This window comes from Stenotrophomonas sp. S39 (genome assembly GCF_016624665.1).
In the GTDB taxonomy this organism is placed as follows: domain Bacteria; phylum Pseudomonadota; class Gammaproteobacteria; order Xanthomonadales; family Xanthomonadaceae; genus Stenotrophomonas.
The window spans coordinates 1-51,013 of record NZ_JACVTT010000025.1 but is presented as its reverse complement, the minus strand read 5'-3'; the positions used below and the strand labels follow the sequence as shown (position 1 = coordinate 51,013).

The window sequence follows — 51,013 nt, the reverse complement described above, 5'->3', positions numbered from 1 at the left end:
CCCCCCCCCCCCCCCCCCCCCCCCCCCCCCCCCCCCCCCCCCCCCCCACCCAGCACGTAACAACAACGAGCCGACCAACCCGCTGTGGCCTTGCTGTTGATCTGAAAGCAGTCGCGGCCGCAGGCCGCGCGGAAACTCACAGATGCCGCAGTTCCTGCTTCAGCGTCGCCACGCACCGGCGGCTCACTTCCAGCGGCTGCTTGCCATGCCGCAGCACCGCCTGCACCTGCCCGCCCACGCCACGCCGCAGCTCCACCAGTTCATGGCGCGCCACCAGGCAGTTGCGGTGGATCCGCACGAAGCGGCTGGCGAACTCCTCTTCCAGCGACTTCAGCGATTCTTCAATCAGGTCTTCGCCGCGTGCGTGGTGCACCACCACGTACTTTTCTTCGGCCTGCAGGTAGTGGATGTCATCCAGCGGAATCAGGCGCAGGCTGCCACGCAGGCGGGCGCACAGCATGCTGCGGGCCTGGCCGCCGCTGTGCTCGGGCTGGCCATCGCGGCCGGCCAGGAACGTGCGCGCACGGGCAATGGCCGCCGCGAGGCGTTCGGCGCGTACCGGCTTCATCAGGTAATCGATCGCTGCCGCCTCGAAGGCCGACAGCGCGTGCGCGTCGTAGGCGGTGCAGAACACCACCGCCGGCCGTGGTTCGAAGCTGGCCAGGTGACGCGCGGCTTCCAGGCCGTCCAGGCCAGGCATGGCGATATCCAGCAGGACCAGGTCCGGCTGCAGTTCCGCACACGCATGCAGGGCCTGTTCGCCGTTGCCGGCCTCGGCCACCACGTCGATGCCCTCCTGCGCTGCCAACAGGCTGCGCAGGCGCTCGCGGGCCAGCGGTTCGTCATCGGCGATGACTACCCTCACGCTCATTCCCTCACTGGATCGGCACTGTCACCTGACAGGCATAGTAGCCTTCGCTCCAGCCGGCCGTCATCCGCGCGGCACGGCCGAAGCGCCACGCCAGCCGATGGCCGATGCTGTGCTGGGCATGGCCGGCACCGCGTGCCAGGGCCAGCCCCGGGGCCTGCGGATCCGGCGCCGGATTGCGAACTGTGATCTGCAGCTCATTGTTCGTGCAGGCCAGCAGCAGTTCGATGGTCCCGCCTTCGGGCAACCGCGAAATACCATGCAGCACCGCGTTTTCCACCAGCGGTTGCAGCACCAGGCGCGGCAGCGGCAGGTCCCACGGCAGGGGTTCCTCGCGCTGCCAGCGCACCTGCAGGCGTTCGCCCAGGCGCAGCGATTCAATCGACAGGTAACGCTCGGCCAGCTCGCATTCGTCGCGCAGGGTCGAATCACCTTCGCCGGCGCCCAGCGCGGCACGGAACAGATCGGACAGATCCAGCACCGCACGCTCGGCCACGGCCGGGTCGCGGTGCAGCAGGCTGGCAATCAGGTTCATGCTGTTGAACAGGAAATGCGGGCGGATGCGCGCCTGCAGGGCGTCGGCCTGCGCGCGTGCGTTGGCCTGCACCTGCGCGGCCCAGCGGTCACTGACATAGAAATAGCGCAGCGCCAGCGCGGTGATCAGGGCGGTGGTTGCAGCACTGCCCAGGGTGAAACGCCAGAAGCTGATGCCGCGGGTGAAGTTGTCACCCAGCACCGCGTACAGCGCGTGGACGACGCCGGCACAGGCCACCGCGATGAACGCCGACAAGCCGATGGCCAGCACCGCGCCAAGCAGCTCGGGCAGGGTCGACAGTGCCCGCCGCAGCAGGCACAGGCAGGCGCTGACCGCCAGCGCAAGCCACAACGCGAAACCGCTGGCCGAAGCCAGCTCGCCCAGCGTCCAGTGGCGGCTGCCATCGGGCGCCAAGGCCAGCACCACCACCACCAGTTCGGCCAGGCCCAGCATCGCCAGCATGCGCGGCAGGCGGCACAGTTCCGGCATCCACGGGGCGCTGGCGCTGGCAGCCATGGCTCAGGCCACGCCCAGCCGTTCCTGCAGCCAGTCGCCCAGCGCCTGGATTTCCTCGGCGCAGACCTGGTGCGCCATCGGGTAGCGCTGCCACTGCAGCGACAGGCCCAGCGTGCGCAGCACCTGCGCGCTGTGCTCGGCCACCGCCAGCGGGATCACCGGGTCGCCACTGCCGTGGGCCATGAACACCGGCACGTCGACCGCGCCGTCGACGCGGCGGGCGGCTTCTGCATCGGGCAGGTAGGTGGACAGGGCGATCAGCCCCGCCAGCGGCGCGGTACGTTCCAGCGCGGCACTGAGGATGACCGCCCCGCCCTGCGAGAAGCCGGCCAGGAAGATGTGGTCGGCGGCGACGCCGCGTTCGATCTCGCGCGCGATCAGCGCATCCAGCTGGGCCACCGATTCACGCACACCGGCCATGTCGGCACGCGAGCGGAAATCCATGCCGACGATGTCGTACCAGCCGCGCATCGGCACGCCGTTGTTGATCGTGATCGGCCGCACCGGTGCATGCGGGAACACGAAGCGCAGCGCCGGCCAGTGCGGGCGCACCAGCTCGGGCACGATCGGCGCGAAATCATGGCCATCGGCCCCCAGGCCATGCAGCCAGATCACCGACCATTGCGGCGAGGCGCCGGTTTCCTGTTCCACCGTTTGCAGCATGATGCGGCTCCTTCAAGTTCGAGCCGCATTATGCCGCCGCCATGGGGCGATCAGTACAGCGGTGGCTGCTGGGCCGCTTCGCGGCGCAGTTCGGCGGCACGCACCAGAACGGGCGGCGGAGTGTTTTCCTCGGGGATGTCCAGCAGCCCCAGGCGGTGCAGGAAGCCACCGGGCCCGCGCGAGGAGGTCAGCGCCACCACGGGAATGGCCAGCACCATGCCGATCACCACCGGTGCCATCCACGCGGCCAACGACGGCGATACCGCCCAGGCCAGCACACCCATGAAGGCACCGAACACGCCCAGCCCGCCATAGCCACGGACCAGCGCCATCCAGGAAATGCCGCCGTCGTCGCGCTGCTGTGCGTCCCAGCCCGAATCGCGGCCGGACAGCACTTCGGCCACGCCGCGCGACTGGACGTACATCACCACCGGCGCCATCAGCGCGGCCAGCACGGTTTCCACCAGCATCGAAACGAACGCACGGATCGCGCCACCACAGCCGCGGCGATCGACCGGGTCCAGCAGCATCGCCAGGTAGCCCAGCACCTTGGGCAGCAGCAGCACCGCCATGGTGGCGGCGAACAGGCGCACCACCTGCTCCTCGTCCTGGGCGCGCCAGTACACGCTGGGCGACAGGTGCAGCAGGGCATTGAAATCGATGCCTTCCTGGAACAGCGGGATCGCGATGCCGATCAGCATCAGCATCGCCCACATCGGCGCGGTGAAGTAATGGCCGATGCCGATCAGCATGTGGGTGCGGCTGATCCAGTGCAGGCCGCGGCTGCCGACCACCTTGCCGTGCTGCAGGTTGCCCTGGCACCAGCGGCGGTCGCGCACCAGCAGGTCGGTCAGCGTCGGCGGCCCTTCTTCGTAGCTGCCGCCCAGGTACGGCACCATGTGCGCGGCCCAGCCGCCACGCCGCATCAGCGCCGCTTCGACGAAATCATGGCTGAGCACGTGGCCGCCGAACGGCTTGCGCCCGGGCAGGGCCGGCAGGCCGGCCTGGTCGGCGAAGGCGCGGGTGCGGATGATCGCGTTGTGGCCCCAGTAGTTGCTCTCGGCGCCATGCCACCAGGCCACGCCGCGGGCGATCACCGGCCCGTACACGCGGCCACCGAACTGCTGCATGCGTGCGAACAGGGTGCGACCGCCGATCACCGACGGGAGGGTCTGGATCAGGCCGACGTCGGCGTTGTGCTCCATGCCGGCCACCAGGCGCACGATGCTGTCGCCGGTCATCAGGCTGTCGGCGTCGAGGATCAGCATCTGCGGGTAGCCGCCACCAAAGCGGCGCACCCAGTCGGCGATGTTGCCGGCCTTGCGCCCGCTGTTGTCGCCACGGCGGCGATAGAACAGCCGCGTCATGCCCTCCGGCACCCGCTCGCGCAGTTCGGCGAACACCTGTTCCTCGGCCGCGGCGATATCGTCGCGGCGGGTGTCGCTGAGCACGAAGAAGTCGAAACGATCAAGCTGGCCGGTGGCGGCCACCGATTCGTAGATCGCCTGCAGGCCCGCCAGCAGGCGGCGCGGATCTTCGTTGTAGGTCGGCATCAGCAGCGCGGTGCGGCTGTGCACGGTCGGCAGCGGCTTGTCCGGGTCGATGCCGAGGCGGTAGCCGCGGTCGAACACGGCGGTGAGGAAGCCGGCCACGGCACTGGCGAAGGACAGCGCGATCCAGGCGAACAGGCCGACGAACAGCACCAGCAGGCAGGCCTCGAGCACACTGATGCCGTCGGTGGACAGTACCCGCCACATCATCCGCGTGGCCACGGCGGTCATCGCCGCAGTACCACCGAAGAGGTACAGGCGGCGCAGCTTGATCATGCGCGGCGAGGTGCGGTGGCGACGGACCTTGAGCTTGCCTTCGCGCAGGGTCTGCTCGGGCATCTGCAGTGGGGCTTCGGGCGGCAACAGCGCCCAGCCGGCGTCCAGCTCGGGGTTGCCCGGGCCGGCGTGGGAGGTGGTTTGAGCTTCCATCGCGTCTACTCCGCCCAGGCAGCGCAACTGGCCGTCCTGGCCAGGCGGCATGCACCAGGGTTCCCCGCGCGCATTCCCGGCGCCCGCACTTGTCCTGCCTGCGACGGCGTCACGCCGCGCAGCCGATGTCTGTCACTACCGGAACCCACACGATCTCCAACGGGGCGGAATCGAAAATGCGGCCCAGCATAAGAGGGCAAATGTAAGGTGAGCGCGAAGGTTTACGCCGGGGATTTCCCCCATTCAGCAAACAGCGGGCGATGGCGGGCTCGAGCATGCCGCGCACACGCAGGCGCGACGGAAACTGGATCGAGCAAAATGATAACGATTCCCAATCAGGGAATTCGGCCGCAGATGCGCCAGGAGACGCCAACCTGGGTTGGCAGATGCTCGTTCTGCGCAGAAGGGTGCCAACCCGCGTTGGCACCCGCCAGGGCTAGATCGTCTCGGGCGCAGCCGGATCGCGGCTGGCCGCCGCGCGCGCGCGGTCCATCGCCACCGCCAGTTGCTGGCGGGCGAGCAGTTGTTGTGCCTGCACCACTTCGGGTGTCGGCAGAAGCACCGGGCCGGGTGCGTTTTCCGGTGTAACAGGTGTGGTCATGCAACCTCCGTGGACATCCCGCCGACCGCAGGCCAGGGCCCAAGCGACAGCGGAACTGCGCACCCTATCCTAAAAACAAGAAGGGTGGGTGACGGTGCGACGCCCGGACGCAAGGCCCTGACTGGTTCAGCGTCACATTTCTGACGGCCCGGACTGGCTGGCTGAATGCGACGCATTTATCATGAAAACGTTTTCTTACACGGACGTTCCCATGAATGCCATCGATCTTTCCCGTTTCAGCGCGAAGTGGCAGTTCCGCTTCAACTTCTACCAGCAGCACGGCTCGCCCAAGGATCCGCGCTTCGCGCCGGCCTGGAAAGCGCTGCCCGTCGGCGAGCGCCTGACGATCAACATCAATTTCCTTGCCCTGTTCTTCAGCTGGATCTACCTGCTGACCCTGGGCATGTGGCGCAAGGCGCTGGTGGTGATCGCCATCTTCATCGGCCTGTTCGCACTGGCCTTCGTGCTGCCGACCATCCTGGTCCAAGGGCTGATCGGTGGGTTCTGCGCGCTGCTGGCCCACTGCACCAACTACGGCTACTACCTGGAGCAGGTAGAGGGCCGTGCCAGCTGGAACCCGTTCGACGGCTTCATCTGACGCACGGCCAGCGGTGCGGATGTGCATCAACGACGCCCGGCTCCGGCCGGGCGTCGTCGTCTGCGCCGTCAAGCCGCGCGCAGCTTCGCCGCCGCCGGCGCATCGGCCTGCAGGCGGAAGCGCGATACTGCCACCGCCAGCTGCTCGGCCTGGTCCTCCATCGCCCGTGCGGCGGCCGTCGCCTCTTCCACCAGCGCCGCGTTCTGCTGGGTGGTTTCGTCCATCTGCACCACGGTCTGGTTGACCTGCTCGATGCCCGCCGACTGCTCGCGCGAGGCGGCCGAGATCTCGGCCATGATGTCGTTCACCCGGCCCACCTGGCCGACGATCTCCTGCATCGTGCGGCCGGCACCGTGCACCAGCTGCGCGCCTGCGCCGACCTGCGCCACCGAGGCGTCGATCAGCCCCTTGATCTCCTTGGCCGCGCCGGCAGAGCGCTGCGCCAGCGCGCGCACTTCACTGGCCACCACGGCGAAACCGCGGCCCTGCTCGCCGGCACGCGCCGCTTCCACTGCAGCGTTCAGTGCCAGGATGTTGGTCTGGAACGCGATGCCGTCGATCACCGAAATGATCTCTGCAATGCGCTGCGAAGAGTTCTCGATCTGCTCCATGGTCTGCACCACCTGGCCGACCACCTGCCCGCCTTCGCTGGCCACGCCGGCCGCCGATGCCGCCAGGCTGTTGGCCTGCTGCGCGTGCTCGGCATTCTGGCGCACGGTGGAGGTCAGTTCCTCCATCGACGCGGCCGTCTCTTCCAGGTTGGCCGCCTGCTGTTCGGTGCGGCGCGACAGATCGCTGTTGCCCGAGGCGATCTCGCCGGCCGCCAGGCGGATGCTCGCCGCCGACTGCTGGATCTGGCCGACGATCTGGGTCAGCTGCTGCACCGTGCTGTTGGCATCGTCGCGCATCACCGCGAACACGCCGTGGAAATCACCCTGCATGCGCGTGCTCAGGTCACCGGCGGCAATCGCGCGCAGCAGCGTGGAGAGCGCGGCCAGGTTGTGGTCGCTTACCTGCATCATGGTGTTGAGCGTTTCCACCATGCGGCGGAAGTCGTGCTCGAAGCGCTGGGTATCGCCACGCACGGCGAAATCACCGGCAGCCGCGGCGGCCGCCAGCTGCTGGATCTGTTCGTTGATCGCCCCCAGGTTCGCCTTGGTGGTGGCCATGGCGGCGGTGAACACCGCCTTCTCGCCCGGCAGGGCGTCCATATCCACGCTGAGGTCGCCCACGGCGTAGCGCTGCATCACGTCCACCAGGCGCTGGGTGACCGCGTTGCTGGACGCCACCAGCTGGTTGCTGTCGGCCACCATGCGGCCGTATTCGCCGGGGAAGGCGCTGGCATCCATGCGGTAGCTGATCTGGCCCTCGTCATGGCGCTGCGCCATGTCCGCCTGCGCCGCCATCACCGCCTGCAGCGTGCCACGCATGCCCTGCATCGCTTCCAGCAGGCGGCCCACTTCATCGTTGCTGCGCGGCGGCAGTGCGGTGTCCAGCTTGCCGGCTGCCACGTCACCGGCGATGCGCACGGCCTGCGCCAGCGGGCGGATGGCCAGGCGGCGCAGCAGCACGTAGACACCGGCACTGAGGGTGAGCGCGGCGATCACGCCGACCAGCAGGGTCAGCCACAGCAGCTGCCGGGCTTCGGCCACGATCACGGCGTGCGGCACCACCACGCCCAGTGCGAAGTGCTGCGGGGCATCGCCCACCTGCATCGGCACGTACAGGCGCACGTTGCCTTCAGCATCCGGCTCGAACGCCTCGAACGTCTTGCCCTCGGCAATCTGCGCCAGCATCTGCTGGGTGGCCGCATCGGTGCGCGGCTTGCCGATCTCGGCAGCATTGGCTGCCGCCAGCACCACGCCCTTGGGCGAAAGCAGTTCGACCCGGCCGGCCCCCATCGGGGTCAGCGTGGCCAGGTGCTTCTGCAGCGCCGCCAGCGAGAAATCGACGGTGAACACGCCCAGGAAGGTGCCGTTCTCCACGATCGGCGTGCTCAGCGTGCTCATCAGCACCTGCTGGCCACCGATGGCGTAGGCATACGGCTCGCTGACCTTGGGCAGCTTGTCCCGGCTCGGGCCCATGTACCAGTCACCCGAGCCGTCGGGCAGATCGGTGTAGGCGGTCATCGGCGACTGCTGGGTCTTGCCGTCTTCCCAGGCCCAGTAGCTCATGAAACGCCCGGTGGCATCGTGCGCTTCGCTGTCGACGAAGTCCGCATCCTTGCCATCGAAGGCATTGGCCTCCCACATGGTGCTCTTGCCCACCCATTCCGGGTGCGCGTGCAGCTGTTCGCCGATGACCGCGGCCAGCGCGGCACGGTCCGGGGCATCGCCGCGGGCCCGCTGGGCCAGCACGGTTTCCACCATCGCATCGTTGCTGGCGAAGGCCGTGCCCAGATCGGCCGAGACCTTGCGCGCCTCGGCAATCGCTTCGCTGCCCATGGTCTGGCGCGAGGCATTGACCAGGCTGGCACTGGCCTGGCGGTAGATGAGGAAGGCGGTCACGCCGAAGCAGAGCAGCGCGATCGAAGCAGTGCCCAGCATCAGCTTGTGGGCGATGCTGCCCGGGCGACGGGCAGCGGCAGAGCGGGAAGAAGGCATGGATGGATCCGCAGGCAGTTCAGGACAACCGGCACCACGACGGTACCGCGCAGATGCGCGATCCCTCGCGCGGCCGCCTGCCGGCTGCGGATCGGAACCCACGGTGGCAAGGCACGCACCGGGTTAGCGGCCGCAGACGGGGCGGGTTGAGGAAATCCGCCTGCGGGAACCTGAATGGACTCACGTAGCGTCGAGCTTGCTCGACGTTCCGTCGCGTAGAGTCGAGCTTGCTCGACTGATGCCAGGAGCAGTCGAGCAAGCTCGACTCTACTCCACCACGCGGTCGCCCACCCATTGCGTGCGCGGCAGCACTTCGATGCTGCCCGCCGCGTACTGCTGCAGCACGCCCTCCGGGCCGAAGCGCGGCTGCCAGCCCAGCGCCTGGCGTAGGCGGCTGCTGTCGTAGACGCGGTCAATGCTCAGCGGCAGCGGCCAGCCGCGGCGCTCGAATTCGGCCAGCAGCTGCGGCACCCGCCGGGCCAGCACCTGCCGCGGGTTGGCGGCCAGCTGCAGGCAGTCGCTGCGCTGGAACGGCGTGGCCGCACAGGCGATGTAGCGCTGGAACGCCCCGCCCTCGTCCACCAGCAGTGCCGCATGCGCGCTGGCCACGTCGCGCGCATCGATGCCGCGGTGCAGGCGGAACATCGCCATGCGTTCAGGCGACTCGGGGAAGCAGCGCGCCATGCGCAGCACGCGCACCTCAAAACCCGGCCCCGCCGCGCGCTCGGCCAGCGCTTCGGCCTGCAGCTTGGTGCGGTGGTAGATGGTGCGCGGCAGCGGGTCGGTGGTTTCATCGATCCAGCGGCAGCCACCGGCCACCACGGCGTGGCCGTACAGCGCCGTGGTGCTGGTCAGCACGAAGCGGCGCACACCCGCCTGCCGGGCCAGCTGCAGCAGCTGCGCGGTGGCGTCCACGTTGATCTGCTGGAACACCTCATCAGGCACCAGGCCGACATGCGGTGCGTGCAGGGCTGCGGTGTGGATCACCGCATCCACGCCCCGCACGGCGCGCTCCAGCGCCTGGCGGTGGGTAATGTCGGCAATGATGCGGGTGGTGTTGAACGGGCTGCGGTCCAACCCCACCACGTCGTGCTCGGCAGCCAGCGCACCGAAGATCGCGCGCCCGATCCGCCCGGAACTTCCGGTCAACAGGATCTTCATTGAATCCATTCACTCGACAACGCCCGGGAGCTACCGGGATGGTCCGATTCTAGGCGCGGGCGAAGGCTCGGCAACAGCCTGTTCACGTGCGCGGCCTGGTAGCGGGGCGTCAAGCGCGTGCATGGCCGGCGTGAAAGCAGCGGTGGGGATATGCACCTGCCATTAGCCCCGCCTGTGCAGGATGGAAGCGGTCGTCGAAGCTGGCGGCGTCCCTTCCGCACAGGAGACACAGCATGGCCAATGCACCCCACGGCTCACAGAATCGCGGCTTCGCCTCGATGGATGAAGACAAGCAACGCGCCATCGCCGCCAAGGGCGGCCGCGCGGCCCACGCATCGGGCAACGCGCATGAATTCAGTTCCGCCGAGGCACGCGTCGCCGGCCGCAAGGGCGGCGAGGCGATCAGCCGCAACCGCCAGCACATGGCGGCGATCGGCCGCGAGGGCGGGCATGCACGGCATGCCAATGCGCAGCGCCAGCAGCAGCAACAGATGCAAGACGAACCGCAGGCCCCTGCCGCACCGGCGTCGCCCTACCCCCAACAGGGCTGACCCTTAGTCTGGGCCAATAACGACAAGGCCCCGCCAATGGCGGGGCCCTGCACTGCAGCGATCACTCAGCCGAAGCTGGGGATCAGGCCGCCTTCATCGCATGCTTGCGGTCGCGCATCACGCGGTGGCAATCCTGCACCTCCGGCAGCCATGCGGTCACTTCCTGGCGCACGGCCGGCGGCAGGTCGTTGTCGTTCAGCACGTCCTTGAACGCGCCCAGCAGGCGGTCTTCGGATTCTTCCAGCTCGGCCACGTAGCCATAGTTGGTATCGCCGAAGGCGGCGCGCACCTTGCCGTAGAACTGTTGCATGGAACCGACCATGGTGCCGTGCTCGGCCGGCTTGCCGCCGGTGGCGACGACGGCGCTGCTGAGCGAGGACACGATACGCGCCTTGACGCCGGCGATGCGCACGAACAGCGCGGACAGCTCGGTGTCCTTCACCTTGGTGGCGGCTTCTTCATAGAACGCCTTGCCGTCGCGGGCGATCTCGATCAGGTCGTTGAGGCGGTGTTCGATGGTGGACTGGGTGCTCATGGTGTTTCTCCTTGATCGGGTCTGCGGGATGAGGGCAGCGGTGTGTCCGTTGCCTGCAGGACCAGAGTGGAGAAGTGCATGTGCGGCGCGGGTGAGCACTGTTTTATGCAGGAATCACTGTCTCGAACGGCAACTGACCGTTCACGTTCTCTTGCATGGGATTCACGCTCAGAGAACGTTCTCGTTCATTCTCATGGATTCGGCGATTCGCCATGTGCAGACGCGAATTTCGACAGCGAAGACGGCTCAACGGGCAGATCGTTTGCCAGGCACCATTCCACAAAGTCGGCCACCGCCACTGTCACCCGGACAGTGCCGACGCCACTCACTCTGGCGAGCCACACGTGGCGCTCAATATCTTTCTCCCACTCGGCAAACGTATCGTGCCAGTCACGCTCAGGCAGGAGCGCCTTGAAGCTGGCGTACTCTTCCTCCCGGAACCATGCAAACGCAAGATACGGAGCATCATCCCCGCGAGGACGAGGAAGTGGCACGAGGGCGGGACGACGGTGTTTCATGGTTCCATGACCTCGGTGGAGCGTCTCTCAAGTATCCGACGGCGGCCCCCTTTCGGTAAATGCACAGGTAGGTGCGGCCAGGTGTCGATTCCCGCCCCCGTCGTTCGTCGGAACAGGAAAGGCAGGCCCTTCGCCTGCAGGAGCACTGCCATGCACCCGATCCTCATCGCCTTCGCCACCTCCCCCGACCGCGGCCAGGGCCTGGCCCGCGACATGCGCGTGCGCTGGGCGCTGGAGGAGCTGGGCATCGCCTACGACGTGCAGCTGCTGACCTTCGCCGAGATGAAGGAACCCGCGCACCGTGCGCGCCATCCGTTCGGGCAGATTCCCACCTATGAGGAAGGCGATCTGCGGCTGTTTGAATCGGGCGCGATCATCCTGCACCTGGCCGAGCAGCATCCGGGCCTGCTTCCCGCGGATGCAGACGGCCGCATGCATGCGATCGTCTGGATGTTCGCCGCCTTGAACACGGTGGAACCGCCCATCGTCGAGCGCTCGATGGCCTGGGTGCTGGAGCGCGAGCAGCCCTGGTACGCGCAGCGGCTGGTGATGCTGGATGAGCGCGTGCGGCGGCGGCTGGATGAACTTTCAGCACGGCTCGGTGATGGCCCCTGGCTGGACGGCGCGTTCAGTGCCGGCGACCTGCTGATGGTCTCGGTGCTGCTGCGCCTGAAGAGCAGCGGCATCGTCGATGAGTTCCCGTTGCTGGCTGCCTACGTGGCGCGCGCGACGGCGCGGCCGGCGTACCAGCGCGCGTTCGCCGCACAACTGGCGGTGTTCCAGAACCAGCAGCGCCAGCAGCCGCCACATTGACGCCCAACCCGCACAGGCCTAAAGTCTGCGCCGCAGCCCTGCATCAGGCGCTGCCGCAGGCGTTATCGTCATCCAACGCGCCCACACCCGGGAGGGCCTCAGCAGAGGGAACCCGGATCAAAGGCGCCACGGTACCGTCCTGCCCTCCCCTTCCTGCTGGAAGGGATGCATCCTGCCGTGGCCTTTCCCCAGCCCCTCTGGAAAGGCACTCCAATGAAGCTCACCGGCAACACCATCCTCATCACCGGCGGCAGCCGTGGCATTGGCCGCGCATTCGCCGAAGCCCTGCATGACCGCGGCAACCAGGTCATCATCACCGGCCGCGACCCCGCACTGCTGGACGCCATCTGCGCGCAGCGCCCAGGCATGACCGGCCTGCCACTGGAGCTCGGCGACCCCGCGTCGCTGGCGCAGGTGGCCGAGGTCGTACACGCGCGCTTTCCCTCGCTGAACGTACTCATGGCCAATGCTGGCATCTCGCGTGCGGAAGACCTGGCCAGCGGCCACTGGGATGACCTCGATGCCGAGGCCATCGTCGACACCAACATCCTGGGCGTGCTGCGCACGGTCGCGACCTTCCTGCCGCTGCTGACCCGGCAGCGCAGCGCGACCTTGATGGCCACCAGCTCGTCGCTGGCCTTCCTGCCCCTGGCCAGCCTCCCCACGTACTGCGCCAGCAAAGCCTTCCTGCATTCGTGGCTGGTGTCGCTGCGCCATCAACTGCGCCACCTGCCGGTGGACGTGCTGGAACTCTCGCCGCCCTACGTGCAGACCGGGCTGACCGGCGCCGCGCAGGCCAGCGACCCGCGCGCCATGCCCGTGCAGGACTACGTGCAGCAGGTGCTGCTGAAGCTGGAACGCGGCGATCATCCACGCGGTGAAGTACTGCTGGACGCTGACCAGGCGCGACGCTGGGCCGAACGCGATGGCACCTACGATGCGATCTTCGCGCTGATGAATCCCGAGTAGGCGCGGTCGCACAACCGCGCCTGAGGGCCGCCGCCGGAAGAATCCGGTGGCGGCCCTCAGCGCAGTGGATCGGCCGCCACGCCCTCATGGGTGATCTTCACCGGCAGGATGTGGCCCTGCGCATCGAAGTGCATGCGCTCGATGGCGGTCTCGCGATGGTCGCGGGCGGTGTCACCGTGCGGGCGACGGTGGTAGACGATGTACCAGCGGTCGGTGCCCGGCACCTGGATCACCGAGTTGTGGCCGGCGCTGGTAGCGATGGCTTCATCCTGCTGCAGCACCGTGCCGACGCGCTTGAACGGGCCGGTGGGTGCATCGGCAATGGCATAGGCCACCTTGTAATCCGGGCCACCCCAACCGCCTTCGGACCACATGAAGTAATAGTGCCCACCGCGCTTGAACATCAGCGGGCCCTCCACGTATTCCGGCGCCGGCGTGATTTCCTTGAACAGCGTGCCATCGGCCAGCGGCAGCACACCGGTGAAGTCATCCTTCAGGCGGACGATGTTCGCGTGCTTCCAACCGCCGTAGATCATGTACCAGGCGCCGTCGTCATCCTTGAACACAAACTGGTCGATGGGCTGCGCGCCATTGTGGAAAGCACCCACCAGCGGCTTGCCCAGCAGATCCTTGTACGGGCCTTCCGGGCGGTCGGCCACGGCCACGCCGATACCACCCAGTTCGCTATCGGTCTTGATGTCGTTGGCGGCAAAGAAGAAGTAGTACTTGCCGTTGTTTTCCACCACGGACGGCGCCCACATCGCGCGCTTGGCCCAAGCCACATTTTTCGCGTTCAGAACGTCGGCATGCTTGGTCCAATGCACCAGATCCGGCGACGAGAATGCATCGAAGGTGATCTGCGCATCGTAGTCCGCCGAGGTGGTCGGGAATATCCAGTAGCGGTTGGCGAATACCGCCGCTTCCGGGTCGGCATACCACCCCTTCAGGATCGGATTACCCGAGGTGGCCGGCGGCGCGGCCTGCGCGCCCGTTGCCAATGCCGCTGCCATGCAGGCGGCCATCATCCACTTGCCCAACGCCATGCCGTGCGCTCCCGTGCTGGATAGATGGGAGCATATTAGATCGATTCAGATGCGGAATGCGCGGGCAGCCCCATCCCATGCGCGGAAGTGGGACGCTGGCCTCAGGCTTTCTTGATGACGGTGCGCTTGCCGATGCTGCTGGTCTTGCCTGCCGTCGGCCGGGCCAGGCCCGGAATCAGGAAATCGGTGACCTTGTGGCCCATGGACACCTTGTGTGCCAGCCAACGCGGCATGCGGCCACGGCCGGTCCAGGTCAGGCGCTTGTATTCGGGATCGCGGTATTTGGCGGCGACCTTGCCGGTTTTGCGGCGGGCGGGTTTGCGCGCGGGTGCAGCGGTTTCTGCAGCTTCATCGCCGAAGAGTTCTTCGATGGTGTAACCGGCTTCGGCGGCAGCGGCCTTCAGCAGGCGGCGCACGGCGGCGGCCGGGCGGCGGGTGGTGATGAGGGCTTTGCGCTGTTCGGCCGCAGCCACCAGTGCACCCAGCTCTCGAAGGCTGAGCGATTCGATATCGATAGTCATGCTGGGAAAGGTCTACTGCGGCGGGCTGGGTGTCAAGTTTTCTTTACCGGTGCCGGGAATGGATACTCCGGACCTTCAACTCTCTCGACGCCGATGCGCCATGAAAGCATTTCTCGACAGGCATCAGCTGAGTCAGAACTTGAGTGCCCCAATCTGCGCATCCATCGTCACCTCCAACTGTTGGCTATCTGTCACCGCTCTGGTCCCATCACTGATCAGCATCATCGGACCGTTCTCCGTTCAAGCGGCACGAGCAGGAACATCGACAAGAGCGAGAGCACTCAACTGGCGCTGGCGCAAGAACCTCAAGAATGCAAGAGACCACAGCAAAGACAGAGGCGAAGCCGAAGAAAATCGCCATCACAACAATTAGACAGAGAGCTATAAAGATTAGAAATTCCATACGTCTAACCTATCAGCTTCGGCCGCTGTTCCAACGTCCACTTGCGTGACTGGACGTTGGTGCCGTAAGCCGCGGAGCTGCACTGAAAGTGCGTTTCGCCCTTTCCAAACGTGCTGTCATGCTGTCCAGCCCCAACTATCTCGAACCAATCCATTCAGAAAACGTGCTCGCTGGATGGCACGATCAGTCCAGAACTGGGGCAAAGGCGTCAACACCGCGGACTGAGGGTAGATTCCATCTCAATTCCGACCGGAAAGAACCGATTTGCTTTAAGGGTTCCAACCTTCTTTTTTGAATAGTTTCATTTTCGGCAGCTCAACGCGATGGCACAATCGAACCCGTCCTGTTACCACATCAAGGCAGCGGTGTTGCCACAGGGAAGTAGCGGTTTTCAGGAACGTCTCATTTCAGTGCGTTCACACAGGCCAAGGCTGATGATCTCCGGAACACTTACTCAAGAACAGCACCTCCACGCACTTCGCCTGCATCGGCGGAAGGCGGTGAAGGTGCTCGTATCGGTCCTGCTGGGATGTGCGGTGATCGGCGTTGTAGCGCTCGCCGTGGGCCGTCAGTTCCCCGGCCTTGTCCTTGTCTGCGGCGGTGTTGGTGGCGCGATGGGTGCGTTCGCCCAGTCCAGGCTGGCGCTGCCACGCCAGGTGGCCAAGATCCATCGCCAGCAGGCGAGTCTGCACGCTCACTACACCTACAGCTGGGACGAAGAGTGGCTCAGCGTTGCGTCCGAGCATGTGCAGACCAAACGGCGGTGGTCGGATTACACCAAGCTGCGGGAGAATGAAGAAGTGCTGCTTCTCTACCACTCGGACGTGATATTCGAGGTATTCCCGAAGGCATGGTTCAACGGCCAGGCGCAGATGGATGAATTCCGGAGACTGGCCTCGCAGGCCGTGGGCTGAGCGCACAGGGATTCGCAGGGTTCGATCTTTTCGTCAGAGCGTAATCTGCCCAGAAGTTCAAAGCATAACTTGGTCGATTGAATGAAAGCGGCTGCAAGCTTCACCGCCAGTACAGTGACGTAGCTCTCGATTTGGACAGAGATCGTCAAACAACTCCTGCCCCAGCGACGGCGAACTTAGAGCGCCAAGCCACGAGTGGAAAAGCACACACATAGCTCGTCGCCACTCTATATTGAAATGACCTCTTCTACGTCTTCACATGCTTGAACAGCAGGCCTGTCGGCGAGCTCCTCCTCGCCCTGTCTGCAGCAGCTTGCTCCTTGAACTTGGATTTTATCTCTCTGAGATTGGGTAGGCCTGCCATTCCCAAAAGTCCGGAGGCAACCCCCAGCCCTGGACTACTGGTCAGCGCGGCGGTTACCGCAATCGCACCCGTGGCCACAAAGCTGGCAACGTCGATGCCGTAGAGCCTAAGCTTCTTGTTTCGCGCATTGAGCAACTCGCGCTGATGAGCTTCAAAGGCTTTATTGAGGTTTTCAACAACGCGGTCGGATGTGCGGTAGTAATTGTCAGGTCTCAACGCAATTAGTTCGTCTATACCAGCACTCAAGATATGGCGAAGTTCCTCAGCGTGCCCGCTCTTTCTAATTTGCAAAACCGTCTCGGGCGGAACGTTCCCAAGCCACGACAAGTTCTGTTCGCCTTCAGAGACCAGAGCCCGGGCGACATGAGTGGACTTGAGCTCATTTACATCGTGAATCGAACTAGTCGATTCATACTCGAGGAACCAAGTGTAGTAATCCCATGAAGTCTGGACGCTTATGAACGGTGTGGCCCCAAAATGCTGAGCAGTCTCTTTAGACGCTAGAGCCTGGGGCATTCGGCCTACGCTCGCACCAAAGACTTGATGGCCGGCGTTATGCGGGTCAAAACCGGGCAATGTGGGCTGGGGATCACGCATCATCCGCGTCAATTGAGCTTCTGCGCCTTGCTCCCAAGTGGTATCGAAAAGGACGCGATCTGGCCGCCGCAGCTCACTCATGAGTTGCGAAACGCTCTGTAGATGCGAACAGAATTCCTCGTAGTGATTCAGATCTGAAAATTCACGGTCGAAAAGATACGTTGCGTGCTTGAGAATTGCCGGCGTTGCTCGGATCAGCAGATCACCGCTTTCGCCACGACGGATATCGTCAGGATGGGGCAAGATCATAACGATAGGCGGATTCACGTCTGCAGTAGCCACATCGCGGTAGGTCATCGCCGTGAGTACGTGCTTGGCAAAGAGACGCGCTACCTCTCGATCCGGGTAGATCCCCAAGATTGGAGCAATGCGAAGGATGGGACAGGGCAGCACGATCGTGTCAATGTACAGACCCGCAGTGGAGACCGCATTCTCCCAATGAGCAGGGAATAAATCACCAGAAAATGTCGCCTTCAGCTGGGCCCCATCTTGAAGATGATATGTGCCCGAGTCACCAACACCCTCCCAGAATTCTCTAATACCACTCGCCAAATCTGGAAGTTTTTCTTTCACCTGCCTCACAAAATTCGCGTCCCTGATGAACGCAAGACTCGCTTGATGAGGGTTTATACGATGCTCCAGCATGAATTCCATCATCCAACCGAATTGCATGTAAAGCATTCGGAAGTAGCTTTCTTGGATATCTCCAGTGCTAATAGCGTCTTTAGCCTCATCCCTGTACTGAAAATGACGAATAGCCAACGTTGCGCTTCGGATCCGGCCATCTACAGTGGCAGGGTCAACAAGCCCGTCGCTTCTGAGTCGAATGGCGTCGCAGCTCTCGCGAAAGCCTTCGACGAGATGTTCCACAATGTGGATTTTGCCTTCCTCAAGCTTACTGCGAAGCAAGAAGACTCTGTCGGTCAGATCCTTGATCTCTTCTTCGGAGTACTGGCGTTCGCTCACCATAGATCCTTAAGCCATGTCAGTCTTCAATTCTATCCCGGCGGCGGTGCCTTAATGAACCCGCGCCTCGATCATGGCCAACGAGCCCGGAGCTTCGTTACACCTAGTGAGAAAGATCGTCGGATTGACCAATCGAGCCTACATGGTTTTTCTGCTCGGCTGGGGCGCCGCTAGGCCCGAACCTTATCGCAACTGAATCCCCTAACTGTCTAATTTGCTTCCGCTCCGAAATAAGAGAAAAATCCTGCGAAAATTTCCTATTTCCATCTACCCAGCGTCCCGCTGACATGCCGTTCGTTCACCTAGGAAACGAAGCCTTTCTTTTATCTGATGCTTCGTTCCAAAGCCGAAACTTTAGCTCCCTGAGCCGCTCAGAATCGATACCGCCAGCAACCTGGCGTTGAGCGGACGTTCAACGCCAGAGTGAAGCCAAACCGCTAGGCGGCTTCGCCTTGAACGAAATGATAGACCTAAAGTTCGGAGACAGCCTGCATTGGATCAATGTCCTTGCCAGCAACGTCTGTGAGGCGAAAAATCTTGTTGCATGGCTTGCAGTAATAGCCTTTGCCCGCATCATATTTGGCGTAGCCACTAATCGGGATCTTGCATGCCGGGCAATGCGGATTCTTTTCACGGTCCCAGTAGATCCCGTACTTGATGCGGAAATCTGCCTTCTTTGACGAAAAAAAAGCTACCAGTACGAACACGAAATTTAGGACCAGCGATGTAACCAACAGGGCGAGCAGTACTCTCTTGGAGGTAGCCGCTTCTATGGCTGGTAAAACTGCAGGGGCGACTTGGTAAGCCGCCCAAACGAGTAGAACAGTGAGGGACGCCGCAATGCCTTCCGCAGCGCGATCAGCGAGCTTGTCTTTGATGATAGCGAGAAAGGTCATTTGTAGGTCAAATTACCTGATAGACGGACCCATAGGTCCGGTTATAAGACTTATCCATAGCGCACCGTATGGCGGGCTTCCCCTTGATACAGATCGATCTTAGGGTGCCCGGGTCCGGCTAACAAGCCAGCGTATAGCCGGACCCAGCTGTAGTCTCGGCCCTCGCGCCAATGTCCACTGTGGGTCGAGAGCGGGCTCTAGTCTGGATGCCTCATGGGCTAAGCGCGACCTTAGTACCAGATCGCGGTAGCCAGACCGGTGGCATCGCAAACAGGTCGCGTCGGTAGATAAACGGCTGTCCCTACGGCTATGCGTTCCCCACTCCTAAAAGCAACCAAAGTGTCGAGCACGTCGTCCTTTGCCGCCTGTCGGCGAGCCACCGATTGAACAAGTCGTGCAACTTGCTCGGGACCAAACACAGCTCACGAGTTGTCCGAAGCAGCCAACTTATGGAGTTAGAAACGCGAGCGTAGTGCGCAATTCTTTTCGTGGTGCCCACCAGCAACCACATCGATGCCCCATGTATTTGATGCAACTTCATTTTTCCCAATCACCAGCCAATTTTGACTCACCTTTTGACTCACTTAGAGCTGCGATAGCGAAGCCGGGGCCTAGCCAGATTCAGGCGGTGAACTCAGACTGACCCGTTCAGCACAAGGATGACGCTATGCAAAAAAGTGACGAGGATCAGAGTGCCACCCCTCCCTTCGAGGAGGTTTGTTCCCGCCTGGAGCGGAGCTTTGGACTGGAAGGCGATCCACTAACCGAACAAATGTGCCTTACCCCTTTGGCATCCGTTCGCTTTCAATCAGTCACGGATGCGTTGGCACTTGCCCGAACGCTTCACAGAAGCGGAGACGTCGAGGCGGCTTGGCGTCACCTCTGCGATGCCAAGTCCATTGTTTCTCATCAAGAAGGGTTCATGGAGGGCAGATACGAGTCATCAGACCGGGCCGGCGCGGCTCGCTTAGCGGCTGGGTATGGCCGCCTAGGAGCGGAAAGAAAAAAAGCGATTAACGAAGCGAAGCGCGAGGTCGCAGTTGTCAAGTTGTTGAACCAGCACAAGGCGACCCCATTCCGAATTAGACGCCAGCTGAAAGAAGCCGCCGCCAAGCTCGGGCCTGGCGGCGGCAAGTTACACACTGATGCGGGGTGGGGATATCGGCTCATCAAGCAGACACGCCTCTACGATCTTTACGACAGCCTAAGCGCTAGGCGGAAGCCCTAGTTTCCAGCCCCAAAGAGGGCGCGAGGGCCGGACCAGCCTTGATCCCACCGTACGGACCGCCCAACCCGAACGTGCGCGCGCGACCTTCGGGTCGGAAGCGCAGGTACAGATCAACCTTCGTCAAGTAGCGTAGCGCGTCTTCCAGGCACACCCACTTCTCGTCGTCCCCGCGATTAACCATGCCAATGCCGCAACGATCATAGGCGTCCTTCTTCTTGTTGCAGTTGAAGAACATGCCTTTGGAGGCGGTTACCTTCTCCTGCCAATAGCGGCCCAGCAAGTCCCCGAGGACGATGTCGCGAGACACACGCTGCCCGTCGAAGAAGATAGCCATGTGGAAGTGGTGGCCTTTCTCCAAGCCGTATTCCATCTTCCACATGTAACCTGCGAGGTGTTCGGCATACGCCCCCTTGCGGAGATGGTCTAGAAAGCGATCACGATGGGTCTGCGCGTCCTTCAAGGTCATTGCCTGCCCCCTGAAGCCACTCCCTGGACAGAAGTTCGAGAAGTATTCCAGGTCCAGGCGGACCACCAGCAGCTTGGAGTAGCGTGCCCGCAGCGCCTTGAGCAGTCGTTTGCAAGACTTAGCGTTCTCGCGCTCCGCCCGCTTCAGGTTGCCCAGACGGCGGCCCAAGGCCTCCCCCTTTGCGAAGGCCCGGATCTTCGCTACCGCAGCATTGAGGCGCGGGACGTCCTCCGGCCAAGCCTTGCCTCCCAGAAACATGAACGGACCGAGGAAGCGCTTAAACAGGGTAAAGAGCGGGCTATGGCGGTGAGCGGGGAAGTGCTCATCAATTTCCCGTAGACCGGACTTGAGGCAGAGCAGGATGGAATCGCCCAGCTCGGTCTTTTCAACCCACTCGCGGCCGTGCTTCGTCATGACTCCGAACGGCGCCTTACGGCTTGCCATTAGCTTACCCATCATCTCGACAATACGCTTGACCTCTAAGACTGCGTTCAACTGGTGGGTGATGAAGAGGGTGCCGTCTTCACCCCAAACGTAAGCGCGTTCGCGCATGAAACTGCTGTTGTTCTTCAATGGTGTTTTCATTGTCGTTGCCATCCCCATCCCTCCTACTGGAGATCAGGAGTAACAGTGTTTATTCCTACTGAGCCAATGTAAGAAGATGCCCAGCACACATGCCGTTTCTAGCCCATGCAGGGGTCTAAGATCGGCGTCGATCTAGGAAAGTTAGGGCTAGCGGCGCCCCACCTCCCTGGCCTGAATCAGGCCCACAACGAAGTCATCAACTTCATGTTCAAGGAACAGGACTGACGTCCCCAAGCGAAGCGGCTTCGGGAAGGACGGCAGGTAGCTCGGCGAGCGCTTGTTGAGGTAGCCGTACAGCGTGGATCGTGCGATGCCCAAGCGAGCCTGGACTTCTGCCCGACGGAGCATTCGGAGTGGTTTTGGTGAGTTGTTCTGCATGACGCCTGGCCGTCTGTGGTGTGTGGACGAGCCTACGAACCAAGCGCTGGCAGAACCATCCATTTAGCCCCCTGTAGAAAAATACAGTGCGTAAGCCATTGATTTAGTTGACCCGAAATTCAGCCGGGATCTAACTTTTCAGAGGGGAGGAACTAGTTAAAAAGTGGCCGGGGCCAAAAAATGCGCCCTGGCTGATCGTCAGGTCGAGCGACTGCTTGCCAGAACGCCTGCCATGAAGACGACCGCGAAGGCGGCCAGGTACTCGAGGGGGGAATTGGATCGTTCGATGAACACGATAGGCTCCTAGTCAGTAGGGAGCCGGCATTGCGCCGGCATAGAGGAGAGGCTGATGCCCCTCCCTATCGTGTTATGGGTCTGAAATTCGTTTGCTTGGCCGATCAGCCAGGAAGTGGCCCGAGCTTGTTGGACCGCCACGGGACGACTCTGGCAGCCGGCGCCGGCTCGTCGATGCCCACTGCGGCCCGCAGGACCACTGGCCACCCGTACCCATCGATGTAGTGGCGGATGCCGTTCTGGCGAAGGAACTGGAGCTGTCGCGCCTTCAGAGGTGTACGCGTCAGCGCCTTGATCTCATCCTTGGTCAGGCAGAGCTTTTCAGACATTTCAAACCTCCTTGTTAGAACGCCACACGGGCCTAGGCGCGTCGGGCCTCTCTGGCGCTCCCACGGCCTTACGCAGGACGATCACCCGGTTGTACTCATTGACGTAATGAGGGATCCGATTCTGCGTAAAGAAGGCCAACTGCCGCACCCTGATCGGGGTTCTAGTGATCTCTTCGACCTCACAGCGCGACAGCATTTCCCCATTCATCGGGCGTCTCTGAGTAGCCAGTGCCGATCATGCCCCATCGCGCTACTCTCGCCTACAGACCGAGGAGATGCCATGGACGAGTCGCCAGCCGAACTGCCGCTTGAGCAGGAGATCGCCCTGCTGAGGCAGCAGCTGACCACCCTGCGGATCGGCCTTTCCGGAAAAGACTGGCTGACTGTGGAAGAGGCGGCGCATTACTGCGGAGTGTCGCTCAGCCAGTTCAATACGAAGGCCGGGGAGTACGACCTTTCGCCGAGACAGTTCATGGGAAAGAAGCACTACGAGAAGAACGAGCTGTACAGGGCTATCCACGGCTCCGGTAGCTGGAGATCGAGGAACACGGCGACTTCTATCCCTTCGGTTGGAGCCACCTCGCCCCAGGTGGCTGAGGCATTGGCCCGCCTCAGGCGACGCGAAAACCGCAACGGGAAGCGCTGATGAACCCTTCTGGAAGGCTGATGACGCTAGGCGAGGCGGCAGAACGAAGCGCCTGCGCGCCCAAGACGGTTCGCAGAGCCATTAATGCAGGGCAACTGGTGGCTGTCCGGCTAGGGGCTAGTGCCAGGTCGGATCGCGTTCACCCGGCCGATCTTGAGGACTGGTGGGAGCGCTCGCGGCGGGCGTCGGCAGTAGGGCCAGCAGCATCAGGAGCATCCCAAACCGTCCCCCGCCCTGGCTCGGCCGATGAAAGGCTCGCGGCCCTCTTGGCACCGACGAACCGGAGAACTAAGGGTCGCCGGCGGACCGACGCGCGGCAGGCTTAGCGGCGGCGGCCGATGCACTGCTCCGCTTGCCTTTCCGGTCCTTCGGAATGCCCCTGTTCTCGTCCCTCCATTTGAGAACCTCTCCTGCAACCCAAGTCGCTGGCCGCATTGATACGCGTAAAGGGAAATCCGGCCTGCAGGCGACGGTCTCTAGGACCGTGCGTGGCGCCAAGCCTAAAAGGATCCCGACGTCATGTGCACCAATTGCCCTCAGTTCCCACGGTACGGTGCCATCTTCACTAGACATGGCGCTTCCTCCATTCGATCTGCTACGGCCCGCGACAGTAACTTTGTGCCTTGCTTGCGCTGACTTGGTAACGAATGGACGACTGCATAGCGTCATCAGCCTCGACTGCGCAGGTCTGCCTGGGGTCCATCCGCGAAGCACACTTGGCCAAAGTCTCTGCCGACCTGGCCATCTCGTCAGCGGCTAGCAAGAACTCGCTGCAGAGACTTCCGGCCGCGGACACCAGATAGTTAGCGCGGCCGCTACCGTAGCGTTCCCCATCGTCCACACTCTCCGGGCTCGCGGTGGCCGGCGCGTTGAACTTGGGCCAGCCGCCGCTGGAGTCTGCCAAGCGATATGGAGTCGGCTCCGTTGGAGCCGAAGGGCTCCTATAGACCGGTTGGGCATAGGTCGACGCCTGGGCACTGGGCACGTATCCGGATCCGGATCCTCCCCTCGGCGGAGGTAGCGCGTACGGATCCTTCTTGCCAGCTTGGCCCGTATAGGGGTTGTAGTTCCCCCGGGTTGAGTAGTTGTCCAGCGTCGACCGATTCGGAGCGCTTCTGTAGTGCGGGGCGACATAGGTTCCGTCCTTCTTGACGTAACCGCTGACCCGAACGCCGCGCGCATCAGCCCCGCTTGTCCACGCCAATGCCAGCCCCAGATAGAGCATCAGAAATCCTTTCACAGCGCCCACTCCCCTGCCTCTGGGGTCATCCCCAAGATGGCGTCCTGCAGCCGGCGTGGCTGCCTGAGCGGATGCTACCCCTCATTGGATGCGGAGCCAATTCGTGGCCATAGCTCCGAACCCAAGGCGATCCCGAAGCCAGGCGGCGGGACTGCCTCCAGCCTTAAGAACTACTCAAGACCCGCAGGACAAGATCGTCGTCATTCGCCAGCCATTCGTGTTCGTCGATGAACCAGGCACCGCCGACCTTGCGGCCGGGCAGCTTTCCCTCCCGCAGCAGCCGCTGCAGCACCTGCATGGACGGGCGGCTGCCTTCTTCAAAGTAGCGGTCCAGCCACCGCTCGGGCGTCATCAATCTCATCGTGGCCCAGCAGCACCCCAGCCTCTGCGAGGAATAGAGTAGCCCCCGCGACGACCACTGGAATGGTCACACCCTTGAGAAATCGGCATTGCTGGGTCGGATTCTCCCCTTCCATGGCCCCTTTGCCCTGGGCTTGATCTCCGCCGGCGGCCGCATCGGCTCCAGTGCGGCCATCACGCGGGCCGATGCTGCAGCCGCTGCCGCGTCTAGGCGTTCGGCCTGATGCTGTTGCTCACGGGTAGGCGGCAAGCCAGGCAGCGGTGGCGCCGGCTTGATGGGTGTGTTGTCGATCAGGCGGACGACCGCCTCTCGCAGCGGCAGGTCCGGAAACAGCCTGGCGGCACACCAACGCTCGGCGAAGCGCTTGCCCTGCCGGATGCTGGCAACCGGTGCGTTCTTGGTCTGCCACATCTTCAGGGCGTTCATGTGGAGACGGTAACCAGCCTCGCGAGCCGGGGTGACACTGGCCACCTCGCGCCCGTTCCACCACAGCGCCCAGCGCTCGCCCGTCTGCACCCACCCGGACGGGATGGGAGCGGTCCGGAAGCCTTGGTAGCCGAGGGAGGGAAGCATGGCGAGCAGGATACGTCCGGCTGTCGCAGATCCTGCGAACGCCCAGCCCACGTTCCTGAAGCATTCGAATTCGACCGAGGAAGGCGTCCTACTCAAAGCCGGGTCGCATCGAGAACGACCCGGCTCGGGCTTGCTCAACAACCGAACTTCGGCTCGCCGAACGTCTTACGGAGAGAAGCGATCAAGTCAGTGTCATCCGTGAGATTCGTTTCACTCACATCAACATGCGGCAATGCGCCAATGGCCCCCACGACAACATGCTTGCGCACCGTTAGAACGGCGTCCAACGGAACAGGACGCTCTTCGCGTCCAAAATCGTGCTTGTAACTACCACTCACCCAACCGGACGGTGTGAGGTGCTCGTCTTCCCAGTCATTGCTCAATGACATTGTCAGCCTCCGTGTGTGCCTTACTGAAAAGTCGCCCCGACCGGGCTGGCCGGGGCGCATTGCTCAAGCAGCGGGAAGCTTTGGAACGCCAGGTGCCTCGAGCAAGATCTTGTCGAGGAAAGGCAGCGCCGTAGGATCGCGCTCGCGGAAATACTGGTGGGCCTTATTCGGCAGCCAAACCTCATTGAAGTGAAGGCGGAATGCGTGCAAATAGCCGACCGGATACATCTTTGCGTCGCAGACACGACCGTCTGCATAGCGATGCTTGTAAGTCGGCATCTTGGACGTATCGACTCCCTGCTCACGCAGCCACCTCGCGAACATCTTACCTTCTGAGATGTCCGGAACCATGTGTTCGGGCAGCGTGTACCCGCGCGATTCCAGCGGGCCTATCAAGCTAATTGCCAGCTCACTTAGGATCGAGAAGTGGGTATAGGGGACCTTGTCCTTGTTCGCCAGATAGCGCTGGATGTGAGGAGGCAGGCCCGGCGCCGGTGCACCATCGGGCTGCCGACCGGACAGCCACTCGCGCACCCACTTCGCTACCGCTACGGCAAATTTCGGGGACAACCACTGGGCCAAATGCACTGCTGCATCGGGATGAACCCACGTCCCTTGGGCACCCTGCCCGCCCCTAACTGACTGAACAAGAAGCGATATGGGAATTCCCATATCGTCGGAAAGCTCAGTCAGGAAGGCCTCGGTTGAAGCCAAGCGCCGATAGTCCGCGAAGAGCCTGCCTACTGCCTGGCACATGGCAGTGGCATTGATGTATCCATCGAGCTTGCGCTGCTCAATGAGGGTGTTTTCCATCTGACGATGGATGAGATGGAGCGACAGCTGCTGGTTGTTTCTGGTCATGTGGGCTTAGCCTTTGTGTTGCAGGCGAAGCCATGGCCTCAACTAGCGAAACTACGACGTACGTCACAAATCGTCAGTGACGATTGATTGACACATAAGTCATACGGCGTATGATTCGCTCCGTTACTTCTAGGTAAGTTGTTGCCACTGCTCGGCACTGCTTGCGTAACACCGCCCTGCCTAGCGCCAACTAGGTGGGGCTTTTTCTTGCCCCGACGGTGGCCGGGGAATCCCGACGGCCACAAGATAGTGAGGCGGTTCAGCCTCGTCAACGCCAAATGTAGTGAAATCTTGCAATCCCTTGCGGCGTAAGGGTCATGCCATCGGCGCCGGTCCAAGGCGGTCTTGACCCGATTCTATAATCTGCGCAGTCAAGCGCGGAAAGAGGCATATCAGCCGGCAATGTCAGCGTTAGCGTTATTCGACGGGTCCAAGTCTGTGCACGCCTAAGCCACATGGCCGAGGGCTAGGATCAAACCATGTGCGGCCGATTCGTCCAGCTCCCCGTTGTCGACTTCGACCTGCAGGTCCTGACATGCCGCGCGGTACTAAGCTTCTACACGGGCCCAAGGTCTTGGACAACCGCCTGCCCCTGCCTTAGGACAGCCGCCAGCAGGCGACCGCCTGCCACCTTCCTTCCTACCCGATCATTGAGCCAAGCCGCCTGCAGCCGGCCAGCCACTAGAACGTCTTTTGGGTCAAAGCTGTCGCCCCTCCCCTCGAGCGGATCACCAGGGGACGCCAACCCGCCAGCCAGCTGCTGCACTCGCGCGGGCTCCCCACTGACGCTTTTGGCATATGCCGTGGCCACCATGCGCCGCGCCTGAGGTGACCAACCGCCCAGGACGAGTTCGGTTCCTATAACCGACGGAGCCATCCCGGCCTCCAGCGCGGCTTTCTCGTACGCTGGCCACAGCTGGTCAACCACAAGCCCAAGCTCCCTGCCGAGCTGCTCCATGGTGAAATCCGCGCGGAAGCTGGCCTGTAGCGCCAGCTCATAGATCCGCAGGAAGAACTGCGCGCTTCCTCGAGTCGCCAGTACTAGGTTGTGCTGGGGGATCAGCAGGAGCTTCGCCCCTTCCGACTTGACCCCTGTGCGGGTGTCCTCAGCCAAAGTATCTACAGCAACCAACAGTTGATCCGGCGACAGCAGAACGTTGAGGATGCTCAAGGCTCGGGTCCAAATGGGAACAGCCCACTATTGCCGTTATTCCACTCACTGTCGATGGAGGCTCAATGGACACCGCGACCGGCCCCGAGCGTGCGCCTACTGGTCCAGAAGATGGCGCCAAGCCTTCCCAAGCATTCTGGCAAATGGCCGAGCCTTTTGGGGCTTCCGGAAACCTGCCCGGGTTGCCTCGCGCGCGCGTATTGCTGGCATAAGCCCACGATACTTCCCGTTGCAGTGCGGGGCCCCCCGGGGAAAGACCCGCTGGTCTCAGACCGACGGAGACGACGAGCGCATAAATTCCAGATGCCCACAGGGGGCATCAACATGGAGAGTGAAAATGAGTGGCTTCATCGTCAGCTATGACCTACACAAGAGCGGCCAGAACTATGAATGCCTCAGGAAGAAGCTTGAGGCATACCCGCGGCATTGGAAAATGCAGCAGTCGGTCTGGATTATTGAATCTGATCAGACTTCAAGCCAGATCAGAGATGGCTTGAAGCCCTGCTTGGACGCCAACGACAACCTGTTCGTCGGAAAACTGTCAGCAGCCGCCTGGACTACCATGGGTTCGCAGGCGGACCAATGGCTGATCTCAGTCATAAAATAGGCTTGCCGTCCGTGTGCGGAACGCCATAGCGAAACGCCCGATTCGCAACGTTCTTCAGGGAATAGTTCGAGTGCACATTGATCGGCACACCGAGCATACGCGCGACCCACATTACGAATCGGATTCTCATCGGTGAGCTCTCCCGTCTCTGGAGAGCTCACCCTACCCCCAGTGCGTGGGCGCTCAACGGACCCCCCATGTCACAGGAAGCAAGGATAGAATCCAAAATTTGACCAAGGAGATGCTTACATGGCTATCAAAGCAAGTCTTTTCGAGATCAAGAAGGATCTGGAACTTCCTCTGGGCTCCTTGATCCGGCAGGGTGAGTCGTGGCTGATGCGTGTCCAGATGAAGGAATTTGGTCAAGCGCACGAGCTGACTCTAATCATCGCCGGGCAAAATATTGGCGAAATCAATGACATGGGACGGCCAACCAAGTGCGTGACGCTATCTCCAGAAGTGCGGTTGGAGGTCAGAATCGATGGGCCGATTGAGGGCCCAAGCGTTCCGCCGGTCGGCGCGCTCGTCTGGTCTGCTGAAGGGAAGCGGCAGGCGATCAACACGAAATTTGCAGTTGCTGTCACGATGGATGGTCAGGAGTCTTCAGACTTTCCCCGTGAGCGGGCATTCTATGCCCCGCATTGGAGCATCTGGCCGGTTGACGATGCCGGAAAGGCCCTAACCGGAGAACCTCTGTTCACAGTCAAGGTCGCCTAAGGTCGCCGACAGCCGTTGGACTCGCCCTCCAAGCAGCTAGGCGATTTTCGCGCTGCTCGACCACTTAGTTGAGAGAGTGCACGGACACTCTGTGCTGGCCGTCAATGATGATGAGACTTCTCGACGAGTTGAAGGCAACAACGAGGCCGCAGTTGCACCTGTTCCCCCGCTCCGTACCGCAGCCTAGCTCATGGACAGCGAAGTAGCCAAAGACGCTAGCTCGATAGCCCCTGGCGACCCCAAGTCTTTCCAAGAGATCACCCTCCTCTAAGCAATGGTTCGCGTCAGGGATCTCGATAACGGCTGGATATGCGCCCATCAGAACTGGACCTCCCGGATAAGCGCGGCGAGTTTTCGCAGAAGGGGCCGCTCCCCTCCCTTCCAAGCGTTCCTAGCCACCTTTGCCTTCCCCTGAGTCGTCTTTGGGCCGGTCGACCTCTCCCACGGTCGCCACGATTGGATTGCCGCGGCCTGTCGGCGCCGACGCTCTGGTGTCCAGCCATTCGTCACGGGATGCCTCCTCCAATACTTTGATTTGCCCAGTACTGCATTGCTCGCGCGGAGCTTGCTCTATGGGTTGAGGGGTGCCGTGCTGGCACCCGTTGTTGATCTGCTGATGACCACTGGCAATGTTTGCCTGCTTCACAAAGGCGACCGGCCGCGGGTTCCGTATTTCAGCAAGCGACTCAAGCGTTGACCTGCACTGCGCCTGTGCTTTCAACGCCAGACGCATGTATCGCTCCATCTGGGAAGGCCTATCCCCCATCGCCAATGCCGCGCGCCGCCCCATCTCGAGAAACACGGTGTTCAGGGCGATTGCTTGACTCGTCAGGAGCGCGTCAGCCTGCTCTGTCCCGCCCCGCTTGGTGGCTTCAACAGCACGCTGTGTGGCATTTACGAGGGGGGTCATATCCCCGGGTGGAGCTAGTCCGGAGTGATGGCCAAACTGCATCGTTAGGAATGCATTGCTGGCGATCCCGTCCGTCAACTGGTCAGCCATGCGCTGTTCGACGGTCTCGCCAGGGCCTAGCTCTAGAATCAGCTTTGCGGGATCCGCTTCCATTGTTTCTAGTTCCTACATGAGGGCCCTTTGGGCCGGGTGATCGGCGGGCGCGTGTCGCGGTAACATCCAGTGTCCAACAAGGATCGACCATGGCTGACGGACCAACTAGCGCAACACGCCCTGAGGCGCCGCACCTAACGACGGTGTTCAACTTCGTCAGGACTAATTACTGGCGAGTAGTGCGGAACTATGTCTTGTGGGCGACTATTGCCGCCCCTGGGCTAGGCGTCATGCGCTTACGAGAGCGGCCCGGCGGGTTCTCGTGGAGTGATGCATGGTTGATCCCAGTTGGGTGGGCAATGGTCTGCACCGCGATTTTCGTCCTTGTACTGCTTGGACTCATCGCTTCGGGATGGTGGAAAATCCACACAAACATCTCACCCTACGTCCCCGTGACCTTGATTGCGGTGGCTGCCATCCTCGGGTACGTGTTCATGGTCAACCTCTACTGATCCGGCGGCGCGCCCTCTCGGCGACCGCCAACGATTTCGATGTCCAGCGGCTCATCGCTGCCTACAGTGCCAGCCGCGGCCAGGTAGGCGGCCAAGTCATTCGCCCGACGTGATCCAGGCGGGAGCCTGGAAAGCTCGATAAGCGCTCGTCGGCCATTGGAATCGAGCATCATGTGAGAGACGCGATTGAAGCCAGCAATGGGGGAAATCGTTGCTGCGCCAGCGCTCAGGCTCGCATTCCTGATAGCGTCCACAAAGCCTCGCGATGCCTGCATCACCTCTTGGTACGGGCCGGTGCCGCTGAAGTTCTTGCCAAAGCTGTCGCCCATACGGCGCGCTGCCTCCATCGCGTCACGGACCTCGGCCATTTCACCAGGTCCGAAGATCTGCTGGAGGCGCTCAACCTTGGCCGGCTTGTCGCCACCCAAGGCACGGACGAATCCCGTGGCATTGAATGGCAGCACTCGAGCGCCGGCAGAAGCCGGAGCGGACTGAGCTTCTGTCAGTGCATCTTCCACGATCATGCGCTTGTACTGCTGCCAAGTGTCCGGAGAGTTTCGCTCCATGAAGTCTCGGACCATGCCAAGCTCCGAAGGCTTCATGCTGCCGATTCTGGCGATCACAGTCTCGGGAGGAAGTGTGTTCATCGTCATGAAGTCATCGACGTTGATTTCGTCGCCGAGCAGGCGGCGGAGCGGACTCATTTCTACAGCCTTCAGCAGATCACTGTGCCGACGGTAGTCGTCATTGGCCTGGCGAAGCATTTCGCTCGGTCGCGTGGCAGTAGAGCCTGCCGGCACCGGCAGGTCACTGCCAAACCCGGCAATGTCATCCAGTCGCGAACCTGCCGCGTCAAGATCGTCGCTCATGGCGCCGTAGAGCCGGCCAGCAATACGCCGGTTTACATCACGGTTTACGTTGCTGAAAATGTCCTCACCGCCTCTCGCCGCACGGCCATAGGAGCTGCGTGCTCGGCGCGCCGCATCGAGGGAATAGCCATCCCGTTGTGAAATTTCATCGAGCAGGCGCTGGGCCTGCGTTCGCACCCGGCGCGCATCAGCGCCAATCACATCGGTGTACTCGCCGACAATCTCCTGCAGCGCGCGCCTGGTGTTCGCGTAGTCAACGATTGGCGCGTCGCCTACCATGCGGCGGATTCGCCCGAACTGCTCGGCAGCTGTGCGCTCGCGACTCTCGGCGATGCTATCTACCGCGCCACGAACCGTTCGCTGCATTCGATCTCCGATGGCCTGGGGCGACACCGAGTCCGGGCTGATCCTGTCCATGATCCGATTGACGTTCGCAATCGCTTGATTGGCGATCCTCTCGTCCGCCTGGAATGCGGTATCGGCCGAAAACACGCTCTGACGGGCCATGTTCTCGACGCCGGTCTGGGCGCGGCTGCCGCTGACCATACCCGGGGTCAGGCTGATCCCCGTGCGCTGAGCAAGGGCTTCACCCTCGGCAGCGAAGGGCTGTGCGTTCGCGCGATTGTTGAAGAAATTCAGCGTTCTCCCTGTGATGTTCTGCGGCAGGACGTTCTCGCCCAGCGTCATGGCGCCGCGGCCGAGCGCCGAGAGGCCTCCCCCGAACGCCGCGCCCAGGGTGGTGTTCTTCATCCGCTCACCATCTTGCGCGACGGGCTGCAAAGCGCCTTGGACGGCTCCGCCAGTAGCCGCTTGGCCGACCGCGCGAATTGCCCCTGCCCCCCTTGCAGCCACGCCAACAGGCATCAGCGGCGCAGTGTTTAGAATGTCGCCAGCCAGGCCGCCGAGAAATCCTCCGTTAGAACTGGTCAGTGCCTGCGACGCGATCCGCTCCTGATTGGTCTCCTGCCGCAGATCACCAGAGAGACCGCCGAAGTAATCGGCTAAGCTGCGTCGAGCATCGCCCAGCTTCTGTCCACCCAAGTTACCGAAGGCATCGGCCGCAGTGCGAGAAATGCCAGCAACGGAGTCGACGTATGCCTGTTTTGCACCCTGGTACAAGTTAGGCAGCGAGCGCCCGTAGCCCGCGACCAAGTTTTCCCAGAAGCTAGTCTGCTCGATCTCCTTCTTCCGCGACGCCTCGATGGCCTCTCTCTCGGCCTGCCAGCCAGCCTCAGTCAGACGCCCGTCTGCGTGTCGAAGGGGCGGACTACTGCTTGGCAGCGCGTCCTCAATGACGAATCCGGCCGGCGGCAGGGGCGCTGCCTGAGCCGCAGTAGCTGGCTGGTCGAGCACAAATCCGGGAGGAAGGGGAGGCGTAGCCATTATTCGGGTACCCATTGGCCGTTAATCAGGACCACGACCTGCCCGGTACGTGGATTGCGTGCGCGCTGGACTCGGTCGGCTGGAGCCGCAGGCAAGCCTGCGGACGCCGAACGGTTGCCGAGGAGGGCGGTTTCCAGCTTTGAGGATCCCCGAGGTGCCGGGATCGCAGACTGGGCGTTGCCCAAGCCTGCCTTGATGGACTCCAAGGCCCCCTCGCGCGCCACTGCCTTCTGTTCGAGTGTCTTCTGGTCGTCACCCGGCATGGGCAGGTACATCGGCCCATAGATGTCAAATTCCTGCTGGGTAATCGCCGCGCCTGTGTCCTTACGGAGAATCGCAGAGAGGAATTCAGCTGCCGCCTGTTGGGCCTGCTTCCGTTCGGGCGAGACCGCGCTGTTCACGACACCGCTGCCGCCAATGAATGGGAGACTTTGAAGGGCGGAGTCGATAATACCGCGCGTACCCTGACCACCTGCGGTCATCAGCAAGCTGTTGCCGTTCTTGGCAAGCAGGGAATTCGAGTCTCGCCCACGGCTGTAGTAAACGATATCCTTGCCCTGCCCTTCTGTAAGCTTCATAGGACCGGCAATCACGTCCTTATCAGCGGGCCCACCAGGAATTGCCTCTAAGCCACCATCAGCTCGCCAGCGATACCCGCTAGGCGCTTTTCCCGCAGAGCCTCGCGTTTGCCCAGTTCCAAATGCCTCTGCCAGATCGCTTCGCATTGCTTGGCGGGTACGTGCAGCGCTGGCGTTTGAGTTGTTGGCGCTGGCATAGCTGGCCTGAGCCGCCGCGTTGCGTTGACCGATCGTGGCCTGACCAACCGGCGTGGTGTGGTACTGCTGGTCAGCCTGCAGGTAGGGGTTGTACGCGGTCCCGTCGGTGATTTTCGTCATCTCCAGCGGTCCTTTGGCGAGACCCATGCTGTAGGCGCCGGCAGCCGGAAGGTTGCCCTGTAGGGCTTCCGCCACGATGTTGCCTCGGTTGCCATATTCCTGGCTAGACAGTCGAGCATCTGCAACCTGCTTCAGGTCGTGTCCTCCGCGCAGCAACGCCGTCGCAAGGTCTGCATCTTGCTGCGAGTAGCCGGCCCTGACAAAGCGGCCTGACAGGCCTGCGTTTTGCGTCCGCTTATCCGCCGCCTCCATCGCTTTCTCGCGGCTGAAGCGAGCCGTCTGAACAAGCTGGTCAAGCTGCGCCGCGCGCGCCATGCCGCGGTTGTAGGCGTCCTCGCGCCCAGCGCCGCTCAGGCCGGCCAACGCCTGGCCTACAGAGGTCCAGCCTTGGTTCGGGGATGCAGCGTTGCCCTGAAGGACGGATAACAGATCTACCATGAGACCACTCCTGTATTTGGATGCCCCAGCGTCGAGGACTCGAACTCTGTAGTCAGCTTAAGCTGGAGCTAAACACCGCACGCCTGCTGCAGTTGAAGCGCCGCGCACACGGGAAAAAAAAGAGCGGCAGACAGTTCCCCGCCCGCCGCCAGGACCCGCCCTTGGGGGGACGTGGGGCCCTACTAGGTAGGTCGGGATCCGGGTGGTTTTGACTCCCGCGTCCACTGGCGTCCATGTTGGTCTACGACTCGCAGGAGGAGCCCATTGCGGCGGCGACTCTCCGACTGGCGCGCCCCAGCCATTCAAGGAGGCGCCTCTCAGCCGACTGCACCTTGCAACGAAACCGCGCCTCTTGGCGGGCTTGGTCCTTGGCTGCCTCCCGATAGGACTGCTGGTGGCGTCCGGCTAGCAGCCTCTTGGCTGCTTCGAGTGAAGCCCAATCGGGGTGCCCGCAGGCGGTCATGTGGCGACAGACCACAGGCCACTCCCTTTGGTCGCCAATCGCATACAGCATCAACCAGGCACCAAGAGGACCGTCGAGCTGTGCGTCCGCCAGTGCGTGCAGCACCAGCCTGCTCGGCCCCTTAGCAGGCGCAGCTGTTAGCGAGCCTTGCGCCTTCCAGCCTCGCAGCTGGCGGGTGCGATCCACCGCGGCCGTCGACCGCATCACCGCCAGCTGGTCAAAGTCCAGCACCGCTTGGCGATCCCTTGGCTTGAACCTATCCAGCGCTTGCGTACGGGCCGCCGCCTGGGTCGGCAGGTACTTGGATGCTGCCTGCTCGATCGCGTGCACCCGATGGATGGGCAGGTACATGCCTTCATCCGAGCAAGTCTCCTCGCTGGTGCTTCGCCTTAGCACCTGCCGGATTGCGGGACGTGTGGGCGCCCCGAAACCAAATGCGCCAGCGATGGCCCTTACTGCGAAGTCGACGGAGCCGTCCGCCAACAGCACCAGCTCCACATAGCGCTCATGGTCTCGGGCTGCCATAGGCGCCCTCCCCGTTGAGTAGGCCATCCGTCTGGCGAACCAGTCCGTCACGCGAACCGGGCGATTCGATGCACCGAATCGCCCGCGAAACGGCCGCCCAGGCTCTAAGCCTTAAAGACGGGGCCTTGAAGCAGAAGAAGCGCGCTCCGCTTGGTATATATCTAGAAGGGTGTACACATAGCGACCTCGGGACACTGTGGATAACCCCCTGACTGGCCTGCATTGCGACCTCGTAGGTCTGTATGCGGGCCAACTCATCGGGGCATTGGCCTGCATAGCGACCACATTGGCCCACATAGCGACTAGCCATCGCGTCCCTTCCACAGGTTCGGCGCAGTGACGGTCGACGGCTCTAGATGCTTCTCTGATTCGTCAATCGCGTAGTACGTCAGGGCGTACAGGCTGCACATGTTCTTGCCGCCTTTTCGCGTCTCGATGATCCAGCCGGCGGCCAAGAGCTCCAGCTTCGAGCTGTGGACCGTAGCCTTGCTCTTCCATCCACGCGTGGACAGCATCGACCAAGGAATGCTGAGATCGCCGTTCTTCCCCGGGCGGTATTGCCGAGCCAGCTCCAGCAGCAGCTTCACCGCATTGCCGGACAGCCTGCCGAACTCCTGGGAGTCGGAGACCCTGTGCTCGATCATGAGGAACGGCGCGCCACTCGAACGCCCTACGAGCCTCTGCCGGCGCTTGCCGGTGTTCTTCTTGGGTGCCGGCGCGTAACCGGCAGCGCCATCTGCAGACCGCTGCACGCGGTCCTGGCCTGTACTGTGCATGTGCCCCCCAAGGGCGGTGGACGCGATCTCAGCCGCGCTTGGAACTATTGGCCTGGGTGTTCGCTTCTGCTTCGACGTGTCGCCAGGTCTTCCGCTTACGGATGCTTCTTATGGCCGGCGGAGAGATACCGTATCGACGCGCCCAGACATTGGTCGGAACCGTTCCAACAGTGCGGAGAACTGCTTTCACCTCCGCAACGCTGAGCTTGCAGTGGGGCGAGGGGCTGCCGTACTTAGCCATGCTCCGTGCACGCTGAAGACTGCGATTCTCGGAACCAGTCACCAGCTGGAGGTTGTCCAGCCTGCAGTTCGACGGGTTGCCATCGAGGTGATCCACCTCCATGGAACTCGGCACAGGGCCGTGCACGACCTCCCACACGAGCCTATGGGCGTACCAAGTCGCACAGGATCCACCCGCCCGGCGAACAATGACCCGGATGTAGCCGTCTCGGCTCTTTCGGCCGATAGCGCGCCCACAGGTACTCCAGAGCTCTCCTGTCGCGGGTGACACCAGCAAGCCACTCGGCCCGTGCAGCAACCGTTTGATCACCCTAGTGGCCATTGGGAGCTCCCAGGCCAATATGCTGAGTGCGGCACCAGTTGGCGGCGTGGCGTTCGAGGAGAGGCTTGCGATCCCGGTAGGCCATGCCCTGCCCGATCCAGACGGCGTTCTGCATCCGTAGCTCCTGCTGGAGCTTCAGTTGGTCAGTGGAGAGGGAGTCCTCGGACACGCCTTGGAACACGCCGGTGATGCAGTGGTTCACCAGACGATGCTCTGTCGCGTAGTCATAGCCCTTCGGGTCCTTCCCAAGGCCCACCAGCGTGTCGTGCAAGATCCGGCACATGACGGTTCCTGCGACGCGCTTTGCCATTGCCGCATCCCGCCTTTCCCCATTCGACAGAAACGCAGCTGCAAGGGCATCGGCCGCCTGCTCCTGAAACAGGATCACTCGCTCCCTGATCGCGGCCTTCACCTTGTTGGGATTGACCGTGGCCAGCCAAAACGGAAGCCTGGACAGGGGCAGCGCCTGCATCTGGCGGCCCTTGCCATCGCCAGCAACCATCCCCCTTAAGGTAGACAGTTGGCGGGCCAGCACCGGATGGGACTTCAGCTTGTCCAGCTGCTTGGACCAGTCCAAGCCCATGGCCTCCACAATGGGTCGCATCGCCACAAAGGGCTGTCCCTGATGGAGTCGGCCGATCAGTTCGGCCCCGTGGAACTCTACGTGGACGATTCCAGTAGCCATTAGGACGACCTCCCTTCTTCGCAGCGGGAGTCGATCCAGCTCTGCACAGCCTCCGAGTCCCAGGCAGACAGGCGGGCAGCTACGCGGATGGGCCCGGGGAACTGGCCTTCCTTCGCCATCTTGTAGATGAGGGAGCGGGAAATACCGCAGGCCGCGACTACCTCGGGTAGGCGCATCAAGGTCCGACCCCTGGCTGCCACTCGGCCGGCTCGGATAGCATCAGAAGTCATGGGGTGACCTCCTTGTGCAGTGCCCATGCCCGGCGAGCGGTATCAGGCACCCGGTACTCGGTCAGGGAGTAGGAACCGTAGTTGTCACGCTTGCGGACGTTCACGGCCAGGAGGAGCCCGCGCTCAATCAGCCCCACAGCCTCCTTACGGGCCGGCTTAGTCTCGGCGTGAGGGTGATCGGCGGTCCAGCCACCGAAGTCCAGCAGACGCCGCTGGTCGGCGCTCAGGTCGGAAAAGTCGAATCCGCTCATTGCACATCCCCCAGCCTGGAGGACAGAACTCGCTGCAGATCGATCTCCGGGATCAGGGACCGGGTCCCAATCTTGACCGAGCGAATCTCCCCGGCCTTGATCAGTTCGTACAGGGTCGTTCGGCTGACGCTGAGCCGGCGGCACGCATCAGGAATGCGGTGCAGCAGGGGGTCGAGGGCGTTGGTTGAGTTGACCATTGTTCGTACCTGTTAGCGGGGTACGAACCGGTGTCCGCACCCGCCCGTCTGTGTCCGGGCGGATGTAAAACTATGCACATAGCGCTTGCACTAGAAGGGCCAAATTAGGCCCTGTTTTTCTCCGGCAGGTCGGAGTGCTGACCAGAATCCGGAAGGTTTCACCTACCTCATTCTTCCGAGTGTCGGACCGCATCCTCATTCGCAGCCTGGACCGCAAGGGCGTCTATGTTTTCCATAGATGCCCACGATTTCGCATTGGGGAGAAGCGTTTTCCTTACGTCATCTACCTCAACCCGGCGCCCCATGGGGAACGCTGCATCGCACATGTCTCCGTAGGTAATCCTCGCGCCAGTTGCCCGCCGCCAGCCATCGAGCATCAAGAGCGGCACGTATCCGCCCTGAACCCAGCGCTGGTAGTCAGCACTGGTGAATGGCCGTTTGGCGGCGTAGTCGCTATCCAACTGCCGCATCGCCGCGAGCCATTTATCGAAATCCTGTCGAATCGTTGCATCAGGGACACTCAGGTCAACCGTGACTGCCCTGTGGTTGGGCAGGCTCAGAGGGGACTTCGCGAACTCGTCACTGTGACGAAGCGCCACAAAGAATGGCACCCGTCCGAAGGCCCCTTGGTCCCAAACCTCTCGATTTGCCTCTCGCCAGGCGTCACTGTCTCCCTCGATATCAGCGTCGATGACCTTCCGCAAGCTACCAATCAGATCTTGGGCGCCCTCCATTCGCTCTAGGCGTGCAGACATGCTTGCAGCTACTAGAGTGTTGACAGATGCAACGCTTCCGAAAGCGTAAACGTCTGGATTGGAAGCGTATCTTTCCTTGAATGCGTCGCTCCCCCCATGGCCAAGGTTCTCCTGCAGTTCGATGAACATGTGTTCGAGCTCCGCTCGTAGCTCTTCCTCATTGTCCGCAGCAGAACGCATAGCTTCGCCCATCTCTCCCAAGAAGGTGAGCTCAGCGATCACGTGTAGCCAGTCCTGCGTTTTGAACCCTTCCAACCGGTCGTATGCCTTCAAATTGAACCAGTGAGGAATTCTGCTCGGCGTTCTCGCTCGGGCCATGCAACTGATCTCCAGATGTTGTCGCCAGTCCTTACCGGAGCAGACGGGTCGTTCCTGACAACGCAAACGGCGGGTGATCTGTTCGATCTGGAATGATCGACTGGATCGGGGGCGGCCTCCGAGACGCGTATTCCTCGACAGTGACTGATGCCAAGTCGCTGAGAGCCTCTTCAAGCTGTTCCATGGTGTAGTCAGCCCCTTTCTTGGATTCAAGTCCCCGGAGCAGGACATCCCTCAGCGGCGACCCTGGGCCAAAGAACCCCTCGACAATGCCCCGCTCAGCGCTGCCCAGGCTCCCGCCGTACGCTTCAACTAACGAACAGACAATATCGGCCAGGTGGGCACTCCCGCTAGTGCGCGGGTCTGCTACGGCCTCCCCGATAGCCTGAAGGAACGCTATGCAGCAGACCCGCCCCACCTCCCTGCCCATCAAGTGACCGTGGGCCTCCGGCATCCGCCAGTAGTCGCCGGCCCTGGCGTGGCTCTGGCGGTAGAAAGGCAAGCGCTGGATTGGGTTCGCACGTGTCCGATTGAACCGGATTGGTCGCTTGAAACGGCCTTTGTTACTGACCATGGTTGCCCTCCTGACTATCCGTGAAACGCTTCATGACAGTGGCGACGTCCTTCTCCCACTGGCGAATCCAAGCCCGCGCCCTTCGCCTCGCCGTAGCAACGGAGATTGGCTTTCCTGCTTCAGCTGCCTCTCGCTGCTGGGACTTGGTGACGCGTTCGATGTTGCGCTGAGCGACGGCCTTCGCTTCAGCAGCAGCTTTCTTGGCCTCCGCCTGCTTCTCCCGCTTTAGACGCGCCTGCGCTTTCTTCGCCCTCGCTTCCGATGCCCTGCGGTCGGCCTCAATGACTGACTTCGGCAGACCCAAAGGAAGCATTCCGTCCGTGTCCGAGACTGCGGTCGAGTACCAATGGACCCCGCCACGCTCATGATGCGTGGTGTCCTCGAAGAGCTCCGGCCAGCCCAGTTCGGTCGGCTCATCTTCCAGTGGGCGCCAGCCCAGCTCCTTGCCTCTCGTGAGCAACGAGACCGCAGATACCGCCTCAGTCACTACTTCACCATCCTCACCGTAGTAGCAGAGCCGGAACTTCTGATCGAGTCGGGCAGCAAGCCAGTCGATGCTGCAAAGGTGATGGCCGAGCAGTGTCCTAATCGGAATTCCACCAGCTATTAGCGCCTCAAGAGGATCCCGCACCTGGCCGCGGTCAATGGGCATATCGAGGGCGCACCTCACCTGCTTGTCCGGAGCGCTCATTAGTCCACCCTCGATGCACGGCGGAGAGCTTGGGCCTGCTCCAGAAGGTGGTCGAGAACAGCAAGGTCATCGAACGTGGGCGTTAGCTGGTTCTCCATGCAGGTCCTGAAGAAGGACCGCACGAAGCTGACGTAGACGCTGGCGTCACCGAGTGCATGCAGCGTGTCGATGCCGGCGCAGATCTTGTAGGTGGGCGCGTTGTCCTGAACCGGAATCGCGCCATACGCAGCTTCAATGGTGACTTCAGAAGCAGCCATGGATTACCCCCAGGCACGCAGTGACTGACGCAGGAGAAGTAGCGGCCGACGCCAGAGCGACGACAAACAGCGCCGTGCAGAGCCTGTAGGTATTTGCGTCGTCGTTGAGGGCGAGCCAGCGGTGGACTCGGACGAACGTGTTGGGGCGAGTAGCTCGCGTAGAGACTGACGGCCGTTTTTCGGCCGAACGCGCCCGTTCAGGCGCAACAGGTACAATGTTGCAATCCATGATCGACTCTCCAATAGTCGGTTGTGGTAGGCCGAGCTAGGGGTTCCAGCCCCTTCCTCGGCCGCTTTGTTTATGCGGCTCTGCTTCTTGCTATGGCCCTCCTTAGAACCTATGTAGTGGTTAGGCGCGCTTAGCCTTGAAGGCCAGCACGTTCGGTTCTGCAACGCGCAACTGGTCGAGATAGTCAGACCAGGCCTGCATCATCTTTCGGCGTTCCGGCAGGTGGGTTGCCCGGTTATAGGCCCGCCCGAGCGGATCCTTCACGGCATGCGCCAACTGATGCTCGATGTAGTCCGGGCGGTAGCCAAGAACCTCGTCCAGTACCGTTCTCGCCATTGCTCGGAAGCCGTGGCCGACCATCGTGTCTGAGTCGAAGCCAAGATTGCGGAGCGCTGCGTTCATCGTGTTCTCGCTCATCGGCTTGAGCGCACTGCGCACGCCAGGGAATACGAATTCGCTCCGCTTCGTATACGGGTAAAGCTCCTGCAAGACTTCGACGGCCTGGTCGGACAAAGGGACGATGTGCGGGGTTTTGGTCTTGCTGGTGACGTAACGCCACTCGGCTGCATCCAGATTGATATCGGCCCATTTCGCTTGGCGCAGCTCGCCCGGACGCACGAACAGCATAGGGGCCAGCTTCAGCGCCGCCTGAGTGACCAGCGCTCCCTGATAGCCCCACAGCGCGCGCAAGAGATCGCCGATGACGGCGGGGTCGGTCACGCTCGCAAAGTGCTTCGTCTGCGGCTGCTCGAGCGCCCCGGTCAGATCTTGGGCCGGATTCCTATCAGCACGACCGGTGGCGATGGCATAGCGGAAGATTCGGCCGGCATGGGCCCTGGCCCGATGGGCGGTCTCGACTACGCCTCTCTGCTCCAGCTTCCTGAGTGCAGCCAGCAGAACCGGAGCAGTAATGTCCCCGATAGGCATATCCGCCAGCCCGGCCAGATCTTTCTCGATCAGCCGGCGCTCCCGCACGACCGACCCGGGAGACAGCCCCTCCTTAGTGCGCTTTGCCAGCAGCTCGAAACCGATGGCACTAAAGGTGTTGGCGGACCGCTCGCCATGTGCGGCCTTCTCCACCCGAGCCACCTGGGCGGGATTTGCCCCGCCCCGCAGCAATGAGCGCAGACGGTCGCGCTCGACGCGAGCAGCCTGCAGCGACATTGAGGGGTACTCATCAAGCGTGACGATGCTGGCCTTGCCCAGGTAGCGATAGCGGTAACGCCAGACCTTGGCTCCAGATGGGCGCACTTCGATGCACAAGCCGTTGGCATCAGCCACACGGAAGGGACTGGCCTTCGGCTTGAGCGAGCGCAACTTGGTGTCGGTCAGCATGTGAGTCGAGCGCCTGTGAGTCATCGAGGGGCGTCTAGCCCGCTGACACACAGCCTGACTCACTTTTTTCGTGGATGCAAGTGGATGCCATTGGACACCACTGGACGCCAAAATTGGTCTAAATCCAGCACCACTAGGCTTCGCAATACGTCCTTGGACTCCTATGGACGTCAATGTGGTGGGCCCACCAGGATTCGAACCTGGAACCAAGGGATTATGAGTCCCCTGCTCTAACCGTTGAGCTATAGGCCCTGCGCAGCGCCACAGTGTAGTGGAGCACGCCCCCGCCCGGCTACTCAGGGATCACGGCCAGTGCCTTGGCTACTTGCTCCAGCCGCACCTCCGCGATCTCCGCGAAGTGCTGCATCTGCCGCAGATGCGCCTGGAACAGCGCGACAGTCCTTCTAGCCCCTTCCAGCCCCGGCTGATTTCCGCCACCAAAGCCCTCAACCAGTCCCGAGCCCGGAAGCGTCAGCAACGCATACGTCGTACGCCGGGCGAACCCCAGTCGATCTTCGCGCTCGTCCTGCAGCACCTCGTCCCAGTCCATCAACGGCACGAAGTCACAGTCGTCCACCCGCTCCCCTTCATCGGAAGCTGCACCAGCTCTCGCTTTCAGTCCCATCTTCGCTCTCCTACGATTCGTCGAACCTCTTCCGCCTCCTGTTGAGAGAGGCGACCGGGCGCTTCAACACGGTCGTAGGGCCGCCCGCAGCTTTCCTCCTTGCGGAGTCTTGTATGGCTGCGCGCCACCCGGCCAGAAACCTTGGAGCTCACCGGGATGGCGAGTGATGCGGCTTGACCTTGGATTGCTGCTGTTGTGTCAGACAGTCCGCCCACGAAGGTGTGTTGAGCACCTGCGAAGGACTGTGTAGAAGAGAAGGTAGAGGGCTCAATTGCTGATTGCGACACGCTCTGGAGTGCATGCAGCATCCGGAAGGTCCAACGCCTTGAACGGATTAGGAATTCGACTGGGTGAGCGCAGCGCGCAGGAAAATTCCGTGGTCAGATTCCAACAATCCTCAAAGCCAAGTACGTCACAGGGCGCAGCGCGGAGGCACTAAGGGCGATTCAATCACTGGAAACACGGGGAGATGCGTCATACGAAATCACCCGAACCGCGCGCCCATCGCCCGCACCCGCTCGGCATTCCCCCGCGCCAGCGCGCGCAATCCGTCCGACCCCACCCGCGCATCCCCCGCAACGCGGTCCCAGAACTCGCTCGCCAGCGGTGCGGCCCAGCGCAGGTGCTCAAGTTCCCCGCTCTCACGCGGCGCAACGGCATCCAACAGCACATCCTGCCGCAGCACACCCAACCGCGACGGTGCCAACGACATCGGCAACATGTCGTAGGCCGGCGCCAGCGGCAACGGGCCGCGATCAACGAACTGGAAACCGATGTTGCCCTGGTGCATGTCGCTGTTGCCAATCAACCGGCCGAACGCATGCAGCCGCGCCATCGCCTGCACGGTCCCGGCAGACAGCCAGCCCAGCGCCTGCAGCTGCGCACCCGCGCGCGGCCACTCCAGCGTCGCTTCGCCGGTAAACGCAGCCGACAGCGACAACAGCGAAACAAAGCCCCGACGCCCCAGCACATCGGCGCTGCGGTCGAAGCGCGTCACTTCCAGGAAGGTATGCGTGGGCGTCTGCAGCAACTCACTGCTGGCGGCATCCACGCCAGCGGCGCGCAGGGTTTCCCGTGCCAGGTGTTCGCACACCAGCAGGTCTGCCCAGCGCTGCGCGGCCTCGCCGCCATCGGGCTGGGCGAACTTCACGATCACCGCGCGACGCCCGCCGTCCCCTTCCACGGTGGCGGTGAACTTGGGTTGCTCGCCGCCGGGCGAAGAACCCACGTCTTCGCCGGCCAATGCGGCACGCGCGCGGTGCGGGTACTGCTGCGGGCGGTCGCGTGCAGCCACGCGGTCAGGCGGTGCATCCAGCGCAGCCAGGGCCGCTTGAACGGCCTCACCGCCCAGCAGCAGATCGCCGGTCTCGGTTCCGCCGCCATGCACCAGCGCCACCAGCACGTCGTCGCGCTGCCAGCGGGCCAGATCCGAGGGCAGTCCAAGCCCGCGCGCACGTCCATGCGCGAAGCTGCGGCCGAGGAAGCCCTGCGGGCGCAGGTCATCGAGGTACCACGGCAGGCCCGGGAAGAAGGCGGCGATATCGCCGTCCGGTGCGCGCAGCAGGTTGGGCCGCGCACGGCTGGCATCCACGTGGAAGGTGTCGCCGCTGAGCGCGATCACCCGACCCAGCTCTTCCAGCGTGGCGTCTTCGCGCAGGCGGTACAGCGGCCATTCGCTGCCCACGCGCGAGGGCTGGCGCAGGGCATAGGCGGTGGCGCGCGTCTGGCCCAGGCGCACGACCTGATCGCCACTGGCCGCGACCAGGCGGCTGAGCGTCATGCGGTTCACGCCCAGGCGCTCGGCCAGCGCGGCCGCCGGCTGTGGCTGGCCGGGGGGAAGCTGGGCGATCAGATCCTGGGGTTGCAGGAGCGCGCGGCGGGCCATGGGCGGGCCTTGGGGACGAATAGTGTTACTTATTTAGCGCAAAAGAATGCGGCCTGCAAGCGGGGTAAAACTTAAAATCTATTGTTTTACATGGATTTTTTCGGAACCAACCGCAGCAGATACCAGAAATAGTGTTACGTAAAAATTACGAATCATCCAAACAATCCGCCGGGCACGGCCCGGCGCTACCAAAGAAAAACCCCGCCGAAGCGGGGTTTCTCTCAACACATCAGCCGTCGCTGGATATCAGTCGATATCCAGGAAGCTGCGCAGCTGTTCCGAGCGGCTCGGGTGACGCAGCTTGCGCAGGGCCTTCGCTTCGATCTGGCGGATGCGCTCGCGGGTCACGTCGAACTGCTTGCCGACCTCTTCCAGCGTGTGGTCGGTGTTCATGTCAATGCCGAAGCGCATGCGCAGCACCTTGGCTTCCCTCGGGGTGAGGCCGGCCAGCACGTCGCGCACGGTTTCAGACAAGTTGATGTTGGTGGTGTTCTCGATCGGGGACTCCACGTTGGTGTCCTCGATGAAGTCGCCCAGATGGGAATCCTCGTCGTCGCCGATCGGGGTTTCCATCGAGATCGGCTCCTTGGCGATCTTCATCACCTTGCGGATCTTGTCTTCCGGCATGTCCATTTCCTTGGCCAGCTCCTCCGGCGTAGCCTCGCGGCCGTACTGCTGGAGCATCTGGCGGGAAATGCGGTTCAACTTGTTGATCGTCTCGATCATGTGCACCGGGATACGGATGGTGCGTGCCTGGTCGGCAATCGAGCGGGTGATCGCCTGGCGGATCCACCAGGTGGCGTAGGTCGAGAACTTGTAACCGCGGCGGTATTCGAACTTGTCCACGGCCTTCATCAGGCCGATGTTGCCTTCCTGGATCAGGTCGAGGAACTGCAGGCCGCGGTTGGTGTACTTCTTGGCGATGGAGATGACCAGGCGCAGGTTGGCCTCGACCATTTCCTTCTTGGCCTTGCGGGCCTTGGCTTCGCCGTAGGCCATGGCGCGGCTGATTTCCTTCAGCTCGTCCAGGTCCAGCAGGGTCAGCTTTTCGATGTCGATGGTGGCCTGCTGCTCGGACACGATCTGGTCCTTCACCTCACGCAGCGCCGAGGACCACTTCTGCTTGCGCTTCAGTGCGTCTTCCACCCATTCCAGGTTGGTCTGGTTGCCTTCCCAGGAACGGATGAAGTCCTTGCGCGGCATGCGGGCGGTGACGGTGGCCAGGTTCAGCACGCGGCGCTCATGCGACTTGATGTCGGCCATGGTGTCGCGCAGCTGCTTGGTCAGCACGTCGGTCAGCGGCAGCGGCAGCTTCAGGGTGACGAACACCGCCGACATCTCCTCGCGGAGCTTGGGCAGGTTCTTCTTGTCGCCCTTGGCGGCAGCCTTCTTGAAGGCATTGAAGGCGTCGGTCAGCGCCTGCATGCGCGCGGCGACTTCCTCCGGGTCCGGACCGGTCGGTGCGGCTTCTTCATCACCGCTGTCGACATCATCGTCCTCGTCCTCGTCGGCGTCGTCATCGCTGTCGTCGCTGTCATCGGACACAGCAGCGGCCGGAGCCGGCACTTCGTCGGAGAGATCGTTGAAGCCGACGATCACTTCGGCCAGGCGCTTCTTGCCTTCCTTGTGGGCGTCGTAGTCGGACAGCAGCGATTCGACCGAGACCGGGAACTGGCCCAGGGCAGCCTGCACCTGCGAAAGGCCTTCCTCGATGCGCTTGGCGATGGCGATTTCGCCTTCGCGGGTCAGCAGCTCGACGGTGCCCATTTCGCGCATGTACATGCGCACCGGGTCGGTGGTGCGGCCACCTTCGGTGTCCAGCGCGCTCAGCGCTGCGGCGGCTTCTTCGGCCGCGGTGTCGTCGACCTCACGGTTGCCCGTGTTGCCGTCGTTGAGAAGCAGGGTTTCCACATCCGGCGCAACTTCATGGACATCAATGCCCATGCCGTTGATCATGCCGATGATGTCTTCGATCTGTTCCGGGTCGACCATGTCGTCCGGCAGATGGTCATTGACTTCGGCGTAGGTCAGGTAGCCCTGTTCCAGGCCCTTGCTGATCAGTTGCTTGATTTCGGATTGGGCAGGACGTTCGTTGGCCATGTAGTGCTCGCGCCACCGGCTAGGGAGAAATAGGGAACGTAGCATTATACCAGCCCGGGGCCCCGCCTGCCGGGCGGTGGTCCCGGCGGCCTAGGGCCTGAGAAGGAAGGTCACGGGACCGTCGTTGACCAGGCTGACGACCATATGGGCACCAAACCGGCCTGTTTCCACCCCCGGGGCGTGTTTTTCACGGCAGATCCCGACAAATCGATTGAACCCGCGTTCAGCCTCGTCCGGTAGGGCGGCGCTGGTGAAGCTGGGCCGCATGCCCGACCGGGTATCGGCGGCCAGGGTGAACTGGCTGACCAGCAGCAGGCCGCCCCCGGTATCGCGCAGCGAACGGTTCATTTTTCCCGCCTCATCTGCAAATACACGGTAGCCAAGCAGGCGATCGGCCATCCGCTGCAGCTGCGCCTCGGTATCGCCCGGTTCCATGCCCACCAGGGCCAGCAGGCCGGGGCCGATCTGCCCGACCGCCTCGCCCTCCACATGCACGGCAGCCTGGGTGACACGCTGGATCAGGACGAGCATCGAAGGGCTCCAGATAACGGGGGCGGCCACGATAGCAGCGCCCTTGGCTAAACTGAGACCAATGAATCCGCAACGCAAAGCCCGGCTGGTCCATCGCGCCACCACCCTGTTCGCCCGCCTGCCCTGGCCGCTGCTGCGGGGGTTCGCGCACGCCCTGGCCTGGGCGTGGATCCGCCTGAACGCCCGCGAGAGCCGGGTGACCCGGCGCAACCTGGAGCTGGCCTACCCGGAGATCACCGGCGACGCGCGCGACCGCCTGCACCGCGAGCTGCTGCGCTCGACCGCCCTGCAGGCCATCGAAACCCTGCGCCTGTGGAGCCGACCGCCGGCGGACAACCTGCGCCTGCACCTGAAGGAACAGCACGGGGCCGCCCTGTACGACGCAGCCCTGGCCAGCGGCAAGGGCGTGATCGTGGCCGCCCCGCACTACGGCAACTGGGAGCTGTTGAACCAGTGGCTGGCCTCGCGCGGGCAGATCGCCATCGTCTACAAGCCACCAGAGGACGAGGCCAGCGACGCCTTCCTGCAGCTGGTGCGTGGCGGCCAGAACGTGCAGCAGGTGCGCGCCGAAGGCCCGGCGGTGCGCCAGCTGTTCAAGGTGCTCAAGGACGGCGGTGCCACCGGCATCCTGCCCGACCAGCAGCCCAAGGCCGGCGACGGCGTGTTCGTGCCGTTCTTCGGCGTGCAGGCGCTGACCATGACCCTGGTCAACCGCCTGGCCGAGCGCACCGGCGCCACCGTGCTGTACGGCTGGTGCGAGCGCATCGGGCCGGACATGGAATTCGCCCTGCACATCGAACCGACCGACCCGGCCGTGGCCGACCCGGACCCGCAGGTGGCGGCCACCGCGCTCAACGCCGGCATCGAGCGCATCGCCCGCCGCGACCCCACCCAGTACCAGTGGACCTACAAGCGCTACACGCTGCGCCCGCCGGGCAGCGGCGAAGATGACCCGTACGCCACCGAAGAACATCCGCATTGAGGACGGCGGCAGCTGGCCTGCGACCGGCTGCCGCAGTACGTTGAATACCGCGCTGGCGCCCCCATAGAGACTGCGATGTCCGCCTCCCCCGGTCCTGCCATGCCTGCTTCTTCCCTGTTCGGCGATCCCGCCGCGATCCGCTGCGAACGCGCGGTGGCCGAGCTGCGTGCCGGTCGCCCGGTGCTGCTGCATGATGGCCAGGGCCAACGCCTGGCGGTGATCGCGCTGGACAGCGCCACGGCCAGCAGCTTCGCCGCCTTCGCCAGCGCTGCGCGCGAGCGCCATTACCTGTTCCTGACCGCCACCCGGGCCCGCGTGCTTGGCGTGGAGGCCGCCGAGGGTGCGCGCCTGCCGCTGGCCGGCGTAGCCTTCGATGCCCTGCCCTCGCTGGGCTACCTGCGCGAACCGGGTCCGATGCCGGAAGGCTGGAGCGCGGGCGACGACTTCGATGCCGGCGCGGTGGAACTGGCCCGCCTGGGCCTGCTGCTGCCGGCGATGGTGGCCGTGCGCCTGGACACCGGCGACCACACCTTCGACGGTGCGGCCGAGGTGGCCCTGTGCGACCTGGCCGAAGGCGCGGCCCATGCCGCCCATGACTACGAACTGGTGGCGCGCTCGCCGGTACCGCTGCGCGACGTCGGCATGACCACCTTCGCGGTGTTCCGCGGCGGCGTGGCCCAGCGCGACCAGGTGGCGATCATCGTCGGCGAGCCCGACCTGTCGGCGGTGGTGCCGGTACGCGTGCATTCCTCGTGCCTGACCGGTGACCTGTTCGGTTCGCTCAAGTGCGACTGCGGCGACCAGCTGCGGCGCGGCCTGCGCAAGCTGAAGGAACTGGGCGGCGGCGTGCTGCTGTACCTGGACCAGGAAGGTCGCGGTACCGGCATCGCCGCGAAGATGCGCGCCTATGGCTACCAGCACGACGGCCTGGACACCATCGACGCCGATGCACAGCTCGGCTTCGGTGCCGACGAGCGCCGCTACGGCAGTGCGGTGGCGATGCTGCGCGGCCTGGGCATTTCGCGCGTGGCCCTGCTCAGCAACAACCCGACCAAGGCACAGCGCCTGCGCAATGCCGGCATCGAAGTGCTGGACTGCATTCCGGTCACCGGCGAGATCACCGCCGAGAACGAGCACTACCTGCGCACCAAGGCCGACCGCGCCGGCCACACGCTCGATGTCGACGCGCTGATCCAGGCCGCCCAGTAACGCGGCCGACCTGCTACCGTCTGCGCGGGGTGGCCATGGCCACCACCGCCCTGCCCCGCTGCCCGACGGACACCCGCGTGACCGAACTGCCTTCGCCTGCATCGCCGCACCTGGACCACCTGGACCACTGGCAACCGCTGCCGCTGCGCGCCGCCCGCCTGGCTGCGCTGGGGGGCGCCTTTGGCGGCCTGTTCGTGCCCGGCGCGCCACTGGCCGCCGCCTGGTGGTTCTTCGATCTGCCCGGTGGCCTGTGGGGTGCATCGGTCGGCCTGCTGGCCGGCCTTGCGTTCGGCGCCTGGCTCGGCCACCGGCGAATGACCCGCACGCGCTGGCGGCTGGATGCCCAGGGCCTGGGCCTGCGCCGCGACCTGATGTGGCAGCTGGAAACCCGCATCCCCATGTCCCGCGTGCAGCACCTGGACCTGCGCCGTGGGCCGCTGGAACGCCGCGCCGGGCTGGCCACGCTGATCGTGCACACGGCCGGTACGCGCCTGAGCGCGGTGACCGTCAGCGGCCTGGACGAGGCCGATGCCGAGCGCCTGCGCGACACCCTCGCGCACCAGCTCGACCAGGACGCCGACGCGCTGTGAGCCTGCCACCGTCCCTGCCGCCTGCGCTGCCAGGCGATGGCCAGGAGCATCGCCTGCATCCCTGGTCGTGGCTGTTCGTGCTGCTGATGCAGCTGCGCCATTACCTGCTGCCGCTGGTGGCGCTGCTGGTGTTCGGCCAGCGCGGCGACCGCGACCCGATGTGGGCACAGCTGGTTCCGCTGTCGGCCATTGCCGTGCTGGTGCTGGTCTCGGTGCTGCAGTACCTCAGTTACCGCTACCGCATCGGCAGTGATGCGATCACCGTGCGCAGCGGCCTGCTGTCGCGCAACCGCCGCGAGATTCCCTTCGCCCGCATACACAACGTGGAGGTGCGGCAGAACCCGCTGCACCGCCTGTTCGGGGTGGCGGAGCTGCGCCTGGAATCGGCCGGTGGCGTGCGCCCGGAAGCGGAGATGCGCGTGCTGAAGCTGGACCAGGCGCTGGCGCTGGAACGCCTGGTCCGCCAGCGTGGGCAAGCGCCGCAGGCCGTGCCCGGCGATGCAGCGCAGGACAGCGCCGGCGACGAGGATGAGCGCGTGCTGCTGCGCCTGTCGGCGTGGGACGTGCTGCGCATGGGCCTGCTTTCCAACCGTGGCTGGGCCTTGGCCGCGGCCGCCGTCGGCGTGCTGTTCCAGACCGTGCCACGGCCGATGATGGACGACGCCCTCCAGCGCGGTGGCCGCCAGGCCTTCGGTTACGTCAGCCATCTGCACGCGGGCCTGACCGGCACGCTGCTGCTGGTGGCCGCCGCCCTGCTGCTGGGCTGGCTGGGGCTGCGTGTGCTGTCGGTGGTGCTGACCGTGCTGCGCTACCACGGCTTCACCCTGAGCGAGCGCGAACGCCGGCTGACCGTGTCCACCGGCCTGCTCAGCCGCACCCGCAGCAGCGTGGCGCGGCGCCGCATCCAGGCATGGACCCTGCGCGAAGGCACGCTGCAGCGCTGGTTCGGGCTGCGCCAGCTGCGCATCGACAGCGCCGCCGGCGGCCCCGCACGCGATGACGACCGCGCCCTGCGCGAGCTGGCGCCGCTGGCCGCGGCCACCACCTGCGAAGGGCTGGTGCAGCACCTGCTGCCGCAACTGCAGTGGCCGCCGGCACAGTGGCATGCCCTGCCGCAACGCGGCTGGTGGCGACTGAGCCTGGGCAGCCTGGTGCTGGTGCCGTTGCTGGCGGCCGCTGCGTACTGGCGCTGGGGCCCCTGGGGGCTGCTGGTGCTGGCCTGGCTGCCGGTGGCGCTGCTGGTGGCGCACCGGCAGATGGCGCGCATGGGCTGGCATCTGGATGGCCAGTTCGTGGCCGTGCGCGGCGGCTGGTGGCAGCGCTGGTGGCGCTGGGCCGAACTGGACAAGGTGCAGGGCCTGCGCCTGCAGCGCTCACCGCTGGACAAGCTGCTGGGCACCGCCAGCCTGCAGCTGGACACGGCCGGCGCCCATGGCGATGTGGCACTGGCCCTGAACTACCTGCCACAGGCGCAGGCGCAACAGGTGATGGAGCAGCTGGCCGCAGCACTCGCGCGACGCAAGCTGCGCTGGTGACGGCGGGGCCGGCATCCACGCATGGCGTGGATCTACTGTAGAGCCAAGCCCATGCTCGGCTTGCCGCAGCCGAGCATGGGCTCGGCTCTACATCACACCCATCACCGCTGCGACGGGCCCCAGTACCCCAGGTCCCTGCGGATCTGCA

The 51,013-nt window shown here is 63.4% G+C and carries 51 protein-coding genes and 1 tRNA gene; 13 read left to right on the top strand and 39 right to left on the bottom strand.

Annotation, left to right across the window (positions count from 1 at the left end):
* Positions 1–136 precede the first annotated feature (136 nt).
* The 5 genes from IAE41_RS08940 to IAE41_RS08920 form a co-directional block, all read right to left on the bottom strand.
* The gene (locus IAE41_RS08940; protein WP_174213518.1) at positions 137–871 is read right to left on the bottom strand and encodes a LytTR family DNA-binding domain-containing protein; all 735 of its coding nucleotides are present in this window, start codon (positions 869–871) and stop codon (positions 137–139) included.
* 4 nt (positions 872–875) lie between these two features.
* Entirely contained in the window at positions 876–1,919 is a 1,044-nt protein-coding gene (locus tag IAE41_RS08935) for a sensor histidine kinase (protein WP_192851822.1), read from the bottom strand.
* Between the two features lie 3 nt (positions 1,920–1,922).
* Entirely contained in the window at positions 1,923–2,582 is a 660-nt protein-coding gene (locus IAE41_RS08930; RefSeq protein WP_108758933.1) for an alpha/beta hydrolase, read from the bottom strand.
* Between the two features lie 50 nt (positions 2,583–2,632).
* A complete protein-coding gene (gene mdoH, locus IAE41_RS08925; protein WP_200732860.1) occupies positions 2,633–4,561 on the bottom strand; it encodes a glucans biosynthesis glucosyltransferase MdoH in 1,929 nt (642 codons plus the stop codon).
* 436 nt (positions 4,562–4,997) lie between these two features.
* Positions 4,998–5,162: a hypothetical protein gene (locus IAE41_RS08920; protein ID WP_174214088.1), complete on the bottom strand. Its 165-nt coding sequence runs from the start codon at positions 5,160–5,162 to the stop codon at positions 4,998–5,000.
* Positions 5,163–5,373: 211 nt separating this feature from the next.
* Between IAE41_RS08920 and IAE41_RS08915 the strand changes: the two genes are divergently transcribed.
* Positions 5,374–5,760 (top strand): DUF2628 domain-containing protein, encoded by a 387-nt coding sequence (locus tag IAE41_RS08915; protein WP_200732859.1) that lies wholly within the window; start codon positions 5,374–5,376, stop codon positions 5,758–5,760.
* Positions 5,761–5,828: 68 nt separating this feature from the next.
* Here IAE41_RS08915 and IAE41_RS22725 read toward each other — a convergent pair whose 3' ends face one another.
* Both IAE41_RS22725 and IAE41_RS08905 read right to left on the bottom strand, forming a co-directional pair.
* Positions 5,829–8,363, bottom strand: a complete 2,535-nt coding sequence (locus IAE41_RS22725; RefSeq protein ID WP_200732858.1) for a methyl-accepting chemotaxis protein — start codon at positions 8,361–8,363, stop codon at positions 5,829–5,831.
* A gap of 267 nt (positions 8,364–8,630) precedes the next feature.
* On the bottom strand, positions 8,631–9,524 hold the full coding sequence (locus IAE41_RS08905) for an NAD(P)-dependent oxidoreductase (protein ID WP_200732857.1): 894 nt from the start codon (positions 9,522–9,524) through the stop codon (positions 8,631–8,633).
* A 233-nt stretch (positions 9,525–9,757) separates the two neighbouring features.
* On the opposite strand from IAE41_RS08905, the gene IAE41_RS08900 reads away from it, so the two are divergent.
* Positions 9,758–10,075, top strand: coding sequence for a KGG domain-containing protein (locus IAE41_RS08900; protein ID WP_108747446.1), 318 nt, complete (start codon positions 9,758–9,760; stop codon positions 10,073–10,075).
* A gap of 82 nt (positions 10,076–10,157) precedes the next feature.
* Here IAE41_RS08900 and IAE41_RS08895 read toward each other — a convergent pair whose 3' ends face one another.
* Both IAE41_RS08895 and IAE41_RS08890 read right to left on the bottom strand, forming a co-directional pair.
* Positions 10,158–10,610 (bottom strand): PA2169 family four-helix-bundle protein, encoded by a 453-nt coding sequence (locus IAE41_RS08895; RefSeq protein WP_200732856.1) that lies wholly within the window; start codon positions 10,608–10,610, stop codon positions 10,158–10,160.
* Positions 10,611–10,801: 191 nt separating this feature from the next.
* Positions 10,802–11,128 (bottom strand): hypothetical protein, encoded by a 327-nt coding sequence (locus IAE41_RS08890; RefSeq protein WP_200732855.1) that lies wholly within the window; start codon positions 11,126–11,128, stop codon positions 10,802–10,804.
* 150 nt (positions 11,129–11,278) lie between these two features.
* Between IAE41_RS08890 and IAE41_RS08885 the strand changes: the two genes are divergently transcribed.
* Both IAE41_RS08885 and IAE41_RS08880 read left to right on the top strand, forming a co-directional pair.
* On the top strand, positions 11,279–11,941 hold the full coding sequence (locus tag IAE41_RS08885; protein WP_200732854.1) for a glutathione S-transferase family protein: 663 nt from the start codon (positions 11,279–11,281) through the stop codon (positions 11,939–11,941).
* A gap of 213 nt (positions 11,942–12,154) precedes the next feature.
* Complete coding sequence (locus IAE41_RS08880; protein ID WP_200732853.1) at positions 12,155–12,910, top strand: SDR family NAD(P)-dependent oxidoreductase; 756 nt, start codon at positions 12,155–12,157, stop codon at positions 12,908–12,910.
* Between the two features lie 56 nt (positions 12,911–12,966).
* On the opposite strand, the gene IAE41_RS08875 is transcribed toward IAE41_RS08880, so the two are convergent.
* Positions 12,967–13,953 (bottom strand): glycoside hydrolase family 43 protein, encoded by a 987-nt coding sequence (locus IAE41_RS08875; RefSeq protein ID WP_200732852.1) that lies wholly within the window; start codon positions 13,951–13,953, stop codon positions 12,967–12,969.
* A gap of 101 nt (positions 13,954–14,054) precedes the next feature.
* Positions 14,055–14,474, bottom strand: a complete 420-nt coding sequence (locus tag IAE41_RS08870) for an H-NS histone family protein (RefSeq protein WP_200732851.1) — start codon at positions 14,472–14,474, stop codon at positions 14,055–14,057.
* Positions 14,475–15,311: 837 nt separating this feature from the next.
* Between IAE41_RS08870 and IAE41_RS08865 the strand changes: the two genes are divergently transcribed.
* On the top strand, positions 15,312–15,791 hold the full coding sequence (locus IAE41_RS08865; RefSeq protein WP_200732850.1) for a YcxB family protein: 480 nt from the start codon (positions 15,312–15,314) through the stop codon (positions 15,789–15,791).
* A gap of 247 nt (positions 15,792–16,038) precedes the next feature.
* Here the strand turns inward: IAE41_RS08865 and IAE41_RS08860 are convergent, their stop codons facing one another.
* Together IAE41_RS08860 and IAE41_RS08855 are read right to left on the bottom strand one after the other, a co-directional pair.
* A complete protein-coding gene (locus IAE41_RS08860; protein ID WP_200732849.1) occupies positions 16,039–17,718 on the bottom strand; it encodes a hypothetical protein in 1,680 nt (559 codons plus the stop codon).
* 470 nt (positions 17,719–18,188) lie between these two features.
* The gene (locus IAE41_RS08855; protein ID WP_200732848.1) at positions 18,189–18,614 is read right to left on the bottom strand and encodes a hypothetical protein; all 426 of its coding nucleotides are present in this window, start codon (positions 18,612–18,614) and stop codon (positions 18,189–18,191) included.
* Positions 18,615–19,281: 667 nt separating this feature from the next.
* Here IAE41_RS08855 and IAE41_RS08850 point away from each other — a divergent pair.
* Positions 19,282–19,842 (top strand): hypothetical protein, encoded by a 561-nt coding sequence (locus IAE41_RS08850; RefSeq protein ID WP_200732847.1) that lies wholly within the window; start codon positions 19,282–19,284, stop codon positions 19,840–19,842.
* Here the strand turns inward: IAE41_RS08850 and IAE41_RS08845 are convergent.
* The 3 genes from IAE41_RS08845 to IAE41_RS08830 form a co-directional block, all read right to left on the bottom strand.
* On the bottom strand, positions 19,826–20,905 hold the full coding sequence (locus IAE41_RS08845; protein WP_200732846.1) for an inovirus-type Gp2 protein: 1,080 nt from the start codon (positions 20,903–20,905) through the stop codon (positions 19,826–19,828). The genes IAE41_RS08850 and IAE41_RS08845 overlap by 17 nt on opposite strands.
* Positions 20,906–21,669: 764 nt before the next feature.
* Positions 21,670–21,894: a DUF4224 domain-containing protein gene (locus IAE41_RS08835; protein ID WP_200732844.1), complete on the bottom strand. Its 225-nt coding sequence runs from the start codon at positions 21,892–21,894 to the stop codon at positions 21,670–21,672.
* Position 21,895: 1 nt separating this feature from the next.
* Entirely contained in the window at positions 21,896–22,090 is a 195-nt protein-coding gene (locus IAE41_RS08830) for a DUF4224 domain-containing protein (RefSeq protein WP_234458398.1), read from the bottom strand.
* An 84-nt stretch (positions 22,091–22,174) separates the two neighbouring features.
* On the opposite strand from IAE41_RS08830, the gene IAE41_RS08825 reads away from it, so the two are divergent.
* Positions 22,175–22,540 (top strand): hypothetical protein, encoded by a 366-nt coding sequence (locus IAE41_RS08825; RefSeq protein ID WP_200732842.1) that lies wholly within the window; start codon positions 22,175–22,177, stop codon positions 22,538–22,540.
* Positions 22,541–23,943: 1,403 nt separating this feature from the next.
* Here IAE41_RS08825 and IAE41_RS08815 read toward each other — a convergent pair.
* The 5 genes from IAE41_RS08815 to IAE41_RS08795 all read right to left on the bottom strand — a co-directional run bounded on the left by IAE41_RS08815 (position 23,944) and on the right by IAE41_RS08795 (position 27,135).
* Positions 23,944–24,141, bottom strand: coding sequence for a hypothetical protein (locus IAE41_RS08815; protein WP_200732840.1), 198 nt, complete (start codon positions 24,139–24,141; stop codon positions 23,944–23,946).
* Between the two features lie 66 nt (positions 24,142–24,207).
* Positions 24,208–24,567, bottom strand: coding sequence for a hypothetical protein (locus tag IAE41_RS08810; protein ID WP_325166994.1), 360 nt, complete (start codon positions 24,565–24,567; stop codon positions 24,208–24,210).
* Between the two features lie 281 nt (positions 24,568–24,848).
* Entirely contained in the window at positions 24,849–25,103 is a 255-nt protein-coding gene (locus IAE41_RS08805) for a hypothetical protein (protein WP_200732839.1), read from the bottom strand.
* Between the two features lie 63 nt (positions 25,104–25,166).
* Positions 25,167–25,964: a KilA-N domain-containing protein gene (locus IAE41_RS08800; protein WP_234458397.1), complete on the bottom strand. Its 798-nt coding sequence runs from the start codon at positions 25,962–25,964 to the stop codon at positions 25,167–25,169.
* 556 nt (positions 25,965–26,520) lie between these two features.
* On the bottom strand, positions 26,521–27,135 hold the full coding sequence (locus IAE41_RS08795; RefSeq protein ID WP_200732838.1) for a hypothetical protein: 615 nt from the start codon (positions 27,133–27,135) through the stop codon (positions 26,521–26,523).
* A gap of 337 nt (positions 27,136–27,472) precedes the next feature.
* On the opposite strand from IAE41_RS08795, the gene IAE41_RS08790 reads away from it, so the two are divergent.
* Entirely contained in the window at positions 27,473–27,742 is a 270-nt protein-coding gene (locus IAE41_RS08790; protein ID WP_200732837.1) for a CRISPR-associated protein Cas2, read from the top strand.
* 249 nt (positions 27,743–27,991) lie between these two features.
* Positions 27,992–28,459 carry a hypothetical protein gene (locus tag IAE41_RS08785; protein WP_200732836.1) on the top strand — a complete coding sequence of 156 codons (468 nt, stop codon included), beginning with the start codon at positions 27,992–27,994 and terminating at the stop codon, positions 28,457–28,459.
* 391 nt (positions 28,460–28,850) lie between these two features.
* Here the strand turns inward: IAE41_RS08785 and IAE41_RS08780 are convergent, their stop codons facing one another.
* The 18 genes from IAE41_RS08780 to dtd form a co-directional block, all read right to left on the bottom strand.
* A complete protein-coding gene (locus tag IAE41_RS08780; protein WP_200732835.1) occupies positions 28,851–29,522 on the bottom strand; it encodes a hypothetical protein in 672 nt (223 codons plus the stop codon).
* Positions 29,523–29,967: 445 nt separating this feature from the next.
* Positions 29,968–32,226, bottom strand: coding sequence for a hypothetical protein (locus tag IAE41_RS08775; RefSeq protein WP_200732834.1), 2,259 nt, complete (start codon positions 32,224–32,226; stop codon positions 29,968–29,970).
* Positions 32,226–33,560 carry a hypothetical protein gene (locus IAE41_RS08770; RefSeq protein ID WP_200732833.1) on the bottom strand — a complete coding sequence of 445 codons (1,335 nt, stop codon included), beginning with the start codon at positions 33,558–33,560 and terminating at the stop codon, positions 32,226–32,228. Before IAE41_RS08770 ends, IAE41_RS08775 begins: the two co-directional genes overlap by 1 nt.
* Positions 33,561–33,801: 241 nt before the next feature.
* Positions 33,802–34,374, bottom strand: coding sequence for a hypothetical protein (locus tag IAE41_RS08765; protein ID WP_200732832.1), 573 nt, complete (start codon positions 34,372–34,374; stop codon positions 33,802–33,804).
* Positions 34,375–34,850: 476 nt separating this feature from the next.
* Positions 34,851–35,300, bottom strand: a complete 450-nt coding sequence (locus IAE41_RS08760) for a hypothetical protein (protein ID WP_200732831.1) — start codon at positions 35,298–35,300, stop codon at positions 34,851–34,853.
* Between the two features lie 575 nt (positions 35,301–35,875).
* The gene (locus IAE41_RS08750) at positions 35,876–36,571 is read right to left on the bottom strand and encodes a phage antirepressor N-terminal domain-containing protein (protein WP_200732829.1); all 696 of its coding nucleotides are present in this window, start codon (positions 36,569–36,571) and stop codon (positions 35,876–35,878) included.
* A gap of 226 nt (positions 36,572–36,797) precedes the next feature.
* Positions 36,798–37,052 carry a hypothetical protein gene (locus tag IAE41_RS08740; RefSeq protein ID WP_200732827.1) on the bottom strand — a complete coding sequence of 85 codons (255 nt, stop codon included), beginning with the start codon at positions 37,050–37,052 and terminating at the stop codon, positions 36,798–36,800.
* On the bottom strand, positions 37,049–37,249 hold the full coding sequence (locus IAE41_RS08735; protein ID WP_049423354.1) for a helix-turn-helix domain-containing protein: 201 nt from the start codon (positions 37,247–37,249) through the stop codon (positions 37,049–37,051). Before IAE41_RS08735 ends, IAE41_RS08740 begins: the two co-directional genes overlap by 4 nt.
* Before the next feature lie 167 nt (positions 37,250–37,416).
* On the bottom strand, positions 37,417–38,322 hold the full coding sequence (locus IAE41_RS08730; protein WP_200732826.1) for a DUF6387 family protein: 906 nt from the start codon (positions 38,320–38,322) through the stop codon (positions 37,417–37,419).
* A gap of 31 nt (positions 38,323–38,353) precedes the next feature.
* The gene (locus tag IAE41_RS08725; RefSeq protein WP_200732825.1) at positions 38,354–38,896 is read right to left on the bottom strand and encodes a hypothetical protein; all 543 of its coding nucleotides are present in this window, start codon (positions 38,894–38,896) and stop codon (positions 38,354–38,356) included.
* Positions 38,886–39,587 carry a hypothetical protein gene (locus tag IAE41_RS08720; RefSeq protein ID WP_200732824.1) on the bottom strand — a complete coding sequence of 234 codons (702 nt, stop codon included), beginning with the start codon at positions 39,585–39,587 and terminating at the stop codon, positions 38,886–38,888. The genes IAE41_RS08725 and IAE41_RS08720 overlap by 11 nt, the downstream gene beginning before the upstream one ends.
* Positions 39,587–39,844, bottom strand: a complete 258-nt coding sequence (locus IAE41_RS08715) for a hypothetical protein (protein ID WP_200732823.1) — start codon at positions 39,842–39,844, stop codon at positions 39,587–39,589. The genes IAE41_RS08720 and IAE41_RS08715 overlap by 1 nt, the downstream gene beginning before the upstream one ends.
* Positions 39,845–40,193: 349 nt before the next feature.
* Complete coding sequence (locus IAE41_RS08710) at positions 40,194–41,408, bottom strand: integrase arm-type DNA-binding domain-containing protein (RefSeq protein ID WP_200732822.1); 1,215 nt, start codon at positions 41,406–41,408, stop codon at positions 40,194–40,196.
* Positions 41,409–41,584: 176 nt separating this feature from the next.
* Positions 41,585–41,660, bottom strand: a tRNA-Ile gene (locus IAE41_RS08705).
* A gap of 40 nt (positions 41,661–41,700) precedes the next feature.
* Positions 41,701–42,033 (bottom strand): hypothetical protein, encoded by a 333-nt coding sequence (locus tag IAE41_RS08700; RefSeq protein WP_200732821.1) that lies wholly within the window; start codon positions 42,031–42,033, stop codon positions 41,701–41,703.
* A gap of 484 nt (positions 42,034–42,517) precedes the next feature.
* The gene (gene yjjJ, locus IAE41_RS08695; RefSeq protein ID WP_200732820.1) at positions 42,518–43,918 is read right to left on the bottom strand and encodes a type II toxin-antitoxin system HipA family toxin YjjJ; all 1,401 of its coding nucleotides are present in this window, start codon (positions 43,916–43,918) and stop codon (positions 42,518–42,520) included.
* 246 nt (positions 43,919–44,164) lie between these two features.
* Positions 44,165–46,018, bottom strand: coding sequence for an RNA polymerase sigma factor RpoD (rpoD, locus tag IAE41_RS08690; protein ID WP_200732819.1), 1,854 nt, complete (start codon positions 46,016–46,018; stop codon positions 44,165–44,167).
* Positions 46,019–46,108: 90 nt separating this feature from the next.
* Positions 46,109–46,549 (bottom strand): D-aminoacyl-tRNA deacylase, encoded by a 441-nt coding sequence (gene dtd / locus IAE41_RS08685; RefSeq protein WP_200732818.1) that lies wholly within the window; start codon positions 46,547–46,549, stop codon positions 46,109–46,111.
* A 61-nt stretch (positions 46,550–46,610) separates the two neighbouring features.
* Here dtd and IAE41_RS08680 point away from each other — a divergent pair, with 61 nt between their 5' ends.
* The 4 genes from IAE41_RS08680 (at position 46,611) to IAE41_RS08665 (ending at position 50,865) form a co-directional block, all read left to right on the top strand.
* Positions 46,611–47,531: a lauroyl acyltransferase gene (locus IAE41_RS08680; protein WP_200732817.1), complete on the top strand. Its 921-nt coding sequence runs from the start codon at positions 46,611–46,613 to the stop codon at positions 47,529–47,531.
* Between the two features lie 75 nt (positions 47,532–47,606).
* Entirely contained in the window at positions 47,607–48,740 is a 1,134-nt protein-coding gene (ribA, locus tag IAE41_RS08675) for a GTP cyclohydrolase II RibA (RefSeq protein ID WP_200732816.1), read from the top strand.
* 77 nt (positions 48,741–48,817) lie between these two features.
* The gene (locus tag IAE41_RS08670) at positions 48,818–49,330 is read left to right on the top strand and encodes a PH domain-containing protein (RefSeq protein WP_325166992.1); all 513 of its coding nucleotides are present in this window, start codon (positions 48,818–48,820) and stop codon (positions 49,328–49,330) included.
* The gene (locus IAE41_RS08665) at positions 49,327–50,865 is read left to right on the top strand and encodes a PH domain-containing protein (protein WP_200732815.1); all 1,539 of its coding nucleotides are present in this window, start codon (positions 49,327–49,329) and stop codon (positions 50,863–50,865) included. The genes IAE41_RS08670 and IAE41_RS08665 overlap by 4 nt, the downstream gene beginning before the upstream one ends.
* Positions 50,866–51,013 lie beyond the last annotated feature (148 nt).

Excerpts from the sequence above, each read along its gene's own strand:
- IAE41_RS08725 (WP_200732825.1), bottom strand. The coding sequence starts at position 38,896 with ATGGTCAGTAACAAAGGCCGTTTCAAGCGACCAATCCGGTTCAATCGG.
- IAE41_RS08780 (WP_200732835.1), bottom strand. The coding sequence starts at position 29,522 with ATGGAAGCGGATCCCGCAAAGCTGATTCTAGAGCTAGGCCCTGGCGAG.
- IAE41_RS08915 (WP_200732859.1), top strand. The coding sequence starts at position 5,374 with ATGAATGCCATCGATCTTTCCCGTTTCAGCGCGAAGTGGCAGTTCCGC.
- IAE41_RS08935 (WP_192851822.1), bottom strand. The coding sequence starts at position 1,919 with ATGGCTGCCAGCGCCAGCGCCCCGTGGATGCCGGAACTGTGCCGCCTG.
- IAE41_RS08680 (WP_200732817.1), top strand. The coding sequence starts at position 46,611 with ATGAATCCGCAACGCAAAGCCCGGCTGGTCCATCGCGCCACCACCCTG.
- IAE41_RS08775 (WP_200732834.1), bottom strand. The coding sequence starts at position 32,226 with ATGGCTACGCCTCCCCTTCCTCCCGGATTTGTGCTCGACCAGCCAGCT.
- IAE41_RS08905 (WP_200732857.1), bottom strand. The coding sequence starts at position 9,524 with ATGAAGATCCTGTTGACCGGAAGTTCCGGGCGGATCGGGCGCGCGATC.
- IAE41_RS08900 (WP_108747446.1), top strand. The coding sequence starts at position 9,758 with ATGGCCAATGCACCCCACGGCTCACAGAATCGCGGCTTCGCCTCGATG.
- mdoH (WP_200732860.1), bottom strand. The coding sequence starts at position 4,561 with ATGGAAGCTCAAACCACCTCCCACGCCGGCCCGGGCAACCCCGAGCTG.
- IAE41_RS08825 (WP_200732842.1), top strand. The coding sequence starts at position 22,175 with ATGGACGAGTCGCCAGCCGAACTGCCGCTTGAGCAGGAGATCGCCCTG.
- IAE41_RS08740 (WP_200732827.1), bottom strand. The coding sequence starts at position 37,052 with ATGAGCGGATTCGACTTTTCCGACCTGAGCGCCGACCAGCGGCGTCTG.
- IAE41_RS08720 (WP_200732824.1), bottom strand. The coding sequence starts at position 39,587 with ATGAGCGCTCCGGACAAGCAGGTGAGGTGCGCCCTCGATATGCCCATT.
- IAE41_RS08785 (WP_200732836.1), top strand. The coding sequence starts at position 27,992 with ATGGCTATCAAAGCAAGTCTTTTCGAGATCAAGAAGGATCTGGAACTT.
- ribA (WP_200732816.1), top strand. The coding sequence starts at position 47,607 with ATGTCCGCCTCCCCCGGTCCTGCCATGCCTGCTTCTTCCCTGTTCGGC.
- yjjJ (WP_200732820.1), bottom strand. The coding sequence starts at position 43,918 with ATGGCCCGCCGCGCGCTCCTGCAACCCCAGGATCTGATCGCCCAGCTT.
- IAE41_RS08920 (WP_174214088.1), bottom strand. The coding sequence starts at position 5,162 with ATGACCACACCTGTTACACCGGAAAACGCACCCGGCCCGGTGCTTCTG.
- rpoD (WP_200732819.1), bottom strand. The coding sequence starts at position 46,018 with ATGGCCAACGAACGTCCTGCCCAATCCGAAATCAAGCAACTGATCAGC.
- IAE41_RS08765 (WP_200732832.1), bottom strand. The coding sequence starts at position 34,374 with ATGTACCTGCCCATCCATCGGGTGCACGCGATCGAGCAGGCAGCATCC.
- IAE41_RS22725 (WP_200732858.1), bottom strand. The coding sequence starts at position 8,363 with ATGCCTTCTTCCCGCTCTGCCGCTGCCCGTCGCCCGGGCAGCATCGCC.
- IAE41_RS08930 (WP_108758933.1), bottom strand. The coding sequence starts at position 2,582 with ATGCTGCAAACGGTGGAACAGGAAACCGGCGCCTCGCCGCAATGGTCG.
- IAE41_RS08805 (WP_200732839.1), bottom strand. The coding sequence starts at position 25,103 with ATGTCATTGAGCAATGACTGGGAAGACGAGCACCTCACACCGTCCGGT.
- IAE41_RS08800 (WP_234458397.1), bottom strand. The coding sequence starts at position 25,964 with ATGACCAGAAACAACCAGCAGCTGTCGCTCCATCTCATCCATCGTCAG.
- IAE41_RS08790 (WP_200732837.1), top strand. The coding sequence starts at position 27,473 with ATGAGTGGCTTCATCGTCAGCTATGACCTACACAAGAGCGGCCAGAAC.
- IAE41_RS08710 (WP_200732822.1), bottom strand. The coding sequence starts at position 41,408 with ATGCTGACCGACACCAAGTTGCGCTCGCTCAAGCCGAAGGCCAGTCCC.
- IAE41_RS08730 (WP_200732826.1), bottom strand. The coding sequence starts at position 38,322 with ATGGCCCGAGCGAGAACGCCGAGCAGAATTCCTCACTGGTTCAATTTG.
- IAE41_RS08830 (WP_234458398.1), bottom strand. The coding sequence starts at position 22,090 with ATGCTGTCGCGCTGTGAGGTCGAAGAGATCACTAGAACCCCGATCAGG.
- IAE41_RS08880 (WP_200732853.1), top strand. The coding sequence starts at position 12,155 with ATGAAGCTCACCGGCAACACCATCCTCATCACCGGCGGCAGCCGTGGC.
- IAE41_RS08855 (WP_200732848.1), bottom strand. The coding sequence starts at position 18,614 with ATGACCTTTCTCGCTATCATCAAAGACAAGCTCGCTGATCGCGCTGCG.
- IAE41_RS08875 (WP_200732852.1), bottom strand. The coding sequence starts at position 13,953 with ATGGCGTTGGGCAAGTGGATGATGGCCGCCTGCATGGCAGCGGCATTG.
- IAE41_RS08870 (WP_200732851.1), bottom strand. The coding sequence starts at position 14,474 with ATGACTATCGATATCGAATCGCTCAGCCTTCGAGAGCTGGGTGCACTG.
- IAE41_RS08850 (WP_200732847.1), top strand. The coding sequence starts at position 19,282 with ATGCAAAAAAGTGACGAGGATCAGAGTGCCACCCCTCCCTTCGAGGAG.
- IAE41_RS08845 (WP_200732846.1), bottom strand. The coding sequence starts at position 20,905 with ATGGCAACGACAATGAAAACACCATTGAAGAACAACAGCAGTTTCATG.
- IAE41_RS08770 (WP_200732833.1), bottom strand. The coding sequence starts at position 33,560 with ATGGTAGATCTGTTATCCGTCCTTCAGGGCAACGCTGCATCCCCGAAC.
- IAE41_RS08895 (WP_200732856.1), bottom strand. The coding sequence starts at position 10,610 with ATGAGCACCCAGTCCACCATCGAACACCGCCTCAACGACCTGATCGAG.
- IAE41_RS08700 (WP_200732821.1), bottom strand. The coding sequence starts at position 42,033 with ATGGGACTGAAAGCGAGAGCTGGTGCAGCTTCCGATGAAGGGGAGCGG.
- IAE41_RS08750 (WP_200732829.1), bottom strand. The coding sequence starts at position 36,571 with ATGGCTACTGGAATCGTCCACGTAGAGTTCCACGGGGCCGAACTGATC.
- IAE41_RS08940 (WP_174213518.1), bottom strand. The coding sequence starts at position 871 with ATGAGCGTGAGGGTAGTCATCGCCGATGACGAACCGCTGGCCCGCGAG.
- IAE41_RS08815 (WP_200732840.1), bottom strand. The coding sequence starts at position 24,141 with ATGAGATTGATGACGCCCGAGCGGTGGCTGGACCGCTACTTTGAAGAA.
- IAE41_RS08865 (WP_200732850.1), top strand. The coding sequence starts at position 15,312 with ATGATCTCCGGAACACTTACTCAAGAACAGCACCTCCACGCACTTCGC.
- IAE41_RS08835 (WP_200732844.1), bottom strand. The coding sequence starts at position 21,894 with ATGTCTGAAAAGCTCTGCCTGACCAAGGATGAGATCAAGGCGCTGACG.
- IAE41_RS08885 (WP_200732854.1), top strand. The coding sequence starts at position 11,279 with ATGCACCCGATCCTCATCGCCTTCGCCACCTCCCCCGACCGCGGCCAG.
- IAE41_RS08810 (WP_325166994.1), bottom strand. The coding sequence starts at position 24,567 with ATGAACGCCCTGAAGATGTGGCAGACCAAGAACGCACCGGTTGCCAGC.
- IAE41_RS08735 (WP_049423354.1), bottom strand. The coding sequence starts at position 37,249 with ATGGTCAACTCAACCAACGCCCTCGACCCCCTGCTGCACCGCATTCCT.
- dtd (WP_200732818.1), bottom strand. The coding sequence starts at position 46,549 with ATGCTCGTCCTGATCCAGCGTGTCACCCAGGCTGCCGTGCATGTGGAG.
- IAE41_RS08715 (WP_200732823.1), bottom strand. The coding sequence starts at position 39,844 with ATGGCTGCTTCTGAAGTCACCATTGAAGCTGCGTATGGCGCGATTCCG.
- IAE41_RS08890 (WP_200732855.1), bottom strand. The coding sequence starts at position 11,128 with ATGAAACACCGTCGTCCCGCCCTCGTGCCACTTCCTCGTCCTCGCGGG.